Here is a 55,738-nt window from a genome sequence, read left to right as displayed (position 1 = left end):
TCAGCGTTCCGTTGCATTCATCCAGCGACGGATCGCTCACCGGGTTGTTGTGCTTGTCGAAATAGCGCGTTCCGGCATAGTCGCATCCATCACCGGAGCGGTATTTGTTACGGATACACCAGGTACAAAGCGAATGTAGCTGGCGCGTCGGGATCATCAGCCCCTGCAGGTCCATCGGGCTTGAAAGCGAGAATTCAACGGACTCGTTTGTCTCACCGCTTTTGGCATCGATGTAAAATAACTTCACTTTTTCCTGCGTAGGGTCTGCCGTGGCGTTCCCGTCCGTAAAATTCCGCGCATCAAGGTATTTGGCCAGCGTGTCATGGATAGTGACCTTCGCCTGCAGCAGATCGTCATAAGCAAGACACAAAGCAGTAATTGAGCTGTCGAGATTAGCAACTGACAGTTTCGGCTGGGCCGAACTACCATCAGTTGAAGCCTCGATACCTTCAATCTGACAAGGCCAGGCTTTATATTCCTGTCCCTGCCACCAGATCGATTTCGCCTGTAGCTTATTTTCATCTCCACCAGCAGTGGCGATCTCATCAGCAGTGTGGGCAATATTATGGGCGTGGAAGCGGAGAACGTCGGAAACACCAAATGCGGTGCCATCGACATCAAAAAGCCGGACAGCATTGCCCGGCTCAAGTTTCTGATAATCACTGTTTAAGCTCATGGTGCAAATGCCTGTTCAAACGTTGCAGTTACGGTTTCCACTTTTTTATTCAGGGTGACTCGCTGCAGACTGTCTGCCTCAACACGCCAGAGGGCTAAATCACCACCAGGTGGAGTGAATGTGAAAGACTTGGTTTTATGCCTTCGTAAAAATGAATAAATCTCTCTGGCTATTACCGGATCACCAGTAAAAGAAAAGGCATAATTTAGAACCTCATCGTTCAGGCCAGAACTACTAATCTGCTTGTATCCATCACCGAACTGAGCTGTTCTGACAGTATCCTTGCTGCTGAGAGTGGGTTGGCTCGCAGCCTGAATACGCCAGGTAAAGTGTTCTACAGCCATCACTTACCTCTGTTTGTTGGCGCTCCAGATGATTCCCCCGGGACGAATCTCCCTGGCGATACCATCACGAATGGAGCGGTCGATCACTTTCTGATATGCCTTAGTCAGCGCATCACCACTGCCCTGCTGTTGTTTCTGATCGCCGGGCTGAGCAGTAGCGACTGAAACAGGTGCGTAAACGCTAACCCCACCGATGCCAGCCGTGGGGACCTTACCACCACCGACAAGACCGCCAGAGGCATACCCACGCATAAGTCGGTACAGGTTGGACACGCCGATACGGCTGGTAGATTCTTTGGTGAAAACAAACTCGCCGCGGTGAACAATACCGGCAGGCTCATATTTGCCACCGTGCCCGGTATAACCACCTACGTCATAGCCCGAGGGGCGGAAAGACGGTACCGCAAAAGACTGGCCTGACGCTGGCGCTTTAGCACCGCCACTCACCCAGCCCATCGCGCTCTGGATGGCGTAAGCCACCAGCAACTGATTAATCACGGACACAATCATTTTGAGGATCGAACTGGTAAAGTCCTTAAAGCTGGCTTTGCCGGTTGTCACCAGGCTGGTAAGCTGGCCCGCCAGTCCGCTGAACGTTGTCTGTGAAATCTGCTGAACCGAGCTGAAGACGTTTGTCGCTGAATCCTGATATTCAGCCCAGCCCTGTTTGGCACCGGCCAGCCAGTTTGCGCGCAGGGCATCTTCAGCCTCGAATGTCGCCCTTTGATCTTCAAGAACCTTTCGCTGCTCTGCCGGATTGTAGGCATAGCTTTCGCTGAGACGCTTCAGGGTTGATTCTCTCCCAGCCTGCCGGCTGGATACCCCCTCTGACTGTGCCTGAAGACCGGCCCTCGCCGCACTCTGCTGCTGATGGAATTTAGCCGTCTGGTCGGCAAGCTGATTGAGTTTTTGCTGTTGAGCAACCTTATCGCCCAGGTCGGCCAACTGCCGCTTGTACTCAAGCGTTTCTTCCTTGTGCGCCAGCAGGGATTTTTCCTGCGCCGTAAGCTGACGACGACCAGCAGCCTCCTGCAGAACGGTGAACTGATTTTCAGTCTGCCAGAGGTCCTGACGCTGTTTGCTTATGACGTCGTTTACGCTGGTATGTTGCTCAAGCGTTTTAAGCTGGGCCTGAAGGGTGAGAAGTTCGGCCTGCGCCTTTTCCTCGGCTTTGTCCCCGGCAGGCGTTGAATAGCTTTTGCCTTTTGGGGTTTTGACGTCCTTAAACTGCTTTTCGATCCCTGCCCGCGCTGCAGCAATGTCCTTGTCAGTCCACAGCGTGGCGATACCGTCTTTCGCATCCTGACGGTTTTTCTCAATAAGCTGACTGAGCTTTTTCTCTGCTGAAGCCCGCTTTTCTGCCGCCGTCGCGCCGGATTCCACCAACTGGTTAAACTGCTGCTGGCTGCGGATTGCCTGAGTTTGCTGATCCGTCCGCATTTTTTCCCGCGCGGCTGTCAGTCCTTCCTGGGCATATTGCTGATCAGCCAGATCATAAGCCTGCTTTTTAAGCTCCACCTGCTGGCGCGCGTTTCTCAGCCTTTCCGCATCAGCTTTCTGCAGAACGTTGTTACCGGCATAATCTGGGTCGACTTTAAGATTGCTGGACAGCGCGCGGTACTCTTTCTCTGCTGCCTGCCATTCAGCGAAAGAGTCCTGGCGCTTCATCGCGGTGTCAGGATTACGCCCTACGCCCAGCATCGCATCCCACGCCCCGGAAGCAGCATTCTTCACCCAGTTCCACGCTTTTTCGAGAGAGCCAAGATTGTCCTCTACAGCCCCCGCTCGTTGTATAACGGCGTCAGAATATGCCCGCATTGCCAGCTCGGCTGCTTTCTGCGAATCCCCCAGCGCCTGAGCAGAGGAAATCTGTTCATACTGGGTGGCCGTCAGAAAATGCAGGGAATCATTGAGCGTCGCGACCGCGTTAACCGGATCATCCTTCAGGCGTTTAAACTGATTTATGGTTTCGTCGACGGCCTGCCCGGTAGCCTGCTGCAGCCTGGCGGCGACATTGCTGACCATGCTGACGTCATTACCGCTGAACGCGCCGCTTCCAACGACCTGCGCCAGCACGCCTGCAGCGGCATGCTGCGTGATACCATTACCGGCCAGCGAGCGCGCCAGCGCCTGAAGCTGACCGGATGTTTTACCCGCGTAGTTCCCGGTCAGGATTAGCTGTTTATTAAATTCCTCAGACTCTTTGCTGCCGTCATACCAGGCTTTACCCAACCCAACAACCGCCGCAGCAATCCCCCCGACCATGCCGGCCATGCCCAGCCCGCGTAAAGTCATCAGCTGATCTATCCATCCGGCGCGGTTGGCCAGCGTAATACCGGAACCACGAAGGGCACCAAAGTTACCGCGCATGACTTCGCCCATCAGAACGCCAAGTTCCCGACGCGCCGCAGCACTTTGCAGACCCAGCCCGTGCGTGGCGACTTTAGCCGCTTCAAGCTTACGGATATAAACTTCTGCGGCATCACTGGCTCCAACCTGTGCAGCCTTCATTCGCAGCAGTTCGGTACCGGAGAGCTTTTGCTCCACAACCTGAGACTTCAGTTGACGGAGAAAACGTGCCCGTGCAATCCCTGCTTTCTCTTCGACAATCTGAAGCTCTTTCTGTCGGGCTGTCGTATGAGATATCAACGCAAGGTAATCCTGCTGTGTAATATTTCCCTGAGCCCTTGCGGCACGAAAGCGTGCCTGCACATTAGCGAGAGATTGTGTTTCTCCGTTCAACTGGCGAACACTGTCTATCTGGCGAAAAAAAGATGCAGCAAGTTCATCCTGCCGCCTTGCGAGCACTGCCGCCTGGCCGTCATTCTCACGCATGCGCTGGCTGAGGTCTGTCACCCGGCGGTGTGTTTCCTCAACGGATTTAGATACTTTTTGCCAGTTTTGAGCCAACCCTTCCGTGGCGTCTGCCTGGCGGGATTTCATTTCCGCAGCGGCGGCAGCTCCGGCATCACCCACACTTTTTAATGCTGCACTCTGACGGTCAGCGGCGCGTTGCATGCGCCCCTGAACTTTGTCAGATTCATCCGCCATCCCGGTCAGTTGCCCTTTGATTCGGGCGACCTGCTCACTGAAGCTGGCGCGGTCAACATCCAGCTTAATAACGAGATCGCTAATCTGCTGGGCCATAACGGGTACCTCCTGATATCCCCTCGGCGGCGGTCATCAGCGCGTCATCGTCCGGCTCATCATCATTGATGGCGCTTCCGGAGGGAGAAAGCAGGCTGAAATGCGCGGGGGTAAGTTCCGGATCGCGGAAGAAAAGAGAAGAGATGGAATAAAGCAGCCCGGAAAAATGCGCATCGAGCTGCGCGTCCTGAAAATAATGTTCCCGGTAGAACTGGTGCCAGTCGCCCAGTTCACCAGAAGTCATTCCAGCCAGCATGGCGCGCCAGTCGGGTCGCCCGAACTCGCGCGCCAGATTCAGGACAAATTTCAGCTCGCTGGCAAGGGCTTTTCCGCCGTAACTTCTTCAGCGCCTTCAGCCTCCAGTGGGGCTTCCGGATCGGCATCGTTGCCATCCTCAACCGGAACGAGCATGCCGGAGAGCAACTTAACCTGCATTTCAGCCTTGCCGATCGCTTCCGGCGGCCAACCTTTGAGAACCTGCTGGTAAAGTGCTTCTTCGTCGGGACCTGCGGGGTCATTATGCCAGAGAGAAAGTGCGATCACGCGCGCACCGCAGCGGATGTTTGAACCCACCAGACGGGCAGTCATTTCCTGATCGCTGATACTGTCGCTTTCATGGCCAAGTGTCTTTTCTTCCGCAGCCAGAAATTCAAGGTACTCAATACGCTGAAGCGCTGACAGTTCATTCAGCGTGGTGGATTCGCCAAGGTAGTTAAATGGTTCTTTTTTGAGGAACATATCCCCCTCCTCAGGAAACGGTGACAGTGACTTTGCAGACTGCAACGAAATTGCCGTCGCTGGTCATAACAATAATGTCAGCGTTACCGGCTGCCACACCCGTTACGGTGATCGTGTTGCCACTTACAGATACCGTCGCTTTTGCCCCATCAGAGGTTGCCACGTGGAACGAAGGATCCGATGCACTGGCAGGATTAACCGTCACATTGAGCGCGGTGGTCGCTGCAACGGCGACGCTTGCCGTGGATTTATCCAGCGTAACACCTGTAACAGCAATGGGCGCAGAACCACTTTCTTCAGCCAGTTCTGGCTTGCCGGTATTGGTGATTTTCGCTGTGCGGGTAATAACCTCTTTTGCCGGGATAGCTTTACCCAGGCTGCTGCACCAGCCGCGGAAAACGTCGACGGTACCATTCGGATATTTAATCTTGTACACCCGGACAGAACCATCGTTAAACCAGGTGACCAGTTCTTTCTGTCCCTGTTCTCCCGGCTTCCAGGCAAGCGTAAGTGATGTATCCCCTGCCGATTTTGCACCCTGAGCGGTCGCGTTCCAGTCGGCGTCCTCGTCGTCGAGGTAAGTGTCGTCATACGATTCGGCGGTCATTTCGCCCGGCGTCAGCTCTTTAATTTTCGCCAGGCGTTTCCAGTCGATATCCGAGAGTGGGTTAGCGAAAGCGTTGCCCGTTCCGGTGTAAAGCCAGAGTGTGGTACCGGCACCTTTCACGGGGGCCAGAGGGTTTGGCGTTGGCATAGTGTCCTCACATTTCGTAAGTGATTGAATATTTCATATCGGCGGAACTCCACAGCCCCATGGCATCATCGCGCTGGTAATCAAACCCCTGCGGAACCATGACAGTGACCAGTGCTTCCAGGCCGGGAACGTCAGCGAGAGCGGGATAGATATGGCTTTCCATCCATTCATCCAGCTCCGAATCCGGCACCTGCGAGGGAAGAAACACTTCTATATGCAGCGTCGCCGCCCACATATCGGCATCCAGCTCCTCTCCGGTGCATTCTGCATCAGTCAGATAAACTGCTACGGCAGGAAAATCGTTTTCTTCGATAGCTGCCGGACGACCGTCAAAAAAAACGGCACTTATTTCGATTTTTTCCTCAAGAACATTAATGATGTTCTGACGAATCAGAGTGTGTTTCATCGCGTCAGGTGTAGCCTAAGTTGTTGTTTAAGGGCGTAGCCAAGCTGTTTCGGCATCTCCTCTTCAAGCATGCGTTTCTTTTCTGCTTCAAAGGCAGTGGTGAGCGGTGCGGACAGAGGAATTTTGACTACATCAATGGGGTAACGACTTTTGCCTGCAATACGCTTCATGACATGCCAGCGACCGTTGGCCAGACGCTGAAGAAAGGCATCACGAAACACATAACGACCAATTTTCAGCACGCTGCTTTTACGCACGAGAGGGCCTCTTCGATTAGTCGACCTGACCTGTGCAGCACCAAGTTTGATCGCCGGCAGGTTACCCCGGTTTACCTTGATCCGCGCAGCAGAGTGCCCGGTTGCAGAAGCTTTATTGACTCTCACCCTCTGCCTGACCAGTTTTAATGGGATACCCGTAACATGGTTATCGCCGGCTACCGTTTCCTTTGCCACCCTTCGGGTGGCCACCGATACGCCTTTGGCAGCAACACGGTTTACGGCCCACGCGCTGGCATTGGGAACCATATTTCTATCCAGGCTGTCGAGGTTAGCAATCGCCTGTTCAAGACCTTTAATGGACATAAATGTTCCTTAACGACGCCGCGTTCCGTTTGGAGGAGAACCACTTCCCAGCCAGACATAGCAGGAGCCACAGTCATCCTGACCTACACGATCCACCCAAAAATCCCGTCCGTTTACCGTCAGGGTGTCCAGGCGTTCCAGTTGGCCAACATCTGTCGTTTTCACGAATAAAGAAGGTTTGGAGCCCTCAATCCGGATACCGGCTTCGGCGTATCCAATATTTTCTGGATCATCGAATACGCCGTTGAGCGTCACGCCGGATAATGCACCGGAAGTCACCTTCGCTTCAGCGCCCATTACCCCGCGAATAGCGCCATCCGCCTGCGACATCGCTTCATCAAAGAGATTATCGAAATCAGCCACGTGTCCCCCTGTCAGGCTTCGCTGACCAGCCCCTGAGCAATCAGGAGGTCAGCATCCTGGTCGGATACACGGATAAACACACCAGGCTCGACAATGGTGACTCGCTCATCCCGTGTGGCATGCAGGGCATCAATATGCAGAGTGGCCAGCGTTTCTACGCAGACCAGATCGCCGGTTGCGGCGCTGGCGCCAGCTTCATCCTCCGATGTGTTTTCACCATTACTGCCGGCACCGTCATCGGTGCTGTCGGCATCGTTCCTGGCATCGGCTTCATCGTCAATCACCTCTTCTCCTTCTTCCAGTTCCTCCTCGAGCTCTGCGATACGCATCGTTAGCTCCTGGATAGTGCCGCTTGTGCTGACTTCACGGTTTAGCTTCACGCCCAGTTCATTCAGACGGGCGATCAATTTTTCTTTTTCTGTCATGGAAATGACTCCGGAGAAATGGCCCCGAAGGGCCACAGTGGGAAGTTATGCCAGCTTGACGGACACGAACGCATCCGGGTCAGCCAGCAGCATCAGCGGTGCAGACTGGATCATGGTGAACTCACGCGCCGGATCGCCTGTCTGTACCCAGTTTTTCGGATAACGCGTGGAAGCGTTAATGCCTTCACGCTGGGCATCCACATCCTGAATGCAGCCGTAGGTGCGCAAGCCGCGGGCCTGGGTATTACCCAGCACCATGCTCAAATCCGGCAGATAGTTCTTTTTGGTGTCGTCTTCAATGTATTGCCCGGAATAGACGACAATGGCCACATCACCATACATTCCCTTATAGGAGACCGCTTCGCCCAGGTCCTTCAGCGCTGTCTCCAGTTCAGAGTTAGAACCACGGCGGGTGTCGAGCTTCTCTTTTACTGCTTTGAATGAACGGAACAACGCCCAGCCCTTAGGATCAAAGACGATGATGTTAACCACGCCGCTGGCGTTCAGCGCATAGGTTTCAATATCGTCAGTAGGGTCATAGGTTTCTTTGTCGCGAGAGCTCCAGGCCGCAGCGCCTGCCTGGATGATGTTGTTTCCAGCACTGCGTCCCATATCCACCTCAACCGGTTCAAACGCTTCGCCGGTCATGGTGTATTTACCGTTGAGGACAGCAGCCACCGCCTGTTTCTCTTCCACCTGGGCAATCGCCAGCTCTTCATCCTTCATGTTCTGCAGGATAATGCGGCGGCGGCGGTAGGCCGGGTCAGCCAGATTTTGCGGGTCTTCATCCGGCAGGCGGCGCAGCGTCATCTGCGGGTTTACCTCGTGCTTCGGCTTGACGTAACCCGGCGTGAACTCTGACGTTGCGCCGCCACGGGATCGGATAACCTTGCCGGAAATAACAGGCGAGACGTACAGCGCCATGTTGACCATGCCCGGGATTTGCGACAGATACACCTTCTCGGTGCTGAAGGGATAGCTTTCACGGAAGAAGATGCGCAGGAAAAGCGGATCAAATTTGAATTTTTTCTCATTGACCGCCAGCAGTTGGGCCGTTGTGTAAATTGACATAGATGTTTCCCGTAAATAAAGCCGCGATGCGGCTTCTGTGGATGATGGTTACTGTTAAGTCGGGGTGTTAGACGATGCTGATGGCGGTACCCGTGAACGCGTTGCGTTTGATGTGTTCATCCGTCACCGCATCCGGCCAGAGCACATCTTCAATACGGAAAGAGCCGGACTTATAGAATGCCAGCTCAGTGCTGCTCTGGTCGGCAGACACCGCCAGAACGCCACAGGCAGCCCCCGCATGCTGGCCATCCCAGACGGTCAGCTTGCCGGAAGTGGCATCCAGCATCAGGGGCGTCATCGCCGGTACTGCTTTCGTCAGTTCACCTGGTGCAAAACCGGTATGCGCCGGATCACTGTTACCGAGGGGCTGGTTGTGCGTAAATTGTTCAGTGTTAGACATATTGACCTCTTAAACAGGCGTATTTAACAAATCGTCACCCGCTTCGGCAGAAGCGCTACCTGCCGTTACGGTGCCGGGTGCGGTTTCCATCAGACGATCCAGCGCGGTATCCGTACGCGCCTGAGCACTCAGAGGAGCCGCGGCGAGGATGCGCTGGGCACTTTCCACCGTCATCCCCGGCGTTTCTGCCAGCGCTCGTGCCTGTGATTCACGCCCTTTCGCCTCCTCACAGTTCAGGATCCCCATAATGCGACCGTTTTCGGCTGCGACCGCCGCTGCCACCTGGCTGCTGATATCAACAGTTACACCCGCTGCAGGGTCAGTAACGACCGCAGCAGGCACGTCAACGGTTGTCACGGTCTGGTCAGCAGATGCTGCTGGTTGAGTGGTATCTGCGGATGCAGTAGTACCTTTCATGCTTCCTCCTCGGGAAATCATCGTTCGTTTATTAATTGCATCGCGCATAACGTTCAGCGCATCCATGTTGTTGACCAGCTGCTCCGCCAGGCCGTTGTCTACTGATTCCTGGCCTGAAAATACAGCTGCTTCAGTATCAAGAACGGCCTGAACCGACATGCCGGTATAACCCGCCACCTTTTCAGCGAACATCTGCCGGGTAGCGTCAATACGCGCCTGAAAATCTGCACGTACCTCTTTGGGTAATTTCTCGTAGGGGTTCCCGTCCACCTTGTGATCGCCGCTGTAAATCAACGTGACCTCAACGCCGCTGGTTTTAAGGGCGGCGCTGTAATTGCTGTGGGCCATCATGACCCCGATGGATCCCGTTCTGGCCGTCTGCGTCACAAGCCGATGTGATGCCGCACTGGCAATCAGCTGGCCAGCGCTGCAGTTCATATCGTTGGCTAACGCCCAGATGGGTTTGATATCCCGCATGCGGGCGATGATGTCCGCACAATCAAAGGCACCCGCCACCATTCCACCTGGCGTATCCATATCCAGAAGAATTCCGTCTACACCCGGATCGCTGATGGCCTGCTGGAGGCGGGCGATGATGCCGTTGTACCCCGTCATCCCCGAATACGGCTGGAGTGAGCGGGTTTTACTGACCAGCGTCCCGGAAACAGGCAGCACCGCGATACCATCAGTGACCTGGTAGCTTCGCGCCGGCTTTGGCCCCATTCCCTCATCATCACCAAAGAGTGCCAGCGGTTCAGCCATCTGCTCTGCGCCAAGCGTAACGCCCGACACAGTGTCGGTCAGACGGGTGATACCTAACTGACCAGCGAGCGCGCAAAAGAAAACCCGCGCATAGGCGGGCTCAAGTAAAAGCGGCTCATTGAAAGCCATACTGGCGATATGCGGGAGATTACGCAGCTCGGGCGTCATCGTTCGCCTCCTCATTTGATTTCTTCAGTCCAGACTCAAAGGCAGAAGCCGCCCAGGCTGGAGGTTTTAGACCAGCAGCGCGACGCTCCATCGTTTCACGTACCTGCTGCGAAAATATTTCCTGATAGTCGTCTCCGCGCTTGGCACACTCCTTCTCATAAGTGCTCAGACCTGCCTCAATGAGCATGACGGCCTCCTGCACTTCCTTCAGCCCATCTATCGCCATACGGCCTGAGCCTATCCAGTTGGCATTGCCCCAGGCTGTCCTCGCCTCCTGAAAACTGAATCGTGCTCTGGATGGCAACGTCACCACCCGGCGGACAATGGCCTCCTCCAGCCAGCATACAAACATCTGACAGGCCTGTCGGGCTGCCACGAACTTGCGGCGGCCCATAAAGAACGACCAGGACTCGTTAGCACTGGCGCGTGCAGTGGAATAACTCATCTGCGAATAGTTGCGCGAAAGCTGCTCATAAGACACGCCCAGACCAGCAGAGATATAACGCAGCAGGGATTGCTCGAACGTCGAAAAACCGTTGTCCGTATCCTGCGCTGACTGAAGATTCAGGGAGTCGCCCGGCATCAGGTGCGGCACCTTCGCACCACCGAGACGAACCGGCGCCGCGGTATAGTACGAGGCCATCTCCCCCAGCCAGCCGGTCATCTTGCTTTGCTGCTCTTTACTGTCTGAGCCAAGAATAAAGTCCATCGCGGTTTGCGTATCCAGCTCACTTTCAATCGTGGCGGCATACATCGCCTTGACAATCGCGCTCTGGAGCTGCGTATTCTGCAGCGTATCGAGCATTTTCATTTGCTCCATGACGCTGTAAAACACGTTGGCACCGCGTGTCTGCCCATCTTCCAGAGGTTCAAATACGTGGATAAAGGAAGGCCGCCCGCCGGGCAGTTCACGCGGGATGTAGGTCCACTTCTGCGCCATCCACCCCGGATAGCCATCATCGCTGACGTGATACCCCAGCGCGGCGCCACTGTCATTTGTTCTGACACCTGCCCGGCAGTTTCGCGTGTCTCCGGCGTTATTGGGGTTGCTGATGCGTTTTGGGCTCACCATTTTGAACTGTGTGCGGAAAAGCCGCGTTGAATCACTGTCCCAGGTTGGCTGGACACACAGCTCCCCGTTAAATGCATGAGTCGCAACACCTTCACGGATCATCATCGTAAATGTCCGCTTGCGCTCGGCATCGATCCCGCAAAAATCATCTTCAGCATACTCATACCAGGCGGCCTCCACCTCCCTGGCAAATGCACGGCTTTCTTCTTCTTTGATACCGAGATAACGCCAGCTCGGGCAGTAACTCAGTCGGAAGAAGGAACCGACAATGTGATCCTGATGAAGCTGCACAGCGTTTGCCGCATAACCATTATTTCGAACCAGATCATCAGCGCGCGCATTACCACGGGATAAATTAGGCAATAACGCAGCATCCGCGCTTTCGCTCGGTGGGTTCCAGGCGCGTAACTGGCCGCCGAAGCCACCAGCACCACCGTGATAACCGGCGTAGTCCCGCAATGCGGTTTTACCGTCCGGCCCTAACAAAGCAGGTGTTTTCATGCGTAAAATCCTGCCGGTCCCCGGCGTCGTTGAGTAATGCCAATCTGTGATTCAAGTTCGGCAATGTATTTTTTCAGGTCGGTCACTGAAGTGGCGGTGAACTCAACCCGCCGGCCGTCCTTTTGCACCGTTGCCACCCGCTTTCCCATCATGAGGTCATGCAACGCAGCGCGGGCGGCATCCAGATCGGTCTGTGTCGCCATTATTCATCTCCAGATAATGCCCGGGCATAATCAGCCAGGGTTTTGTTATTGGTCCGGCTTCCCTCTTCCTCCTGCAGGCTCGCGAGCAGTGAATCAAGATTCAGTTGCCATCGCGAAATACTGATCCGCAGGGCCGCCAGCGCATAAACGAAGCAGTCCAGCGCCTCATTTCGTCGCTTTTTGCTGTCCCAGACGATTTTCTTACGCCCGTCCACCCATTTTTCAACCTGCTCCTCAGCAGTAAGTTGCTGTGCCTCAGCCAGATCGTAAATTTCGGGGTTATTGGGAAAATGCACGGCTCCGGCAAGAGGTTCACTCCCTTCCGGCTGAAGTGTGAAGCGGTTATAAATCTGCTCCTTTGCGGTATCTGTACCCACTTCCGTCAGATAAACGCCGTTCTTGTTGCGTTTACGCGGCATATTCGCGACGGGCTTGCCGTAAACGGAAGCCCCTTTAATCGGGATCACGCGAAACAGGCCATGCTTTTTTGAGCGATTGTAGACAATGGTGGGGTCAATACCGCCGATATCCCAGCAGATACGGGATACCGACATTTCCACGCCATTCTTTCGGAGATAGGTTTTGTTAATCGCCTCGTCCACCCTGACGAGGGTCGCTTCATCATCATGACGGCCCATAATGATCTGCCGGTCAATCAGCCAGCTTTCCTCACCGGGTCCCCATCCCCAGACGCGCATTTCATATCGATCCAGTTGGGAGTCGATCCCGGCTGTCAGATAAGCAACACGCTCCGGTACGGATGCGCCGAAGAACTCTTTGCGTTCGGCCATGAGCTCCGCATCAGGCCGTTCACCAATTTTAGGCTCCCATGTTTCGCCCAGAGTGGTGTTCACGAAGGTTTTACGCTTTCCGGTATCCCCTTTCGTTTTTAGCCAGTCTTTGACGATCTGTATCCAGGTGGTAAACGGGCTGTATGCCGTCCAGATGTGAAACGTCACGCTGTCTGGCGGGTCGATTTCGGTGCCTGTTGATGAAAACCAGGATAAACCGTCGCGCGTCCAGATCCCGGTGGTGTCGCAGATGTAACGTGCTTCAGTGAAATCCAGCTCCTGCTGCTTAATGACGCAGGCATTATGTTCACACAGGTAAAAGACGCTGGAGGGCTCGCCCGGTGTCCATTTCAGCCCGAACGGGGTCTCTTTGTCGCCGAACTTAAGGTACTGCTCTTCACCACAGTGCGGACAGGCAACATGAAAACGCATGAAATGCCCGGATTCGCTGGCGGCACGCTCAATCTGGCAGGTCCCCTTTGTTTTTGGCGTTGAGCCGCGAATAGATTTGGGCCAGACAGAGCCCTCAATACGTTTGTCACCCAGAAACGTCGGGGAACCCTCTTTCTCAATATCCTCATCAAAAGCAGCGAGTTCGTCATAGCCGGCAACATCCACTGACTTTTCACGATAGTTTTTCGCCGCCTTACCACCCAGACACCAGAACCCTCGACCGTTGGAGAAGCGTTTCATACTGAGCGTATTATCCCGGTGCTTTTTGCCATACCAGGGGGCCAGCGCCAGAAGTGACGGAATATCGCGGATCGTTGGTTCAACATGCGACTTCATGAAGTTTTCGGCGTCACCATCAGTGGGTAGCCAGATAAGGGAATTTCGCTGCTTGTGCTGAATAAAATACGCATAAACACCCAGCAACATTTTTGAATAGCCAACACGGGCAGACTTAACAACGTTAACTTCACGAATGTAATCGTTACCCATCGCATTCATGATCGCGCGCTGAAACGGCAACGTTTCCCAGCGCCCTTCCTGATAGGCCGACTCTTTGGGGAGATAGTAATTATCGTCTGCCCATTCAACCGCCGTTTGCGGCTCAGGCCGGTACAGCGAAAGTAGCCCTGCGCGCGCAGAGTGCTGCAGCCCCTTAACCTGACTGTTCGATATATTCACTCAGCAACCCCGGTATTATTTCATCCAGCGCAGCTGCTTTGTTCATGGCCTTAATGATGTCCTTCTTCAGGAAATCAATATGTCGGTTTTCCAGCTCCGGGAAACGCCGCTGAACCGACAGAGGAACTCCATCAAGAATGCTGGCTACTTCTCCGGCCATCCGCGACAGCACGAACGTGCAGAATGCGGTTTCCACCACCTCAGCGGAATCTTTTGCATTTTTTAGTTCCTGGGCGTCTGCCTGCGCCCTGGTGAGGCGGTGACGCTCATAGTCAATCGTACCTGGCTGGAGGTCGGATTCCGATGCAAGACGAAGGTCTTCCACCTCCTTCCGTAATTTCTCATTCTCAATCGCCGCGTCGCGTGCGGAATACCATTCAATAGCCGCGGAAGATTCATAGAGGACCTCATTACCTTTTCCGCCGCCACGTGCTACAGGCATTCCCTGATCCTGCCAGTTCTGAATGGTTCGCACGCTGACCCCAAATATTTCAGAAAGCCGCTTTTTGTTGACCTCCATAGCTCACTCCATGCACAAAAACAGAGAAAGGAAATGCCCTCTGGCTATTTAGCCATTTTCAGGACTTATCATTTCCTTTCTTTTCAGGGGGTGTTTGCAGTTAAAACAATGAATTAGCGAGAAGAAGAACGGAAACGGCAAATGCCTGAAAATTTTCATAAATAGCGAGAATCTGCGAGGTCGCCGCCCCGTAACAGACCGGATCGCCAGAAAGGACCCGTAAACGATATTAATTATCAATTCTATTTCATTATCGACTGCACTGCTTCAAGAGATCGCTGCCGGATGAGCATTCTGCATGATGGAGCTGCGGATGAAAGACTCTCTATGACGAGCACGAACGATACACATAAGAAGCCCAAGAAAAAGTGAGAAAAATTCATGCTAATCAAGCTAGTTAAAACTCTATGTTAAAAACCAATCTTAATTATTTCCTGTAATTCGACAGCACTATTCAATAATTCCGCATAATTCATATGACTTGATTCATATTTTTTCTGTGAATCCCAAACTGCATCAAATAGTTTAAACTCTATACATTCCTTTTCTTTAAATCCGGCCAACTTCATCTCATGGTAAACATTGGACAGAGCTGGTTGTAGTACATTAATCACATGTTCATTTATTTTTTGATGATCATGATTTAGGGTTGTGATACTTTCTATTTTTTGGCGATATGCAAAAATAGCGCGTTTCAATCTAACCAGTTGCATAAACTTTTCTTTATCTTTCCATGAATGCAATGTTTTAAATGCTACATACACTGCCACCCCAGTAATTACCGCTGTGATTATTGTAGCAATAGCTGCAAGCCAAGTTCCTACTGCTGACCATAATGCAATGGTGTCTGAAGTACTCATTATTACCTCCTAAAAGGATAATAAGATATCATCATCACAAACACTAAGTGAATACCTACTGCAATGATGTTACGTTGGTTGCTGAAGTACTCCATACTTAGCTAACGTCATAATTAGTTTATACGAACCTTGTTTATCCCAATAGCCAAGTGCTTTACATAGCTCGTCATGAGTCGCATCAGGATGCAGGAGTATATATAACGCAGCCTCATGAGCTCTTTCCCAAAGAATACCAACTTTTCTTGTCGATTCCCTGACATCTACACCGTGTAAGAATCCACTCTCAGCTAAAGCCAAGAATGTTACCCTTGGGCATACTTTTCTTCTAACAGCAGGACTTTCACTCAGGGAAAAAATCGCATCAGTCCACGCATCCATTGGATCTTTATGTTCATCAACAATTATTCGATGGGCAAGCAATGCAGCTTTATCATAGTTCCCCATATACCCTCCTGATTTCAGAGGATAATGTAGCATTATCACAGGCACTTAGGGAGTGTATGCTGTTATGCCGTTGGTCGTTGAGTTGCAACACACCATGTTCTTGAGACCCGGAATAGGCAATCAGCCCGGTGTATTCAAGGATAACCTCACCATCATCAGCTTCGAACTCAGGGATTGTCCCGGTAGTGATAGTGTATTGAGGCTGGTCATCTTCCTTCGCGAAGGCTGCCAGGTCATCAATCTGCTAAGCAGTGAGAACTACTGTCATGCTCATTCCTCAGTTGTTAAAAAGCCCCGCTGTTGCGAGGCTATGAGTAAGTAAAAAATCTGTCAGGCGTGGATCCAAATGAATTTGACGAGCCAAATAATACTAGCCAGAAAACCAAAACCAAAAAGGACTTGCCCAAACACTCCTATGATACCTGAGGTGACAGCACCAGCATCTGTTTGAGCATTATCATTAATTGCTGACCCCACTAGGAACATGATCAAGCCAACTACGAGGGAGGCAATAATCCAATGCTCCACGGCTAATACAACCACAATACTCAAAATGTCTGTTAAAGCGTCACTTTGACCACTCACCACGTATCCTTGCTACAAAATTGAAAATTTCAGCACTGGATTATAATTGGTTATTTGACTCATAGTCTCCCTAATATTTCAAAAGAATATTAGTGAGACATAATGTTATTAGACTCTCTCACCGAATCGTAAATCCGCTCACATGTCATTCCAGCTCGGTAGCTTTCGTCAGATCGCTCAGCATAATATCGAGCTTCTTCTGCAAGGCGTCCGAGCATGTCGGCGAGCACTGCGGCGTCGACTCCGGCTGTTTTGCTTCTGACGGAAGCGGCAAGATCTGAGGTGTGCTTTGCGGCGTCCAGGCGGGCTGCAAGCTTTGTTGCTTCGGTGCGCAACTGGCTAACAGTGGCAGACAGGCCAGCAGCAGTGGCAGCAGATTTTGCAGCTTTTGCTTGTGCATCTTTTACAGCCTCATCACGGGCAATTATGCGCCCTTGTTCAATCCAGCGTGCGGCAGTTTGCGCGTTCGCTTCCTGTGAAGATTCCATGCTATTACGGTCAGCCCACTTCTTTTGCCATCCCCGCTCACTCCAGATATTCCCGGCAAGAAATGCACCAGCCAACATCAGCAAAACAATGATTGTTTTCCACCGCGCCTTAACAAAAGCAAAAACCGCTGTCATACCAGCAACGCCGCCCGCGCTTTGTTATAACGACTATTTCTGTCAGCCAGTCCATTCTGGCCACCGTTAATGATCTGCGTTACACGAACAACATCACCTGAATACATCAGGCAACCACGTAATGTGAAATACCATGCAGCAGAACGGGCTGCATGCTTATCCTGTGTCAGCAACTCTGGTGTGCTGATCAGATCAAGCTTCAGCGCCGCACCGCATTTGGCGTAGTTCTCGCGGCCGGTGATTTGAAGCAGGCCACGACCACGATATTTCCAGCCATCACCCTGGCTGTTATTCCCCATGCGGTCACCATAAACCAGATTGGCTATTTGCGGCTGGTGGGCCACCTGCTTACCATCTACTCGCCCCAGCATTTCACACTGATACGGTGTCAGGCGTTTACCAAAGGTTTTCTTTAGCCCGTCTACCGAGTAGTTGAAGCTCTCGACCAGCGAGGTAAAACCAGCAGATTCATGCCCAACTTGCGCAATGAACATGGCCTGATCGTTAACTGCTGTGATACCAAACTCTTTCATTGCCGCATCAATGTGCGGAAACCAGCGTGCAGAAAGCCCGGCGCTGATACCAGCCGCCTGCTGAAATTGTGATTGGTTCATTATTGCCTCAGATGATCAACCAGGCGTGCCACGTTGCCTCTGACGGCGACCAGCACAGACAGGAATATAATGTTGGCCCCGATAGTGGCCCACGATGAATAAGGGTAGATACCGCACAGATATGCCAGCGGAACCGCGCTATAGATGACCGTAAGCAGCCACGCCAGGCGAGATATCCATGGTCGATGTCGCGAATCGCCTCGACGATAAAACATCAGGGTCAGCACTACCCCAGCGCAAAGCAATGCATTTAAAGTTGCCGATGGGTCATTTTGTACCACCTGAACCTCCCCGGCGCGTTATCAGCGCCACCAGCGAGCCGACATCCTGATTATTCAGGAACGTCAGGATTTTGACGGCTAAAGCAGAAACGATTACGGCGCCAATGGCATCCAGTGGTTTATCACTGTAGCCAGTAACCTGAGCCAGCTTTGAACCCACCAGCCCGGAACAAAGGATCCCCGCGATATACGACACCAGAAAATATGCCAGACGGCGCGCTGCACTCAGGTCAGCAGTGGTTGCAATGTAAAATACAGCTCCGGCAAACGCGCCAAACACCACGCCGTAATCGGTTCCGGACAGAAATCCATAGACGCTGGCACCCGTCAGGACACCGCCAGCCAGCCCAGTACCGGAAATCGGATCGGACATTTAGCCCCCTCTTAATTGCTGTGATTCCTCTCAGAAATGAGGGGATGTGGAATCAGGCAACCGGGCTCTTTTGTTCAAATAAAAGTAAGGATGATTCCCGGTGCCTGAAAATGGTGATCACCACATCCACAGGGGCGTGATGATCATTATTTTTTGCTCAGTTTTTCCACCTCTTCGGTGGTCTGAATAAATCTGTCAGCTTCCAGTTCTACCCCGATCGCCCGACGACCAAGTTCTATTGCAGCTTTCACAGTTGAACCAGAGCCCATAAAGAAATCGGCAACGATATCCCCTGGTCTGCTGCTGGCGCTAATGATCTGCTTCAGCATGTCGGCAGGTTTTTCGCATGGATGTTTGCCCGGATAAAACTGAACAGGTTTATGAGTCCATACGTCGGTATACGGAACAAGAGCGGAAACAGAGAAGCAGCGCCGGAGGGTTTTGTATTCCTCCAGCAATTCTGAATACTTGCGGTTTAATGACTGATAGGTAGCCACCAGCTGGTGGTGAGGATGTTCAAGCTTCTGCTGAATGTGCTTATCGATAGCGATTAGCGTGAACAGTTCCTGCAATTTTCTATAGTCCACTTCATTTGGTAGTTGCCATTGACTTGCACCAAACCAGTGTGACGCCATGTTTTTCTTTCCGGTTGCCTCAGCTATTTCTTTCGAGCTGACACCCAGCGATTCACGGGCATTACGGAAGTAGTCAATCAGTGGCGTCATAATGTGCTGCTTTAGCTCTGTGCTTTTCCTTTCGTAAACATCCTCTTTACCTGTGTACGGCCCAAGATAGTGCTCAGCAAACAAAATCCGTTCCGTTGATGGAAAGTACGCGCGCAGGCTTTCTTTGTTACATCCATTCCAGCGGCCCGATGGTTTTGCCCAAATTATGTGATTCAAAACGTTGAACCGGGCACGCATCATAATCTCTATGTCTGAGGCCAGTCGGTGGCCGCAAAACAGGTATATGCTGCCAGCAGGTTTAAGAACGCGAGCATACTCAGCCAGGCAGCTATCAAGCCAGCGTAAGTAGTCCTCGTCCCCCTTCCATTGGTTGTCCCAGCCGTTGGGCTTTACTTTGAAGTACGGAGGATCCGTAACTATAAGATCAATAGAGTTATCCGGGAGGGTGGCGACGTAATGCAGGCTATCAGCGTTGATTAACTCAACACTGTTTATTTTTACAGTATTTTTCATAGATCAGTAAGCGTAACTCTGATAGGCTCACTTTGCTTTTGCGCTAAAGCAGTGGGCCTTGGTTAGCTTGTGACCTGAAAGCATGAGCTGATGGCTGGCCGGGTGCGCTAACACCCACCAGCCGCCCATTTCCACAGCGAGATAGAAGTGCTATCCAAGATTTGAATCACACTCATTTTGCGCTTGATAAGCTTGTGCCTTTGTGTCAGCTCTTATCACAATACATAAGTTTTTGCGTACGCGTTAATTTTTTTATACAGTTACATCATCGCCGCTGACACGGCATACATAGCAAATGACAACTAAAGCGATGAGACAATGAAGATAAAAAGCCAAGGATTTGCAATTATCAATAAAAATAAAAACATTCAAATTACTGATATTATTAATTATTTTATCCAGCAATCAACACATGAAATTAAACGCGCAGACTTTGATAGGCAAATTCTTCTTTCTGACGATGGTAATTATTACTCAGGGCTTGTCCTTACATATAAAAACCAAACAAAAAACTGTCTTTCAACAATAAAAAATGGAATGTTTGAGATAAAAGTTGAAGATTTAAAGGGCGATGACAAACTTGTTAATTTTAATTTTTTCTGCATAAATAAAAATAGTTTAAAGGGTCTATATTTATATTACCGCGGGTCTTGCTCATTAAATAGCCTTTTCAGTTCATGGCAATCGTATAGCAATTTTGTAATTAGAAAAAAAATACGTAACGAGATATCTGCACTAGGAAAAAACCCAGATCAAACCAAAGTTGATAACATTAATAAGAAATATGAACAACGTCTGGAATTTAAAGTAATAATTGATAAATCCAGTTTGGTATCAATGCTGACAAGCTTTAGTCAAATAAAATCAGCAACCTTCAAATTTGATTCGGTTGATTTCACTAAATCAGAAATGATAGGCATTGAGCAATTCACAAGAAATACTGAAGTCACCTTTAACATCAGTGATACTGACAAACCAAAGGTTGGGCAAATTGCAAATAGTATTAATCAAATGGTTACAAATATCAAAGATATCTCCAAAGGTGTTGTAACCGTAGTTGACCATTCAAAAAATGAACGATTAATTGACCTTATCAATTCCCCTTGCTTCTTTAGTGAGTATGATTTTGATACAATCGCCCAATCTGTAAATGGCCTTAAGAATGACAACTATGTAAACAATGCTATAATATCCTTAATAAAGGATGAAATCGAAAATGGCAAAAAGAAAAATGAATTTAATTGATAAGTTTATAAGATTAAGCTTTAAAGCGCAGATATGGGGATTGATCATAATCTCCTGGAGCGTTATTGCTATAATGACTCTTTTCTATCTAAACCTCACACACCATCAAGGAAAAGCATTTTTCGCATTTTATCAGACTTCAATACGCGGGTATCTGTTTTCAGGTTTTATATCTGTTGGTTCTTTACTCCTTTCATTACATACCTTTGTTATAGTTAATCTAAAAGATAAATTATTTACAACTGTTCGATATAAAGAAAAATTTTTAACAAGCAAAAATTTAGCTTTGGATGCAAAAATAGATGAAATGGAGTTATTGAAACCTCTAGATACCTTATCATCATTTATCAACATATCTGTTTGGTTATCCATATTAACAGCTGTAGCTCAGTTTACTGTTGGGTTGGCCGACTATGGTATTTTATCTGTTGTATGCATATGGCTAGCATTGCTAACCATATGTTTTTTAATGAATTCCTTGATATTAATCCGCGAGCATATTAAAAACATGTTGCATCAAAAAAATTAATGCATCATGCAAAGTACGCCGTCAATAAATCCAAGTGCTGTTTGTAGTTCCTTCCTGATGGTCGCATCGCAGCACTTTCTTTTTTTTGCTATGGCCCTTAAAGATAATCCGACAACAAAGTGAGCAATTACCAACTCATAGCTATCTTTATTATGAGTTTTCAAGCGCGCTACGCATCCATCTATCATAACCCCTTCGTCATCATCGCATTGAAGCCGTGATTTTTTTCCATAAGGTAATAGCCCTTTGAAACCCGCAGCAATCGGCTGCCAGTCTACGCCACTACTATCGGCTGCGGCCCAAGCCCCCCAGCGATCCATTGTTTCATACATATCACGCATATTATTCTCCATACACTTAATCTTTCGCAATTACGCCGATCGCCAGCGCCCGATCCATAAAACGCAGTAGCAGCTCAAGCTGCGTACCATGATTCTGCTCGAATGCCGGTACGTCGGCGTGTAACTCGTCGTGGCACTCTCTGCACAGAGGGATCACGAAGAGGTCATGGGCTTTTGTTGCTGTACCACCCATACCGTGCCCTACGATATGGTGCGGATCATCTGCTGGCCGCCGACAACACTCACAGGGTTGTGTTTTAACCCAGCAGGTGTACGTCTCATTTATCCAGCGGCGACGTTTTGGCCTGAGCATAAAAGACTCTGGCGACTCAGGATCAACAGAGAGCGTGAGGATCTTCTTCGCCTTCTTCTGCACGAGGCTGGTTGCAGACGGGGAAGGCACTATGTCGCTTTCCCTCATGACAGAGCGGATCTTCTCATCCGGAAGGCGCAACCCTTTGTGCGCAACGCTTTCCGGAATAACATCAGCGAGGTCGTTTCTGACCATCCACCAGCACAGTTCCGGAAGCGTCAGGATATGCGACTCGGGAAAACCAGAATCACGCCGAATGACTTCCAGAATCCAGGATACCAGGTTACCGGCCGCTATACCTGCAAGCTGTTCGGTATGCTGTCCGGACAAAGTGTGATCGCAATGCCAGCACAGACGAATGCTTCCTGGTGGGTGCCGCATTGTTGTAAAGTTCTTGTCATGCCACGATGAATGTGGCCACTGGCATTCAAACCGGGTACTCAACCATTGCTCAAGGGAAGGAAGCCCACCGGCACGCTGAATAACCCGCTCATTCTCGAAGACCTGCCGCATTACCGGATCATCAGCCAGCGGCTGAATGGCGGCGGGAACAGCTCCTGTACTGAATGACGCCATTTCTTCTGGTTCAGGCTCGAGCAGAACGCGACCACGCATGAAGAGGTGCATCAGTTCCGCACCGGGACGGAACAGCACAATCCCCATACGATGGGCGATCTCGGGGGTAAGCAGAGCTCTCACGCGACCTGCCCCCTGGCAATGTGTTCTGCCCACAGTCCACCAATCCAGCGCACGCCTTTCGCCGTGAAACGTGCCTGGCTGAATGCATGATTTGAGGTTACGGATGTGCCGGTTTTCACTTCAAAACGGCCCGCATCAATATGCTGATGCCGTGGAGTCATCGTTCCGCCAAGGCGATACATGATGTCGTTCTCAAGGAGGAATAACCGCAGATCTGGCTCTTTGGCCTTAAGCAGTTTTGCCACCTGGCGGAATGACATTGACCCACTGGCTGTACAGTACCGATCTACAAACGCTACCTTCGGCGCCGCGGCAGCCAGTTCGTTAGTCAACTGCTGTTTTTGTTCTGCAAGGTCAGCTGCAAGACGTAGGGCTTCAGAGAATGATTGAGGAATCGTCTGCTGCTGTGCCTGCTCAAGCTCCTGCCAGCGATCAACCAGACGCGCGGTAAACTCCGGCGACAGCTGCGCGACAACGATATAACTGTCCCGCTTCCCTATCAGATAAACCGATACCGACTGATTGAGATGATTTTTAACTTCCCCCATTGGGGGGAGTTCAATAACACCGCGCTCTGCCAGGCGTTCAATGGACCGTTTAACATGGTCATGTCGTGATTCCACCAGCTCAGCAATCTCGCTGCTGGACATGGTTAATGCTGTTGTTGCTAATTGGCTCATACTTTTCTCCATATCAGGCGGCTGCACCCACCGGTTCATATCTGCTGATCGTTATCTCTACCCGACCTTTCGGCACTACGGGTCCCCATTCCACCAGCATGCGCTTAATCTGGCTGTCGTCTTCCCAGACACCCGCATGCGTCAGCGCGTCAAACAGGGCTTTGTTGTAATTATCGATATCCCGGCGGCGCGCATCCGGCGGGTACAGAGTGATTTCTACCGCTGCCAGTTCAGTCGATGGCTTCGGGAGACGTCGTAATTGCTCAATGATCGCCACGCAGGCAGCGCTCTGGTATTTACGACCATCAGCGCTAATGAGGTGACGACCGGCCAGCGGCCCCTTATTAGGGGCGCGCCAGTACGTGTTCACGCTTGGAGGGAACGGGAGCACAAGTTTCATGCCACCTCCTGCTGTTGCACTGCACACAGTTCCTGAAGATTTGCCTCCACCAGCGCCCTGGCGAATGGTGGTGGTACCGCATTACCGCAGCGGGCTACCTGCTTATCTTTTGCATAGCGATTTCCACGGTAGTCCTGATCAATAACGTAACCATCCGGGAAGCCCTGCGCTTTGTAGAGTTCATGCGGCTGCAACATGCGCATTCCGATATCAACGATCTGGTATTTAACCCCATCGATCGTTACCAGCCATTCATCGTCACTTTCCCCGCAATACGTCTCGAGAAATGTGCGTACCGCACCCACGTGTTGGCCACCAGCAGTGATAGTTGGCATTGGCACATCAAGGCGTTGCCCGTCGCGGCATGTTCCACGCAGTTTCACCAGATGAGAGGCAACTACTGCATGATGGTCGACGGTGGTCACTGAGTGCGCAGGTTCATCCATACTGACACCCGGTCCCGTATAGTTACCGCCGTAGTGTTTAGCCAGGAACGCGCTCACCGTCGCGAATTTATTTCCACCTGCAGTAACGGTCCCCAGCGGGTTATCCAGCCGCAGCACACGCGGTTCTTGTCCAGGTCGTTCGCCATAACCCATCTGGATCAGCGTAGGCGTTACCAGTTGAGATTTACCCCCACCGCCAGCGGTGATGGTTGCGCTCGGTTCGTCTGCCCGGTGGCCGACGCTGGCCCCAAACTGGCGGGCTATCACTGGCGCAACCAGACAGGCGCGGGATTGCTTCAGAATGGTGTGAGCAGGTTTATCCAGCGGGCGCGGTTTAGCCTGGTATTCACTGCCACCATTACCGGCCAGGAACGGTGTCAGTGCAGCCTCAACAATCCCGAGTGCATGCCCATTCCCGCCCGGGCGTTTTGATGTACCAGCAGTTACCGTCGGTACCGGTTCGGTAACGGGCTGCCCGGTTGCGCCAGTGCGAAATTTTGTCAGGTGTGGAACGGCTAACGCGTAGCCGAGTTTTTTAGTAATGGTCTGTAATGGCTCATTCAGCGACTGCCCGCGAAAAGCGTCATACGAATTTTTTGAGCTTGTGTGGTTACACTTCACGATAAACGGCGACGCACTTTCGATAACAAAGCGCTGTATGCCGCGCGCGATCCGCTTCAGAGTGTTCTCCGCCAGCGGTTTTTTGCGGTCGAAGATGGACAGGGCCGGAACATTCCAGTCGATACATTCCGCAGCGGTACGCCATGGCATCAGCCTGCCGCTCTGCACCTCCAGAGACTTAGGATCCCCATGGGTAACAGCAGGCCACTGGATTGGGCAGCCATCGCAGCGCATAACCATGAAGAAGCGTTTGCGGATCGTCGGCGCGCCGTAATCACACGCGCGTAGTTCGCGATAATCAACATCATATCCGAGCCCATCCACCAGCTTTTTCGCCTGCTCGCTACCTCTTTCGATAGACAGAAACTCACAAACCTCAGCCAGTGCCGGGTGATCAGCAGGAATGCCAGTGGACAGCATGCCGACAAATGCATTGAATGTTTCTCCAGTGCGGGCAGGGTCTGGGCGACTATTTCCAGGGTAAACCGGGCCAATAAAATCCGCCAAAAGGGCTTCCGGCAAATCAGGTTTAGGCGGGATGTCAATTAACGGTCCCCACGTTTTGAACTCTTCCACGTTCTCCAGCATCATCACGCGCGGTCGCTTCGCCAGTGCCCAACGCAGAACAATCCAGGCCAGACCGCGTATCTCTTTTTTCACAGGCTTTGCGCCTTTTGCCTTCGAGAAGTGTCGGCAGTCCGGGCTAAACCATGCCAGGCCGACAGGATTACCGCCAGTGGCAGCTACCGGATCCACGTCAAATACGGATTCACAATAATGCAGTGTGTCCGGGTGGTTCGTCTTGTGCATCGCAATGGCGTTTTCGTCGTGGTTGATCGCAATATCCACGCTGCGCCCGATCGCCAGTTCAATACCCGTTGATGCACCACCGCCACCAGCAAAGTTATCAACGATAATCTCACGCATGGGTTACCCCCTGCATGCTGCTGACCAGTCCACTAGCAGTAGTAATGATTTCGCTGGTTGGCATGCGCTCAAGCCACAGCTGGTTAATGTTCGCTTTCAGCTTATTCTGCTGCGATGCGTCCAGAGAATCAGCCCCCTCAACCTGGTTGAACACCAGACCAACCTCAAGCGGCCAGATACGCGAATCCACACCAGGTAATGCTGCTGGCGCTACAATAGGTTCTTCTTGCTCTGGCACTTTGGTGGCTGGTGGCTGAACCTTTCCCGCGGCAAATTCGACCAGTGACATAAACGCCTTCCCTTTTTCCTCCAGATCGGTACGGCTGATGTAGCTGAAACGCTCGCCGCGCCAGGTCTTGTCGAACAAAGCGATTGCACCAGCAAAGAAAGCACCTGTGGGTTTCTGCTTATCGTCGGCAGGAACAAACCACACAGGGAGATCGAAACCAATGCGACCGCGAATAAACATGATGTGATCGGCGTCTTCCGGCCACCATGTTTCACTTGTCGCCGCTTTAATGAGGAACACGTAACGCCCACCCTTTTCACGCATCTCCATTGTGTGATCCATGATGTGGGTCATGCCGGTGATCGCCTGTTTCTCGTGGTACTGAGAGCGGCTATAGGGTGGATTACCGAATGCGGCCCCGCCGATTGGCTCCAGCATTTCCGCCCAATCCTGCACCAGCGCGTTATCTTCGGCGGTGTACCATACCGGGCATTTCGCGTTGTCGTCGTCAGCAAACAAGTCCAGAACTAATGGACCAAATAGTGCGTTGATCCCCCAAAAAAGCAGATCCGGTGTTCGCCACTGATCGCCAACTTCTTTCAATTCGTGGGCTGGTTGACTACGTAGTGCCGCCAGCGCCTGGCAATATTTGTTTAACGTCATCCTCTGAACCCCTCTGGAATTTTGGTATCGACCGGGCCGAATTTCATTGGGTCATGCTTTCGTGCCCTTCCCCAATCCCTACGTTCCGGACGTCCAGCAGAATCCCAGCGAGTTGCAGACTGGAGGTAGCCAGGGAAATTTGACGGGATAAACAGCGTTGTTGGGCGGAGATATTCAGCCATCTTGATATCAGCCCCCCATTTTTCTTTGCTGTAGTCGATAACCATCACCATCTCTTCAGGGGTAAAACCTTCTCGCAGCCTGGCGCGGATATGCTCAAGCGAGGTTTTGCATACCTGGAATCTTGATCCGGTGGTCTGGTTCAAATGGGTCAGAACCCAAATTGCCTGGTCGGTAATCACGACTTCAGGGTCTGGTTGCGCTGCAACCGGACAAGAGGGTTTTGAAGTTACTTGTGGATCTTGTTTTGATTTTACTGACGGATCCCCGCCAGATTCTGACGGGTCAAAACCGCCTTTTTTGCCAGATTTCGACGGGTCAGTTTTTGAGGCGTCAAAATTTGATACGTCAGATTTTGACGTGTCAGAATCTGACAGTTGAGAAAATGCGGCAGCCTGAAGTTTCGCCACATTCAGGCGGTACACGTTCGAAGCATTACGGTTACCATTACGGCGCTGTGTACGCGTGAGCCAGCCATCTTTTTCAAGCTTTGCGATTGCCGTTCTGATAGTGCTCGGCCCTGCGCCAAGCTGGCGAGCAATAGTTTCAATAGACGGCCAGCACACACCTTCATCGCTGCTGAAATCAGCAAGGCGAGCCATGATCGCGACACTAGACAACTTCATGCCCGACGCCGCGCAACCATCCCATACGTAGCCGGTTAATTTAGTGCTCATGATCGTCCGTTATCTCCCTGAACTTTTGCCTGAAATGCTCAAGTGGGCTGAAGCATTCGTGCGGGTAGCCATCACGCAGATAGATAACGCGCTGTGTTTCTGGCTCCCAGCGGATAACACGGACTGGTACTCCGCGGTGGTCTTTGAACCTTCGGTTAAGTTCGCGCACAGGCGTTTTGCCCTCCGGTTATAGACCCCCACAATTGAAACCGCCCTACTGTGGTTACACGGAACCCAGCGGTTTGATAATCTGCGTTCATACCGAAACAAAGGAGCACCCGAAACCGGGATCATCCTGAGTTGCGGTAGACGGTTAAAAGCCGTTAAACTGCTCATGCGGATTATTTCTCCATACTCGAAGAGTTGTTCGCCAAGGCGCCCGGAGCTGCACACTCGCGGGCGTCACTCTTTTCAGCGACACAAAAAACTCGATAAAGAAGTGTTACGTGCTCCTGGAACTTCACGATAACCTGATAGCTGTTTTCCTCTATCTGAGCACGCTCATCTGCGTCAATTACCCCATCAGCCGTGGCTTTACGTACAAAATTAGAATGACGGCCTATCCATTCGATGGACTCCATCAGGCGCTGGTTGATATCGGCGTTATCCAAATCATCAACATCTGCCAGCGGTACAAATACGCCCTGAGAATGGCGCGCAACGGCATCAGCGATATGGGGTGAACCACCAGCACGTTGTAAAACCATTGCCCAACCCAGCGGGAAGATCTGGTCTCCGTCAACACGAAGGCGGTTAAATAATGCGTTCTCTGTCACGCCCAACCATTCCGCCGCCTCAGCATATCCACCAGGCAGATCGGTAATCGTTTTTTTAATCGCTACCACCAGCCAACTAGGCTGACGTTCGACTTTCCAGATTGGTTCGTTACCCACGGTTAACCCCTTATTCCTGTGGTTTTATGTCTGTACTCGCACCTGTACAGTTCGAATAGCGATGTGGATAAAGGATTTCTAACTCATTGATTTTTCCCGAGAAGAAACGGACTAAACGTTCAGCAATATCTAGGGAAGCAATTTGCTGCCCTCGCTCTATCCGGCTTAGATTTCCCGGGTCGATATCAACCCCTTTTGCTACATAGGAAAGAGTCATACCTTGCGATTTACGCAAGATTCGTAACGGTGATTGCATATAACCCCCTTTAATTGCGTATAACGCATATTAATTGGAACATACGACTTGCGCAAGTTGCTTTGCACATCACGCAAAAAAAACATGTAATAGACGCATGAACATAGGAAACCGCATAAGAGAACTTCGCACTGCGAAGGGTCTAAAAATCGCTGATCTTGCTGAAGCCGTTGGTGTCGACGGAGCTAACATCTCGCGTGTAGAAACTGGCAAGCAGAAGTCATTTACTGAACAATCACTTAGCAAATATGCTCAAGCTTTAGGCGTTAGCGTTGCTGATCTATTTACTCCAAGTGGAAATAAAAATACTGTATGTGAATACAGTGGTAGTAACCCACATTCTGGAGATGGATCTGTGTTTAGAGTGGAGATTCTTGATGTTAGTGCCAGTGCTGGTGGCGGCTTTATTCAAGGCAGCGACATCATTGATGTCATCAGGTCAATCGAATACAACAATGAACGTGCGCTAGCGATGTTCGGCGGAAGAACGGCAGATCAAGTAAAGGTAATCAACGTTCGAGGCGACAGTATGGCTGAGACAATCGAGCCTGGTGATCTTCTCTTCGTTGACATCTCTATTCATGAGTTCGATGGTGATGGAATCTATGTATTTGGTTTTGATGATAAAATTTACGTCAAACGATTACAGATGATACCTGATAAGTTGTTGGTGATATCGGATAACCCAAAATATAGAGAATGGTCCGTGGACAAGACTAACGAACACCGTTTTTACATTTTTGGGAAAGTAATGATAAGCCAATCTCAATCATTCAAACGTCACGCCTGACGCTACATATCAATGTTGAAACCGCCTTTATGGCGGTTTTTTTATGCACCTAACATTGCGCAATCCGCAATTATTTACTTGCGTTATTCGCAATTTAATTTTATTGTCTACTCCATAGCGAACAGGCAGGACGCCCACGAAGTAGCCGCCGGTGGCGTATGAATAACCGGATAATTCGCTGACAGGTGTCTTCGGGAGGGGTTGCGAAGCTGGCTTGACCACCAGCAACAGAAACTCAGCCACGATACGGAGCCGTTAACCCACGGCGTGGAGTGTAAATACCGTAGGGGTTGTAGCTGGTTGGTCGCCAGCGCCCCGCCCGAAGGCACCTACCACCGCGCCTGATGTGGTTAAAAGCAGGCCAAAGCTATAAAAAGTACTTCCCTGTTCTGGCGGCCCGGTGTTTTCCCGTTTGTCCGGTAACCGCCAGCCTTTTTTAGGGTTCAACATGAAAGCGCGTTCTGTCCCTTAACCTTTAAGGTCAGTCGTTAATCCAAAGTAACCGGAGCGCGCTTCCAGTTGCGATATTAGCTTAAAGAGAGCAACGGACTTCTAAGCCGTGGGTCGTAGGAAAAGTTAACTGATTTAATCTACTGAAAGTAGCGGTATACACGACAGATCAGAACCGTACGAATATTTGATATTAAAACCTGGGTGCAGCTGGGTTATATGGAGAATAACGCATGATTCAGATGTTAACTCTTGAAGAATGGGCAACCGATAAATACAGAAGTAATCCACCTAGCGTCTCGACATTGCGCCGTTACGCTAAGCAAAATCTCTTTTCTCCACCAGCAATGAAGCAAGGTAGGCTCTGGAGAGTTAGGGAGGATGCTGAATTGGTTGGTGAACTTGCTGCGCCGGTTATCAAGAAATCTGATTCACCAAAATTGCAAAGGATCCTCAGCGATGGCTGCGAGACCACGTAAAAATAATGTATCAATACCTAACCTCTATCCACTATACAGTCGTAAGGTCAACAAAGTGTATTGGAGGTACAAGCACCCTGTAACGGGGAAATTTCACAGTCTGGGTACTGATGAAGCTGAGGCTAAAGCAATTGCTACTGAGGCAAACGCAAGACTTGCTGAACAGCGTTCAAGACAGGTACTGGCTATTAGCGATCGAATCGCTGCCAGTAAGGATAAAGCAATTACGACTGTTACTTGGCTTGAGCGGTACTGGAAAATACAGGAGGAAAGATTGGCTTCAGGCGATATCAAGGAGAATACGTATAAGCAAAAAGCCAAGCCAGTTGCACTTCTCAAAGAACGTGCGGGAATGAAGCTAATATCTTCTGTTGATGTCAGGGATATAGCACAATTGCTTGACGAGTACATCGCTGACGGGCAACCGAGAATGGCCCAGGTCGTAAGGTCTGTATTGATCGATGTGTTTAAGGAAGCACAACATTATGGCGAAGTTCCGCCAGGGTATAACCCTGCTCTAGCGACGAAACAACCCAGAAGGAAAATTACCCGTCAACGCCTCAGTCTAGAAGAATGGCAAAAAATATTTGATATTGCAGACGCCAATCATCGTTATATGGGGAATGCCATGCTCCTAGCTTTGGTCACTGGGCAGCGTTTGGGAGATATATCAAAAATGAAATTTAGTGATATTTGGGAGGATCATCTTCACGTCATTCAGGAAAAGACCGGGAGCAAAATCGCTATCCCTCTTTCTCTTCGATTGAATGCTATCAACTGGAGTTTACGAGATGTAGTAGGTCGCTGCCGTGATTACGCTGTCAGTCCCTATCTCGTACACTTTTTCAGAACAACATCTCAAGCTGAACGCGGATCGCAGGTAAAATCCAATACATTGACGATGAATTTCAGTAAAGCGAGAGATTTGGCTGGGATTGACTGGGGCGATGGCACACCAGCAACATTCCACGAACAACGTTCTTTGTCCGAACGCCTCTACGGAGGTCAAGGTATTGATACTCAGAAATTGCTAGGCCATAAATCACTAAACCAGACAGCTAAATACCGAGATGATCGAGGGAAACACTGGATAAAAGTAACCTTCTAAAAAGAAGGTTACTGAAGAATAAGGTATATTAATGTATCGTTAACAGTTAGCTAAAATTAATTATTTTAAAAATCAAAACCATTAGATTTGTTATGTAATGAATGAAGAGCGTCATACAATTGCTCTTCAACTTTAAGGTAATCGTTACTGCTTTTCATAATTATTAATAACTTACTTATATCACCATTAACTTTCAGTAGTGACCTAATTGAATAATTATCACCATTCATGAATGCAAGATTGGCTTGTATTTTTGGTTCACTGTTAATAATATCCCTTCTAGACTGATTGGGAATAACAAGATACCGTCCATAATTTACTGCTGAGCGAGACGCATGGAGACTACCACCTTTTAAGTCAGATTGAACCATCAAAACTCCAGCTGATAATCCTGCCTGGATTCTATCACGTTCTACAAAGTTATTGCGAAATGTATTGCTTCCATAGGCATATTCCGAAATTAATAGACCCTCTGAGTTAAGAATATCCATTGCGAGTTTTTTATTCTCTGCAGGATAAATTTTCTCCAATCCCTGAGCCATAACTGCTATTGTTTTCCCTTGATTTTCAATAGCGGAAGCATGGGCAATTGAATCAACACCTTTAGCCAAACCACTTACAATGGTCCACCCTTTTTCTGTAAACCACTTAGTGATATTTTTTGCAATTGTTTCACCATGAAGAGTGGGTTCACGAGTACCAATTACCGCCAAGCATTTATTACGTAAACAATTTAGATTACCAGCACAATAGAGTATTGCAGGTCTATCGTTAGTAACCTTTAATGTTTCAGGGTAACACTCGTCAAAAAATGAAATTATAAAATGATTTTTAGCACGAGCTATATCGATATTCTTTCTTGCGAAGTCTCTAGCCACTAACAAATCATCGGAAGTTATTTCTTTAACTCCCAATAATTTCACCAACTCATCAAGGGATAAATTAGAAAAGTCTTTGAGCATGCCTAAGCTAGATAACGACTTAGTACCCACTCCTTTAAGGGCGCTAAGTGTCAACAACTTTTCTGTGTCTGGAGATATTGTCAACATCACTCACTCTCAGTGTGATTGCATCTAGGCTCTTGGTCCCACCCTGTACAGGCTAAAAAACGAACCTTCTTCCATTTATTGTACTTTTTCACCATATCTCTACCACAGTCAGGGCATTGTTTTTCAACGATACTTTCAGTGTACTCACACTTTTCTAATTCATCATTATAGCCTGAACACCCCCAAAATCGAATACCCGTTAGAGAGTTTTTCCTTATTTTAAGAATGTGACACATGCATTCAGGACAAAGCCTATCCACTTCAGAAATAGAAACTGTTTTAGCCAAGCATATCCCTAAGCTATGTTTAACGCTCTCGATTTTTAGCAATGAATAAGCTCTTTTTAGGGTAGAGCCTGTTGTAATGATATCATCAAATATTAATACGGTCTTACCTTCAAGCGTACCTTTATATTTGGGGTTTATATGCAAGCTAGATTCTATTTCTATCGAACGCTGATCCTTTGGTAAAGTCTTAAGCGATTTGGCTCCCTCACTAAAAACAAAAAGATCATCTATAAAAGCAGCATCAGAATTACTTTTACTTCGAGCATTTTCTAAGACTTTCTCTAACCTTTGGTTTTTTTCTTTTTTTGATGGTATTACTGTAACAATATCAAAACCTTTAGCCGCCCGAAAAAATGATGGGATATTATCTGCTGCATGCGCTAAAATATCTCCCCAGTACTCTGGAGGCACGTAATTATCGTCATGTTCTTTCTTAGCGATTTCGATAGATAATGGATGCGAGTCATGTAATTTTGTTGTAAGTAAACTTTTTTGCGAAAAATAACGTCCGAGACATATTGTGGAGAGCGTCTCACTTGAAGGAATGACATTAGCTGACTCATCCAAAGGTACAAAGTAGAATCTTTTTCGCTCAAATTTAAAACTATTGTGTCGCGCACAGTTTTCCGCCATGAGAATTATATTCTCATACTCATCAACATCATCTATAAGGAATTCAGTGCTTAATACGGCGGCTGGTACTTGAGAAACTGGGGTTCTTGATGCCCACGATGGAACAATAGGTATAACTCCCGCATAATAACTAGCAATGATATCTGTGTAATCATCACCAATATAAATGACTCTTTCTGGATTTGTGAGTCCTAAATTTTTTAATGCTAGATTAATACCGGTAGGATTTGGTTTCATCCCTGATGAGCCTACATCAGTATATGTCACCACGGTGTCGAAATCTGGCAAATTTAAATGTGAAATTATTGTTTCTGCATAGCGCTTACTTGAATTTGTCACGATCCCTATTTTTATGCCTTTAGAAATCAGTCTTTCAAGTAATTTTTCAGTACCTTTATATGGTTTGACTGTTGATAGTAGTTCTTCTGTTATTTCATCATAAGCCCCACGTTCTCTAATATCTTTGAGCTTATTTGTTGATGCTAACGTGTTATCTAAATCGAATAAAATGGCTTCAATTTTCATTATCAACTCCATGTCTATAAGAATACTCTAATATACTTCCTATAATTCATTTTGATAACCTGTTTTGATAAAATTTTGATAACCGTTAGCAGCCTAACAAAAAAACGGGAGCGTTACGCTCCCGTTAATGAATTTAACAAATTATAGCATTACATATTTTCGATGATTGCATCGCCAAACTCGCTACATTTCAGCAGCTTAGCGCCGTCCATCAGACGTTCGAAGTCATAGGTTACGGTTTTCGCGTTAATCGCGCCTTCCATACCTTTAACGATAAGGTCAGCCGCTTCTACCCACCCCATGTGGCGCAGCATCATTTCAGCGGACAGAATGATGGAACCTGGGTTCACTTTATCCTGACCTGCATACTTCGGTGCAGTACCGTGGGTTGCTTCGAACAGCGCACATTCGTCACCGATGTTCGCACCCGGTGCGATACCAATACCACCAACCTGTGCGGCCAGCGCATCGGAGATGTAGTCGCCGTTCAGGTTCATACAGGCAATCACGTCATATTCAGCCGGACGCAGCAGGATCTGTTGCAGGAACGCATCTGCGATAACGTCCTTCACCACGATCTCTTTACCGGTTTTCGGGTTCTTGATTTTCACCCATGGACCGCCGTCGATCAGTTCACCACCGAATTCTTCACGCGCTAACTGGTAACCCCAGTCTTTGAACGCGCCTTCGGTGAACTTCATAATGTTACCTTTGTGTACCAGGGTAACAGAATCACGATCGTTAGCGATGGCGTATTCGATCGCTGCACGAACCAGACGTTTAGTCCCTTCTTCAGAACACGGTTTAATACCGATACCGCAATGTTCCGGGAAGCGGATTTTCTTCACGCCCATCTCTTCGCGCAGGAATTTAATCACTTTCTCGGCATCGGCAGAGTCCGCTTTCCACTCGATACCCGCGTAGATATCTTCGGAGTTTTCACGGAAGATGACCATGTCGGTCAGTTCAGGATGTTTAACCGGGCTAGGCGTGCCCTGGTAATAACGCACCGGGCGCAGGCAGACATACAGGTCAAGTTCCTGACGCAGGGCAACGTTCAGAGAGCGAATACCGCCGCCAACTGGTGTGGTCAGAGGGCCTTTGATGGCAACACGATATTCACGAATCAGATCAAGGGTTTCAGCAGGCAGCCAGACGTCCTGGCCATAAACCTGAGTGGATTTCTCGCCGGTGTAGATTTCCATCCAGGAGATTTTACGCTCGCCTTTATAGGCTTTCTCGACAGCAGCATCGACAACTTTGATCATCGGTGGGGTTACATCAACGCCGATACCGTCGCCTTCAATGAACGGGATAATCGGATTTTCAGGAACGTTGAGTTTGCCGTTTTGCAGGGTGATCTTCTTACCTTCCGCCGGAACAACTACTTTGCTTTCCATTCACCTCTCCTTCGAGCGCTTCTGGTTCTGCTCGTCTGTCATCACGCTGCATGTGCGTTTGCGTCCTGCTACACGGATGCGTTAGAGCAACTTTTTGTTAATGATTTGTAATGAGCGTGTCAATACTACCCTATTGTTCGCCGCCATGAAAGACACTCGTTCTTAGGCTATAATGCGGCAATTGATATAATCTGAAAATACCATGCAAAAAACTTCTTTTAGAAATCACCGGGTTGAGCGATTCAGCTCACGACAAGTCACTAAGCAGCGTAAAGAAAACCAGCCAAAACGCGTGGTTTTGTTCAATAAACCCTACGATGTTTTGCCACAATTTACTGACGAGGCAGGCAGAAGCACGTTAAAAGATTTCATTCCCGTACCAGGAATCTATGCCGCTGGCCGACTCGATCGAGACAGTGAAGGTCTTTTGGTGCTGACCAATGACGGCGCGCTGCAGGCGCGGTTAACGCAACCCGGCAAGCGCACGGGGAAGATTTATTACGTTCAGGTTGAGGGAGAACCTACGCCCGAAGCGCTGGAAGCCCTGCGCACTGGCGTGACGCTCAATGATGGCCCCACGCTGCCTGCTGGCATTGAGGTGGTAGAAGAACCCACATGGCTATGGCCGAGAAACCCGCCTATTCGGGAGAGGAAAAATATCCCCACCCGTTGGCTGAAAGTGACTTTATATGAAGGCCGCAATCGCCAGGTACGTCGTATGACAGCACATGTTGGATTTCCTACGCTGCGCCTTATCCGCTATGCCATGGGAGATTACACTCTGGACAATCTCGCCAATGGCGAGTGGCGGGATGCAACTAACTGAATAAGGAACAGGTATGTTCAAACCACACGTTACGGTCGCCTGTATTGTGCATGCAGAAGACAAATTTTTAGTCGTTGAGGAAACAATCAATGGCAAAGCCCTGTGGAATCAACCTGCTGGGCACCTGGAAGCGGATGAAACTTTAGTGCAAGCCGCCGCTCGCGAGCTGTGGGAAGAGACAGGTATCAAAGCACAGCCACAACATTTCATTCGAATGCATCAATGGATTGCACCAGACAAAACGCCCTTTTTACGTTTTCTGTTTTCTATCGAGCTTGCCAATATGTGCGCTACTGAACCTCATGACAGCGATATAGATTGCTGTCGCTGGGTCAGCGCGGAAGAGATTCTTTCAGCACCAAACCTGCGCTCGCCGCTGGTTGCCGAGAGCATTCTCTGTTATCAGAGCGGACAGCGCTATCCACTGGCGATGATTGGCGAATTTAACTGGCCGTTTACAGAGGGTGTCAAGTAAAGGGCTGCGTGCTAGAATATGCCGCCTTGAAGTTCAATGTCGTGAGTATTCCTATGTCTGAAAGCCCAAAAAAAGTGATCGTCGGCATGTCCGGCGGTGTCGATTCCTCCGTTTCTGCCTGGCTGTTGCAACAACAGGGTTATCAGGTAGAAGGCCTGTTCATGAAGAACTGGGAAGAGGACGATGGCGAGGAATATTGCACAGCGGCTGCCGATCTTGCGGATGCGCAGGCGGTCTGTGACAAACTCGGCATTGAACTGCATACCGTTAACTTTGCCGCAGAATACTGGGACAACGTCTTTGAACTGTTCCTTGAAGAGTACAAAGCAGGCCGTACGCCGAACCCGGATATTCTGTGCAATAAAGAAATCAAGTTTAAAGCCTTCCTCGAGTTTGCCGCCGAAGATTTAGGTGCCGATTACATCGCCACCGGTCATTACGTGCGCCGCGCCGACGTCGATGGCAAAAGCCGCCTGCTGCGTGGGCTGGATGGCAACAAGGACCAGAGCTATTTCCTCTACACGCTCGGCCATGAGCAAATCGCGCAAAGCCTGTTCCCGGTAGGTGAACTGGAAAAACCACAGGTGCGTAAAATTGCCGAAGACCTCGGTCTGATTACGGCCAAGAAAAAAGACTCCACCGGTATCTGCTTCATCGGCGAACGTAAGTTCCGCGAGTTTCTCGGCCGTTACCTGCCGGCTCAGCCAGGCAAAATTATCACCGTTGATGGCGAAGAAATTGGCCAGCATCAGGGGTTGATGTACCACACTCTGGGTCAGCGTAAAGGGCTGGGCATTGGTGGGACGAAAGAAGGTACGGAAGATCCGTGGTATGTGGTGGATAAAGACGTTGAGAACAACATTCTGGTGGTTGCTCAGGGTCATGAACACCCGCGCCTGATGTCCGTCGGCCTGGTGGCACAACAGCTGCATTGGGTTGATCGCGAACCGTTCACCGGCACAATGCGCTGCACGGTGAAAACCCGCTATCGTCAGACCGATATTCCGTGCACCGTTAAAGCGCTGGATGCTGAGCGTATTGAAGTCATTTTCGACGAGCCAGTCGCGGCGGTAACGCCGGGTCAGTCGGCTGTCTTTTACAATGGTGAAGTGTGCCTCGGCGGCGGCATTATCGAACAACGATTGCCTCTGCCGGTATAATTACTTACACATCTGATACAAGGAAGCAGTGAACGTGGCAAAGAATTATTATGACATCACCCTCGCCCTGGCAGGTATTTGCCAGTCGGCACGCCTGGTACAAGAACTGGCGCACCAGGGGCATTGTGATGCCGATGCATTACACGTTTCACTGAACAGTGTCATCGACATGAATCCCAGCTCTACGCTGGGCGTGTTTGGCGGTAGCGAGGCCAACCTGCGTTTAGGTCTGGAAACGATGCTCGGCGTGCTCAATGCCAGTAGTCGTCAGGGGCTGAACGCGGAACTCACCCGCTACACGTTAAGCCTGATGGTGCTGGAGCGTAAGCTGTCAGCCGCTAAAGGCGCTATGGACACGCTGGGAGACCGTATCAACGGTTTGCAGCGCCAGCTGGACCATTTTGACTTGCAGTCTGAAACGTTGATGAGTGCGATGGCAGGCATTTATGTTGACGTCATCAGCCCACTCGGCCCGCGTATTCAGGTTACGGGCTCCCCGGCCATCCTTCAGAGCCCACAGGTTCAGGCTAAAGTACGCGCTTCGCTGCTGGCTGGCATCCGTGCTGCCGTGCTCTGGCATCAGGTTGGTGGAGGCCGTCTGCAACTCATGTTTTCTCGTAATCGCCTGACGACTCAGGCAAAACAAATTCTTGCTCATTTAACCCCGGAGTTGTGATCTATGGAATTATCCTCACTGACCGCCGTTTCCCCTGTCGATGGACGCTACGGCGATAAAGTCAGCGCGCTGCGCGGGATTTTCAGCGAATACGGTTTGCTGAAATTCCGTGTACAGGTTGAAGTACGCTGGCTGCAAAAACTGGCCGCGCACGCAGCGATCAAGGAAGTTCCTGCTTTTGCTGCCGACGCAATCGGTTTCCTTGATGCGATCGTCGCTAACTTCAATGAAGAAGATGCAGCGCGCATCAAAACCATTGAGCGTACGACTAACCATGACGTGAAGGCAGTTGAGTATTTCCTGAAAGAGAAAGTGGCCGATTTCCCGGAACTGCACGCCGTTTCCGAGTTCATCCACTTCGCGTGTACCTCAGAAGACATCAACAACCTGTCTCACGCGCTGATGCTGAAAACTGCCCGTGACGAAGTGGTTCTGCCGTACTGGCGTAAGCTTATCGACGCGGTGAAAGATCTGTCCGTACAATATCGCGATATTCCCCTGCTCTCCCGTACCCATGGTCAGCCAGCCACCCCGTCAACGCTGGGCAAAGAAATGGCTAACGTGGCTTACCGTATGGAGCGCCAGTATCGCCAGCTCAACCAGGTTGAAATTCTTGGTAAAATCAACGGTGCCGTGGGTAACTATAACGCCCACATTGCCGCTTACCCGGAAGTAGACTGGCATCAGTTCAGCGAGGAATTTGTCACCTCGCTGGGTATCCAGTGGAACCCATACACGACTCAGATTGAGCCGCACGACTACATTGCCGAGCTGTTTGATTGCATCGCCCGTTTCAACACCATCCTGATCGACTTCGACCGCGATGTCTGGGGTTACGTGGCGCTGAACCATTTCAAACAGAAAACCATCGCGGGTGAAATTGGTTCCTCCACTATGCCGCACAAGGTGAACCCAATCGATTTCGAAAACTCCGAAGGAAATCTGGGACTGTCTAACGCGGTACTGCAACATCTGGCGAGCAAACTGCCGGTTTCCCGCTGGCAGCGTGACCTGACGGACTCTACCGTTTTGCGCAACCTGGGCGTCGGTATTGGCTATGCGCTGATCGCTTATCAGTCCACGCTGAAGGGTGTGAGCAAACTGGAAGTGAACCGCGATCATCTGCTGGATGAGCTGGACCATAATTGGGAAGTTCTGGCTGAGCCAATCCAGACCGTGATGCGTCGCTATGGTATTGAAAAACCATACGAGAAACTGAAAGAACTGACCCGCGGCAAACGCGTTGACGCCGAAGGTATGAAGCAATTTATCGACGGTCTGGCTTTGCCGGAAGACGAGAAAACGCGCCTGAAAGCAATGACGCCAGCCAATTACATTGGTCGCGCCGTCACAATGGTTGATGATCTTAAGTAATCTGTAATACGCCGGAGGGCAATTGCGCCTGTTCCGGCCATCAGTTTATGTCGTATGCAAGCCGGAAAAGCGTCAGCGCCTCCGGCTTTTTATCGCCCGGAACATTATCCCTTCCCGCGGTTTATTAAATGTTTATCCCCACAGCCACATAATCAGCGTTAGACTATAAAATTGATTTTGTAAATTCAGAAAATACAGCTAATTATCATAAAATCAATCAGTTAATAAAAAACCGTCTTGGACAAATGCGGGCAATATGAGTCATTTCATCGCCCCAAATTATGCCCCAAACTAATTTTTGCCCCCAAATTTGCCCCCAAAAAAGTAAAAATGGGTAGTGATCTATCGGACATTTAGCAACCTCGAGAAGCTAAAGGCCACAATGGAATATTGGTGATGTGGAGCTTCAAATCCTATCGTTCTAGTCAATATCCTATACTTTCGGTCTGACAGCTGGCTGGAGGTTTCTATGTGTGGACGCTTTTCACAGTCAATGACACGCGAGGACTATCTCGCCCTGCTCGCTGAAGAAGCTGAACGTGATATCCCATATGACCCTGAACCAATAGGTCGATTCAACGTGGCGCCAGGCACAAAAGTTCTGCTGCTTAGCGAGCGTGATGAACAGTTGCACCTTGACCCTGTTCTATGGGGATATGCTCCAGGATGGTGGGATAAGCCGCCGCTAATTAATGCACGATCTGAAACTGCGGCCACCAGCAGAATGTTTAAACCACTCTGGCAGCATGGTCGCGCAATTTGCTTTGCTGATGGCTGGTTTGAGTGGAAAAAGGAAGGTGACAAGAAGCAGCCCTACTTCATTCATCGGGCCGATGGCCAGCCGATATTCATGGCTGCGTTCGGCAGCACACCATTCGAACGTGGAGATGAAGCAGAAGGATTCCTGATAGTAACGGCTGCTGCCGACAAAGGACTGGTAGATATTCACGACAGGCGACCGCTGGTCCTGTCACCAGAAGCCGCTCGCGAATGGCTTAGGCAAGATGTAGGAGGGAAAGAAGCAGAGGACATCGTAGCCGACGGTTACGTGCCGGCTGATAAATTTATATGGCACGTCGTGACGCGTGCCGTCGGGAATATTAAGAATCAAGGTCCAGAGTTAATAGAACCTATGCGTTGATGTACGATGCGACAGGGAAAAAACGTCGGCTTTGAGCGAGGAGCGGAAGTTAGTGCTAACTGTGAGCCAGCACAGCCATCTATATGGACTCTGACACATCTATTAGATCAGTGGCGATTCAATCACGATATTTTCAGGATGACTGTTCTTGCTCATGGGCAATGAGAGCCAATCTTAGGTGATGCTCAATGAATCCCGCCTTGAAAGCACTATAGCGACGAATATCGTTCTCACTTGCTAATGCCCCAGCACGTTTAATTTCTGCATACTGTTTTGCTATTTCTTCATTTTTTATAAGGTAATTGCGAAACGCAAGAAGCTTCAGGATGTGTTCATCACCCATGACAAAAGCATGGACCTGATGACTGCGCTGTTCCCCGCCCTTAGAAAAATATCTGCGATTCGGAATTCCGTACTCTCCACGGGCCACATAACCGGCGCTTTCCATTGCGGGGTCTAAGCTATCCAGAGCTTCACGATCAATTACTTCCAGTAATATGTCTATGACGGGTTTTGCCGCCATACCGGGTATCGAGGTGCTCCCGACGTGATGGATTCTCGAAATCTTGTTTTCAAGCTCGGCTAGCAGCACAGCGGATTCCTCAGCAAACAGACTTGGCCACTGCGTATTGTAATCAACAACATCTATTATTCTCATCACACTCTCCACCAATACCCTTTTATTCATAGATGGGGTACTAAAAACTCTTGTCTATCCGGTCGTTTTACATGTGAATGGCGCAGCCAGTAAACGGGATATTTTATAGGTTGCTATAAATAAAGACGAGTTTCGTGCAAGGTCTGGAGGGTGATGGCAATTTAGCTATGTCCGCTTCTGGCACGAAGCGGACAAGTTACATGAGGCAGCGAGCGAAAATCGGATGCCCGCATAGCGTGAACAGGCGTCCGATATTTTGAAGTGTGCAGATTACTTAATCTGCTTCCCCGTTTCGTCAATAACCTTCTCGCCATCCTCTTTGGTAAACGCTCCTTTCTGACCTTCCGGTAGAATATCCAGCACTATTTCTGAAGGGCGGCAAAGACGAGTGCCAAGCGGCGTAACGACTACAGGCCGATTAATCAGGATCGGATGTTGAAGCATGAAATCAATCAACTGCTCATCACTAAATTTCTCTTGATCAAGACCCAGGTGTTCATAAGGCTCAACATTCTTACGCAGTAATGCACGCACCGTAATTCCCATATCTGAAATAAGTTTAATAAGCTCATCACGGGTCGGAGGAGTATCAAGATAATAAATTATTGTCGGTTCGTTGCCGCTGTTGCGGATCATCTCCAGTGTGTTGCGTGAGGTGCCACAGGCCGGGTTGTGATAGATAGTTATGTTGCTCATATCAGTATCTCATTACAAAGTGACAGAGAGCCGCCACGCCAGCGCGGCCAGAGTGACAAACAGTACGGGCACAGTCATGACAATGCCGGTACGGAAGTAATATCCCCAGGTAATCGTTATATTTTTCTGGGAAAGCACATGCAGCCAAAGCAGGGTTGCCAGACTGCCAATCGGAGTGATTTTCGGGCCTAAATCGCAGCCGATCACGTTGGCATAAATCATTGCCTCTTTGACGACGCCAGACGCCGTACTTCCGTCAATAGACAGTGCGCCAATCAGCACCGTCGGCATATTGTTCATCACCGACGACAGGAACGCGGTCAGGAAACCGGTGCCGAACGTTGCTGCCCATAACCCCTTTTCTGCCAGCAGGTTCAGCACGTCAGACAGATACTCCGTAAGCCCTGCATTGCGCAGGCCATAGACCACCAGGTACATACCCAACGAAAAAATAACGATCTGCCATGGCGCACCGCGGAGGACTTTTCCGGTGTTGATGGCATGACCTCTTTTCGCCACTATAAACAGTATTGCTGCGCCACTAGCCGCTATCGCACTGACCGGGATCCCCAGAGGCTCCAGAACAAAGAAACCGACAAGCAGCAATAACAGGACAATCCAGCCCGCCCTGAACGTTGCCGGATCCTTTATCACACTGGCAGGCCTCTTCAGCAGCGAAACGTCATACGTCGCCGGAATGTCCTTGCGGAAGAAGAGATGCAGCATGACCAGAGTGGCCGCAATCGCTGCCACATCTACGGGGATCATAACGGAGGCATACTGTGTAAAGCCCAGACCGAAAAAGTCCGCCGAGACGATATTCACCAGGTTAGAAACAATTAGCGGCAGGCTGGCCGTATCTGCAATAAATCCTGCGGCCATGACAAACGCCAATGTCGTACCCTGGCTGAATCCCAGTGCGAGCAGCATCGCAATTACAATCGGCGTCAGGATCAGCGCAGCGCCGTCATTGGCAAACAACGCAGCAACAGCGGCACCAAGCAAGACTATCCAGGTAAACAAAAGGCGGCCACGTCCGTTACCCCAACTGGAGACGTGCAGTGCGGCCCATTCAAAGAAGCCGGACTCATCGAGCAACAGGCTGATGATGATGACCGCAATAAATGCCGCTGTCGCGTTCCAGACGATATTCCAGACAACGGGAATATCAGCAATATGGATGACTCCGGTTCCCAGCGCCAGCGCAGCCCCGATACTCGCGCTCCAGCCAATACTCAGACCTCTGGGTTGCCAGATCACCAGTACCAGCGTCAGTAAAAATATACTCCCTGCCAAAAACATTTCAGACCCCGTTATATATGATTATGTATATATGTTTTCCTGCCTCAGCAGGAGGTACAGGCCGACTTTGCCAACCATTCCCGCACATCCTCCCGAAGGGACAGCCAGGACGCCGTGATTGTCTCAGCGGCCCACGCCGGAATATGAGGTGACAGACGATAGTGGATCCATTTCCCTTCCCGACGATCAAGAACAAGCTTTGCCTCACGCAGGACGGCCATATGGCGTGATATTTTGGGCTGTGATTCGGCGGTAGCTGCACAGATATCGCACACGCACAGTTCTCCGGACTCCCGCAGAAGCATGACAATGGCGAGCCGTGTTTCATCTGACAGGATTTTGAAAAGCTGAACAGGTTGTAGCATTTTTCTCTCCGTTCCCTTTAGAATACACATATGGTAAATCATATGTATTAACTTTGAAATCATCTGCTCTCTCTGGAGGAGAAAAATGGAACAATTTCCTGCCCTGAATACTAAATGCTTTGATCAACACATCGCTGAACGCCTGAACATGCAGGAGCCACCACGGATTCTGATCCTGTATGGTTCATTGAGAGAGCGCTCCTACAGCCGCTTTGCCGCGGAGGAAGCCGGGCGCCTGCTGACGGCGATGGGCGCGGAAGTGAAACTGTTTACCCCCTCCGGTTTACCCCTGCCGGATGATGCGCCGGACACGCATCCCAAAGTCACCGAGCTGCGCGGTCTGGTCAGATGGTGTGATGGGATGGTATGGAGTTCTCCGGAACGACACGGTGCTATGAGCGCAGTCATGAAGGCGCAGATTGACTGGATACCCTTAAGTGAAGGTGCGGTTCGTCCTTCGCAGGGCAAAACACTTGCGGTAATGCAGGTCTGCGGCGGTTCACAGTCCTTCAATGCCGTGAACCAGATGCGTATTCTGGGTCGCTGGATGCGGATGTTTACGATCCCCAACCAATCCTCTGTAGCCAAGGCATGGCAAGAGTTCGACGAAAATGGACGAATGAAACCTTCTTCATGGTATGACCGCATCGTCGATGTAGCCGAGGAGCTGTTTAAAATCACGATGCTGCTTAAGGGACAAACTGGTTATCTTGCAGATCGTTACAGCGAGCGAAAGGAAAGCCAACAGGAGCTTTCATCCCGTGTCAATCAGGACAAAATATAACGTATATTTTACGTGAATCCATACTGAATGAGCTTAACAACGTCCGCTATTGGCATAATGCAGCCCTCTTACCGGGGTCTTCGTAACCACGGATCCATCTGGATAAACTGAAACCCATTGAAACGGTACCGATGCTTTCAGGGGGCGACGTTGTGGGGACCACCGTTCGACTTTCGCGACGGTAATCACCACTGCGAACGCAGCAAAGCACGGTCGGGTTCGCCCTCTGGGTGCCGATCAAGCCATTGATTATATGACAGAGGATTTTGCTGCAGTTGCCACCAGCATCACCGATAACAAGGGCATTAATGTAATTCTCGAGTATATTGGCGCACCTTATTTTGGACGACACGTGAACGCACTCGATTTTGATGGTCATCTGATATGGACTGGCATTATGAAGGACATTAAAAACGCGAAAATCCCGATGGACCGAGTGCTGTACCGTCATCTTTAGATTATTGACACGGTATTCAAATCGCGTTGGATGGACGTAAACATGAAATGTCTCATCACTTTAAAAAACGCTGGTTAACCAGTTTAGGTAAGACGGACTGAGCCCGGTGATTGACAACGTTTTTACGCTGGTAGACACCAGTAAATCTCACCAGCGTATGGAAAACGGCATGAACACAGGAAAAATTATGTTGACGATGTAGGGGGGACACAAACAGGTTACTCTTCTGGCGTGTTGCAGAAGGGGAGGAAGCTTTGTCCCTGGAGGCATAACCCGCTAAGATGTCGTTGTTTGGTGCTACACTTGCTATTATTTTCAGGTGGTACAACAGGGAATTAGCCATCTTGTCCAGACAAAAATATATCAGTGCGATTGTCATGATCGTGGTTTGCACAACCTCACTATTTGCCGCGCTGGTTGTTCGTGAAGCGCAAGATTTACAGAGCTATATGGGGTATGTCGCTGAAAATGGGAAGTCGGCGCTTTTCCATGAAGAGTCCATTAACCAGAATATTGCCACCCGGCTTTCGCGGGAATTTTATAGCCGAATAGCCGATGCGCCCTTTGACGATACCGAACGAACAGTAATATGTCAGTACCTTGAAACCGAGGGTGATATTTACGGATTCAATCTGTTGAAGAAAAACAGGGATAACCTCGACGGCACCCTGCAAACCCGCAATAGATCGTGTAAAGAATGGGTGGGAGACATTGGCGCACTATCGGTTATTCACACCGCTGAGCGTGCAGCTCAGTCAAAGTACAGTTTTTCAAATTATACCGGTTATATGTTCAGGAACATCAGATACTATGTAGATCTTACTCATAACTATATTTATATTAATCAGCCAGTTAATACTCGCAACTATACCTTCAGTAACTGGCTCGTGGGTAATAATGGCCACATCAATATCGCTCGTAGCACACACACGATTTCGATTGATGACAATGCCCTGAAAGATCTGCTAAAGGGAGAAACTACGCTGTCTCATATTTATCAGGATGGCTATACCCGCAATAATATTATCAGCATGCTTACCCCGGTATATCTGGGTGATAAAGTAAAAGGCATTATGATTACAGACATCAACATTGACGATCTGGTGGTTTCGTTTAATACAGTCGATCGTCCGTTGTTATGGCAATTCCTTTCTTTGTATGTCACCGATAATGAAACCGGAAGCCATATTGTTTTCCATAAACCATATATCAAATCTTATGCTTTGATCAGTTATGAAGACTCGCTTACCCAGTATTACACCCTGCATGTGAAACTAGATGCTATCTACGTTATTGTTGCGAATTTATGGCTGTTACTGCTTTATCTTCTCGGAACCTGGGGATTATGCCGATATGCCCATAAACAATTAATCAGACAAACTTTGCTTTCTAGGGATAACGTGACGGACGCGATGACCGGACTGTATAACAGAAAAGTTATTACACAGGAGCTGGGACATAAAATCCGCTCACTCGTTGACAGAGGTATCCCCGTCACGGTCATCGCAATTGACAGTGATGGACTCAAAAGAATAAATGACTCTCTCGGTCACCATATGGGCGATAAAGTGATACAGATGCTGGGGATGGCGTTGGGAAATGCCATTCGTAAAAGTGACTACGGTATCCGGCTTGGGGGCGATGAGTTCTGCCTTGTTCTTATCGATTATTCTCTGAATAAATTCCGTGATGTTATTACTCGGGCGCAGGAACAACTACTAGCGATTGACCCGGATAAACTGGTGGCATTTTCCTGGGGGGCATATCAACTGCTGCCAGGAGACACATTGGAAGTGGCGATGCTGAAAGCCGATGAGTTGCTTTATCAGCATAAACGGAGCAAGTACCCCGAGCGTAAGTGAGATGTTAGCTGTTACAGGCATTTAGACGTTTAGAAAGGTGAACCAGCACATTACTTCCTATCACGCTAGCCAACTGGATATTCAGCAATGGCATTAACATCTGTAAGTAACGCTACCTCCGATTTCATCTGCCTCTGCCGTTCGTGAATTCTGAAACCGTGTATCACCATTGCCTGCATCATCGCCGCCTCAAGCTGTTGCAGGAACGCAAAATTCACCGGAACATCGTGGTTATCCGCATCGGTCCAGAAAAATCCCTCAGGTAACTCTCCTGTCCTACCAGCCATAATCACGGGTACAAGACGCTCCTGCGATGCTTTGCCTCCATCCCACCGGCGATTGTCCAGTTCAAAAATAATGTTGGCATTTTCCTGAACGTCCCGCCAGTTGCTGATTTCAGCCAGTTTCTGGTTGCGTAAATCCTCCACCATCTTGTCAGTCACAATATAAGGGGCGACAGGTCCATACTTTCCTGATTCAAGCTCGCTGTAGATACGGCGTCCATGCTCCTCAAAATCATTCAGACATGCAGTGAACGGCAGAAACTCATCAAACTCTGCAAATTTAACCCTGCAGTTAATCGCTGTATGTTCTTTATTCGCCCACTCAGGAGCCTGAATGCCCTCAATGTTCATACAATCTCCTTTTATGAAATTCGCTGAAAAAGACCTACATAATGCGAAGTAGTACCGTTTTGCCACTGGTTTGAGATAATGCCGCAAGCTCGCCACGTCCCCGGAAGAGGGTAAGGCCCATATTGAACACCCGACCTGTAGGCATCAATAGTGTATGTACTATAACGATCCGGTGGAAAAATAATGCCGCAAGCCTTGAGACTCCCCCCTGCAACGGTTGCGCCTGGGGCAAGAGGTGCTCCAACACTCATATATGCCAGCGCAAACGAACCTACAGCATGAAGAGCACCCGCTGGTGCGCCTGCTGGTCCTTGCGGTCCCGTAGCGCCTGTTGCTCCCTTTGCACCTGCTGGTCCCTGTGGTCCAGTTAACCCGGTATCCCCTTTTACACCTGCCGGTCCCTGCGGCCCTTGCGGTCCCGTAGCGCCTGTTGCTCCCTTTGCACCTGCTGGTCCTTGTGGTCCAGTTAACCCGGCATCCCCTTTTACACCTGCCGGTCCCTGCGGCCCTTGCGGTCCCGTAGCGCCTGTTGCTCCCTTTGCACCTGCTGGTCCTTGTGGTCCAGTTAACCCGGTATCCCCTTTTACACCTTCCGGCCCCTGCGGACCTGGCGGACCACTGAGGTCATCACTTTCCTGTATCTCTTTAATGGTATCAGCGGCGGCTTTTGAGGCTGCACTTCTGGCCTGTTCAGCAAGAAGCTGTGCCTCATCCCTTGCCTGTCCACTTTCTTTTTCACTGGCAGCAGCAGCCTGTGCACTGTTCCGGGCATTCAGGGCGTCTTCCTGAGCTTCATCGCGCAGCGTCAGGGCCTCATCTCTGGCCTGTTCTGCGCGGGTGGCGCTCTCAGCTGCTTGATTTTTCTGGTTCTCAGCCGTTTTGGCTGACTGCAGGGCTGATGCTTCACTTGCTGATGCCGATTCTGCACTGGCTGATGCCGCAGTCTCTGATTTAGCGGCCTTTTCACTGAACTCCCTGGCATGCAGCTCACTTATCGCTGCAGCTGCAGCGCTGTTATCCCCCTGTTCTGCAGCCTGTGTAGCCGTGAGGGCGCTTTCACGCACTGAGGTTTCAGATGCGGCTGCATTACCGGCATGCTCACCCGCTGTTTGTGCTGACGCAGATGCACTTCCGGCACTCCCTGCTGCAGACTGTGCCAAAGCGCCTGCCTCCTGCTGCGCTTTCTGTGCCGCATCAGCGGCGATCTTTGCCTTTCCGGCCTGTTCCGTCGCTGTCTGTGCCGACTTTGCCGCACTGTCAGCATCTGCACTGCTGGCCAGAACGCTCTGCGCGGTCTGTCGGGCATTATCTGCAGCAGACCGGGCAGAATCATCAGCAGCACCCGCAGAGAGTGCCGCCTGGCGCTGTGACTCTGCCGCAGCAGTTGCAGACAACGCTGTCGCGTCTTTACTCTGTTCCGCTGACTGTGCGGCCTGTTCGACTCGTTCCCTATCCTTCTCTGTTGCACCGCTCAAATCCACTACGCGGTTTACCATTTCCTCAAAACGTTTCATCACCTCCGGACGAAGGTCCGCGTCCTTTGGCGCATCGAGAAACGCATTCAGGGTATCCGGCGTATCGGTCGGGGCCACGTAAATATCGCCAGCCACTGAGGGAGGAAAACCTTCCCGCAGCAGTGACACACTGTAATAACCCGGTTCAGCCTCAATGCTGTAATGGCCGTTCGCGTCCGTAACAGAGGATGACATAACCTCCACAACAACGGTCGCGCTGGTTTTCTTCGCATTCAGTTGGATGATGCAGTCCTGTACCGGTTTCCCCGCTCCGTCTTTTAATACGCCAGAGATAAGTACTGCCATAATTCCTCCATAAAAAAAACGCCCGAATGAGCGCTCGTTTTGGGATTCAGTCATCAGTAAATGCTGATGCCTGTGCTGTTCTTCTTCACCACCATGACCAGCAGGTTACTGATAAAAGCAGGAGTATTGCCGCCGCCACCATTACCCTTGCTTGACACCGTAAAGCTCATGGTCACATTTCCAGCTCCGGCAGGCATATCAATGACCGTACTGAATGATTTCGTTGGAATTGCGGGATATGCGTTGTATATCTCTCTGCCGTTGTGCTTCACAACAAGCCCACAATCTGTCCACCGGTCATTACTTGTGGCTGATTGCCCACTTGCTCCTGCAAAAGTGATGGGTGGAATAATTATCTGCCGATCAAAATCGTGATCATCTTGTATCTGGACCGTGAGGGTTCCATTCGGAAAACCCGGAATTCCAGGGAAAGCCCGCCCAACTGCTTTAACGATATCGCCGACAATCTTCTCTGCCCGCATCGTCCCCTTTATGGTGCAGTTTTCCTCAATCGTCACATTGTTGAGAGCACCAGAGTTCGCACTGATATGGCCGCTGATATCCGCATTACGGGCGGTCAGTTTGCCGTCAGGCGTCAGCATAAAGGTCGGCGGGTTCCCGCCGCTGGTAATGCTCGGGGCCATCAGATATTTAAGGAATACCTCATTCATAAATATCTGGTCACCCTGCATCACGAAGGCGGGTGTTTCATTGCCATTTGCAGGGTTGATAAACGCGATACGATCAGCCGCTACCAGAAACTGGCTTATCTTCCCTTCTTCCGTGTCCTCCATACTCAGGCCCAGACCAGCCACATAGTGCTTCCCGTCTTTGGTCTGCTCTATCTTCACGCCCCACATGGCATTCCATTTGCCGTTCGCGTCCTGCCATTCTTTCGAAAACTCATCCAGCCGGCTGGCGTTGTCTTCCGTCAGCTCCACCTTCTCCAGCAGCTCTTTCCCCAGATGACTTTCGGTGATTTCCCCTTTGAAGAAATCCAGGTAACCCGCCGCATCGTTGCTGGCCTGCCCTTTAGCCTCCACGAACGCCGATTTTCCGACCTGGTTCACGGCCCGGATATAGAAGTAATAGTCCTTGCCGGGTTTGATACTGCTGCTGGCCGCAATCCAGTACAGCGCGGTGCCGAGATAACGCGCATCGGTTTCCACCTGGCGGATATCGGCGATTTTTTTATCCGTAAACCAGAATTCATACTGCACCGTGGGGTCATATACCGCCTGGCGCGGGGTGGCGGTGATCTGAAAATAGCCGGGAGTCAGCTCAACATAAGACGGTACTGCCGGCGCAGCGATGCTGAAATCCGTGCTGGCCGGATCGCCCTGCTGGCCCTGGCTGTTCACCGCCCGCACCGTCAGGGTGTAGCGCCCCGGCGTCAGGTTGCGGAAAGTATGCTCCGTTTTTGTCAGTGTCAGGCTGCTGGCCAGCCGATTGCTGTTATTTTCCGCTTTCACCGTCAGGCGCAGGGAGAAGTTCCCCCCCTTAACCACACGCGGGGTATCCCAGCGCGCCCGCGCCTGATACTGCCCCTCCTCTGCCAGAATCTCTGTGGTCAGGTGCTGCACGGCAGGCGGCGTATTCGTGATACCGGTGTCCGGCAACGGATCAAACGTCGCCCCGTTATCCACGATGGCTCCTTTCTCCGGAACATGCTGTACGGCGGTAATAGCATACGTGCCGTCATCGTTTTCCCGTATGGCCACACAGCGAAACAGGCGCTGGCGCAGATCCGGCAGTTTCAGCCCCCACACGCTGTACTCCGCCACGCCATCGGGTAACTGGCTGACGGTCACGCGGTCCGGAGCCGGATGTGCGGTAACTGCGACGGTAACAGGCTGGCCATCGCTGCCCACCAGGTTCAGCACCACATTGCCGCCTGCCGGTATCTCCACCTCACGGTCCAGAGTGAGCGTGCGCGTAAGACTGTCGACCGACAGGACGCGTCCGCCCACGGTCACACCGGCATAATCACTGTCGCAGACCTCAATGATATCGCCGGGAACGTGGCGTAATCCCTCAGCCCCTACGGAAAAATCCACCGTCTGCGTTTCCAGCAATTCGGTGGTGATGGCCCACAGTCCGGAGCGATGCGCCTGCCCACGGCTGGTACAGGCAAACGCATCCATCTTCAGAACGTTGCGACCATAGCGCCGGATGGCAGCGTCGTTTTCCACCAGTTCGGTGGACGTTTCCCAGCCATTGTTCGGGTCGGTGTAACGGGCCTCGGCGGCATTGTGGCGCTCTTTCAGGGCGCTGAAGCTGTAGATGAACGACGCACCGTCAGCGGGCATCACCACATTACTCTGCGTATAGGTCCAGACTTTATCGGCGGGCCGGTCCTGCACAAACGTCAGGGTGCTGCCGTTCCAGACCGGCATGCAGCGCATCAGGGAACAGAAGTCCCCCAGCACGTCCCACGCTTTACGCTGGTCCGTCAGATACGCATTGCAGGTGATACGCGGTTCAGTCCCGCCCAAACCGTCAGGAACGGGCTGATCGCAGTACTGTGCAATGGCATACAGCGCCCACTTATCCACATCGGCAACACCAATGCGGCTTCCCATGCCATAGCGCGGGTGAGTCAGCATATCCAGCACACACCAGGCCGGATTGTCTGTCCAGGCGGGTTTAAACGTTCCGTCCCACAGCCCGGAATACGTCCGTTTTACTGGATCATAATTCGACGGCACCGGCACAATACGCCCGCGCAGGTGATAGTTTCGCGTGACCTGCTGGCTGCCAAACTGCTCCGCGTCCACTTTTACCCCGATAACGGCGGTGTTCGGATAGCACTGTTTCACATCGATGATTTCGGTATAACCCGACCACACCGTTTTGTTCTGCAGCAGGTCTGTCGTGCTGTCATCAGTGAGGCGCTGCATGCGGACTTCAAACGGCCGGGGCGGCAAATCATCAATCACCACGGATGCCAGAAACTGCGTGGTCGTTTTCCCTGTAATGGTGATATCCCGCTCCGTTCTCCACAGCCCGTCCCGGCGAAACTGGATCAGCATCTGTACACTGGTCGGGTTGCGGTCGCCTTTGGTACTGGTGCTGACCAGCGACTGCACACCAAAGGTAAAACGCAGACGGTCCACCGTTTTAGCGGTAATGGTGCGAGTCACCTGCTCAGACTTCTTCACCTCCACACCCAGCAGGGTTTCAGCACCAGAGTCTTCGAACCCCTCCATCGCGGTCTGCTCATCCTCCCCCACGCGGTAAACCACGGTGACACCATGAACCATCGCGTTACCGTCGCTGTCGAGGACCGGCGTTTTGTTAATTCTGACACTCTTCAGCCCGTCCACAGGACCTTCAATCGGCCCCTCGCAGATGGCATCAACTACCGTCAGCATCTGACTGGATTTCAGGTCGTCAGGAGCCTCATGCGGTGTTTCACTGCTGCCACCACCCTTACCCATAATCTGTTCCCTCTGAAACGACAGAACCGCCCGGAGGCGGTTCTATGTAAATACAAATATGCTGCAGTAAGTCAGCGACCGATGATCACCACCTGCCCCCCGCCACCTTCATCCCGTGTGCTGATTTCCTGGGAGATCGTGCGGGATCCGACCAGCATTTCACCGTATAACACCGGCAGGGCATTACCCTGCGCCATCATGTTGTCCAGTGACGAAAAATAGGTGTTCTGTTTGCCGTTATCGGTCTTCCGGGACGAGGGGATTTTTGCCTGCGGCATCAGCATCTGCGCCACACCACCCAGCATCATGGCCGCCCCCATAGAAAACAGAACCGAGGATGCCGAAATAGCACCGGCAGATAACGCTGCTCCCCAGGCTGCCAGTGAAGCCCCTGCTGTAAAAAAGGACGCGGCTATTGCTACTGCTCCCAGCACCACCTGGAACAGACCACCGGATTTAGCCCCAGCCATGCGTGGGACAATATGAATAATGGCCCCCTCCGGCAGCGGCTCGTGCAGACGGGCTGACAGGCTGGTTTCATTCACATCCAGGCCTGCAATGCGTATCTGATACCAGCCATCATTCATTTTCTGCCGGAAGCCCGGAACCTGCATGGCCAGCGCGTAAATGGCCTCGGCCCCCGTTTTTATACTGAGGCTGAAGCGGCGGCCAAATCGTTGTAAATCCCCGTGAAGGCAAACTCGTGCCATGCCCGGTGTCGCCATATCGAGTGTGTGCGGCGTTGCCATTTGTCGGTATACCTCTCGCGTTTACTGAGCTGATCAGGAATATGGTGCAGCAGCTCGCCATCGCCGCAGTAAATCGCAGCATGATTGGCAACCGATGAACCAAAACAACAAATCAGAATGTCTCCGGGCTGTGCCTCTGCGGCATTCACCCAGTAAAAGCCGGTCGCCTCCAGATTATCCAGATACAGATTATCCCCCTGCGTCCACCAGTCCTCCTTCCGCGCAAAATCCGGCATCTCAATACCGGCCAGATGGTACGCATCGCGGAACAGGGTGTAACAGTCCGTCACGCCATGCTCAAATGCCCGCCCGGTGAGGAACGGCATGCAACGAAATTTGTATATCCGGTCATCGCAGACCAGCCACCACGGCAGGCCACTCTGAACCTGCAGGCGGCGATCAACATCGCTGAGAAACGGCAGGCCATCGGGATGGCTGTGGACCAGGGCCACCATATCGCCTGCCGCCTGCGCCTGAAGGTAATCAGCCGGATCCATGCGGAAATACAGGGTCGGTTCAGCGGAAAGATTCTGGCAGGGAAAATACCGCTCCCCGGCTGGCGTGTTCACCACCCAGCCGCATGATTCAGCGGGCGCACACGAAGCAGCATGCGCCAGGAGTGTTTTGTTCATGTGTGTATCCATCAGGAAAGACGGTTAATCGAGAGGAAGCAGCCGATGCGCGGCAGGTTATTACGCAGCTCGCAGCCGGTACGGCATTTGCTGCAGGCATCTTTTGCCGGGTCTGCCGTGGGCTTATCAAACTCATCCGCCACAGGCGGCCCGATGTAACCACACTCATCAGAACGGTAGGTCCAGTTGCAGACATCAGCCAGCATGATCCGCGCCGGAAACACGCTGCCGTCCGTTTCGGTCGGTGTGGCCAGCACGAAGGTCGCCGTGGTGGCTTTCAGCTCCGACAGTTGTTCAATCACCCAGCGGCTGACCACTTCCTGTTCCGGGTTGGCCTCCGGATTGCCGCCTGTAAAGTTCACCGCATCGAGAAAACGGGCGTACACAACATGCCTTACCACCGTGGCCCCGACGAGGCTCTGCATATCTACCGCAAGTCCCGTAACCATGCCAAACAGGTTCGACACCGCCAGCGTCGGGCGGGCGGTAGTCCCTTTCCCTGACAGGTCGAACCCGGTTCCCTGTATCGGGTAAACGTCATACTTCCGGCCCTGCCAGGTGACCGGCTCGCCCTTCTCGTTCAGTTCATTTGAAAAATAGTAGCGCTGGCCACCAAAGGCCGTCAGGTCGATTTCCCACAAATCAATGCGGGCCGACTGTTCGGTTTTCGTGATTTCGTTGAGGGTGTTCTGAGGAATATCTTGCATAAAGATCCTTAAGCAATGACCTGCTCAAATTTACAGCTGAAATCGGAATACGCGACGTTGTCCGTAACAGACCACTCCCGGCAGACAACTTTTATTGTGCGGTTGTATTTTGGCGGTCGCCACAGAAAGGCTTTATATCCTCCGTGCTCGGCCAGAAACGCTTCAAGTGCGGTGCGGGAATTGTCCGACGTGATACGGAAAACAGGCTGGAAGTTAATTAACTGATGGTTGAGTCCGGTCGGGCGACGTTGCTCATAGCTATCCCCAAATTTTATGGTTGTCACCGAAGGGGAAACAGAAGACTGCATCCCCTCCCTGGGTGCCCAATGAAAGGTTTTCACTTATCCTCCCGCCAGCATGCCGCCATCGCGGCCCTGAGTTCTCAGGATACTCATGACACGCGTGTCGACCATTTTGACCAGCATCTGCGATGCCTGCGGCCCTATCTCCCCGTTTTGCCCGTCATTCTGAATGGTAATGTGATACTCAGGTGAATAAACAATCCCACCATTCATACCACTACCAGAGGAACCCGGGTCACCCAGCGCCCTGACACCCAGCGTACCGTCAGTCGTTTTCGCCAGAGGCATAATGGCTTCCGGACCAGCTTCACCAAACACGCCAGCCCCCTTTGCAAAAGCAAACAGGGTCGGGCTGTCATAGATGCCGTTGCTGTAGGCACTTAATGAAGGTGAGTCATAAACACCGCC

At 50.7% G+C, this 55,738-nt stretch carries 64 protein-coding genes and 1 pseudogene (1 of these 65 cut by a window edge); 14 read left to right on the top strand and 51 right to left on the bottom strand.

The window, feature by feature from the left end; all coding sequences use genetic code 11:
• The 25 genes and pseudogenes from OGV77_RS13850 to OGV77_RS13730 form a co-directional block, all read right to left on the bottom strand.
• On the bottom strand, positions 1-676 hold the 5' portion of the coding sequence (locus OGV77_RS13850; protein ID WP_286502803.1) for a phage minor tail protein L. Its footprint begins 80 nt before the window's first position; the window shows 676 of its 756 coding nt (coding positions 1-676); its start codon is at positions 674-676; its stop codon lies beyond the left edge, outside the window.
• Positions 673-1,020, bottom strand: coding sequence for a phage tail protein (locus OGV77_RS13845; RefSeq protein WP_286502802.1), 348 nt, complete (start codon positions 1,018-1,020; stop codon positions 673-675). Before OGV77_RS13845 ends, OGV77_RS13850 begins: the two co-directional genes overlap by 4 nt.
• Before the next feature lie 3 nt (positions 1,021-1,023).
• Entirely contained in the window at positions 1,024-4,167 is a 3,144-nt protein-coding gene (locus OGV77_RS13840; protein WP_286502801.1) for a phage tail tape measure protein, read from the bottom strand.
• Positions 4,160-4,477 (bottom strand): annotated as a pseudogene (locus tag OGV77_RS13835) (phage tail assembly protein T); the annotation flags it as partial. The pseudogene OGV77_RS13835 and the gene OGV77_RS13840, both read right to left, overlap by 8 nt.
• Positions 4,474-4,905 carry a phage tail assembly chaperone G gene (gene gpG, locus OGV77_RS13830; protein WP_286502799.1) on the bottom strand — a complete coding sequence of 144 codons (432 nt, stop codon included), beginning with the start codon at positions 4,903-4,905 and terminating at the stop codon, positions 4,474-4,476. The gene gpG and the pseudogene OGV77_RS13835, both read right to left, overlap by 4 nt.
• Before the next feature lie 10 nt (positions 4,906-4,915).
• Complete coding sequence (locus OGV77_RS13825; protein WP_286502798.1) at positions 4,916-5,659, bottom strand: phage tail protein; 744 nt, start codon at positions 5,657-5,659, stop codon at positions 4,916-4,918.
• A gap of 7 nt (positions 5,660-5,666) precedes the next feature.
• Positions 5,667-6,065 (bottom strand): phage minor tail U family protein, encoded by a 399-nt coding sequence (locus OGV77_RS13820; RefSeq protein ID WP_071696711.1) that lies wholly within the window; start codon positions 6,063-6,065, stop codon positions 5,667-5,669.
• Positions 6,062-6,646: a phage tail protein gene (locus OGV77_RS13815; RefSeq protein ID WP_286502797.1), complete on the bottom strand. Its 585-nt coding sequence runs from the start codon at positions 6,644-6,646 to the stop codon at positions 6,062-6,064. Before OGV77_RS13815 ends, OGV77_RS13820 begins: the two co-directional genes overlap by 4 nt.
• 9 nt (positions 6,647-6,655) lie before the next feature.
• Complete coding sequence (locus OGV77_RS13810; protein ID WP_286502796.1) at positions 6,656-7,009, bottom strand: head-tail joining protein; 354 nt, start codon at positions 7,007-7,009, stop codon at positions 6,656-6,658.
• Positions 7,010-7,020: 11 nt separating this feature from the next.
• On the bottom strand, positions 7,021-7,434 hold the full coding sequence (gene gpFI / locus OGV77_RS13805) for a DNA-packaging protein FI (protein WP_286502794.1): 414 nt from the start codon (positions 7,432-7,434) through the stop codon (positions 7,021-7,023).
• Positions 7,435-7,479: 45 nt separating this feature from the next.
• Positions 7,480-8,505, bottom strand: coding sequence for a major capsid protein (locus tag OGV77_RS13800; RefSeq protein ID WP_048235157.1), 1,026 nt, complete (start codon positions 8,503-8,505; stop codon positions 7,480-7,482).
• A gap of 67 nt (positions 8,506-8,572) precedes the next feature.
• Positions 8,573-8,905, bottom strand: coding sequence for a head decoration protein (locus OGV77_RS13795; protein WP_286502793.1), 333 nt, complete (start codon positions 8,903-8,905; stop codon positions 8,573-8,575).
• A 9-nt stretch (positions 8,906-8,914) separates the two neighbouring features.
• Positions 8,915-10,252 carry a S49 family peptidase gene (locus tag OGV77_RS13790; protein ID WP_286502792.1) on the bottom strand — a complete coding sequence of 446 codons (1,338 nt, stop codon included), beginning with the start codon at positions 10,250-10,252 and terminating at the stop codon, positions 8,915-8,917.
• Positions 10,233-11,825 carry a phage portal protein gene (locus OGV77_RS13785; RefSeq protein ID WP_286502791.1) on the bottom strand — a complete coding sequence of 531 codons (1,593 nt, stop codon included), beginning with the start codon at positions 11,823-11,825 and terminating at the stop codon, positions 10,233-10,235. Before OGV77_RS13785 ends, OGV77_RS13790 begins: the two co-directional genes overlap by 20 nt.
• Positions 11,822-12,028, bottom strand: coding sequence for a phage head-tail joining protein (locus OGV77_RS13780; protein WP_061279052.1), 207 nt, complete (start codon positions 12,026-12,028; stop codon positions 11,822-11,824). The genes OGV77_RS13785 and OGV77_RS13780 overlap by 4 nt, the downstream gene beginning before the upstream one ends.
• Positions 12,028-13,950: a phage terminase large subunit family protein gene (locus OGV77_RS13775; RefSeq protein WP_227409288.1), complete on the bottom strand. Its 1,923-nt coding sequence runs from the start codon at positions 13,948-13,950 to the stop codon at positions 12,028-12,030. Before OGV77_RS13775 ends, OGV77_RS13780 begins: the two co-directional genes overlap by 1 nt.
• Positions 13,925-14,470: a terminase small subunit gene (locus OGV77_RS13770; RefSeq protein ID WP_000453624.1), complete on the bottom strand. Its 546-nt coding sequence runs from the start codon at positions 14,468-14,470 to the stop codon at positions 13,925-13,927. Before OGV77_RS13770 ends, OGV77_RS13775 begins: the two co-directional genes overlap by 26 nt.
• A 410-nt stretch (positions 14,471-14,880) precedes the next feature.
• Positions 14,881-15,330, bottom strand: coding sequence for a hypothetical protein (locus OGV77_RS13765; RefSeq protein WP_286502790.1), 450 nt, complete (start codon positions 15,328-15,330; stop codon positions 14,881-14,883).
• A gap of 69 nt (positions 15,331-15,399) precedes the next feature.
• Positions 15,400-15,774, bottom strand: a complete 375-nt coding sequence (locus OGV77_RS13760; RefSeq protein WP_286502789.1) for a DUF6979 family protein — start codon at positions 15,772-15,774, stop codon at positions 15,400-15,402.
• Between the two features lie 330 nt (positions 15,775-16,104).
• Positions 16,105-16,359: a hypothetical protein gene (locus OGV77_RS13755; RefSeq protein WP_286502788.1), complete on the bottom strand. Its 255-nt coding sequence runs from the start codon at positions 16,357-16,359 to the stop codon at positions 16,105-16,107.
• Between the two features lie 89 nt (positions 16,360-16,448).
• The gene (locus OGV77_RS13750; RefSeq protein ID WP_286502787.1) at positions 16,449-16,982 is read right to left on the bottom strand and encodes a DUF2514 domain-containing protein; all 534 of its coding nucleotides are present in this window, start codon (positions 16,980-16,982) and stop codon (positions 16,449-16,451) included.
• Positions 16,979-17,596, bottom strand: a complete 618-nt coding sequence (locus OGV77_RS13745; RefSeq protein WP_286502786.1) for a glycoside hydrolase family 19 protein — start codon at positions 17,594-17,596, stop codon at positions 16,979-16,981. Before OGV77_RS13745 ends, OGV77_RS13750 begins: the two co-directional genes overlap by 4 nt.
• Positions 17,596-17,877, bottom strand: coding sequence for a phage holin family protein (locus tag OGV77_RS13740; protein ID WP_000250463.1), 282 nt, complete (start codon positions 17,875-17,877; stop codon positions 17,596-17,598). The genes OGV77_RS13745 and OGV77_RS13740 overlap by 1 nt, the downstream gene beginning before the upstream one ends.
• Complete coding sequence (locus OGV77_RS13735) at positions 17,864-18,250, bottom strand: phage holin family protein (protein WP_008784467.1); 387 nt, start codon at positions 18,248-18,250, stop codon at positions 17,864-17,866. Before OGV77_RS13735 ends, OGV77_RS13740 begins: the two co-directional genes overlap by 14 nt.
• Before the next feature lie 146 nt (positions 18,251-18,396).
• On the bottom strand, positions 18,397-19,449 hold the full coding sequence (locus OGV77_RS13730; RefSeq protein WP_286502784.1) for a DNA-methyltransferase: 1,053 nt from the start codon (positions 19,447-19,449) through the stop codon (positions 18,397-18,399).
• A gap of 318 nt (positions 19,450-19,767) precedes the next feature.
• On the opposite strand from OGV77_RS13730, the gene OGV77_RS13725 reads away from it, so the two are divergent.
• Both OGV77_RS13725 and OGV77_RS13720 read left to right on the top strand, forming a co-directional pair.
• Positions 19,768-20,694 carry a hypothetical protein gene (locus OGV77_RS13725; protein WP_286502783.1) on the top strand — a complete coding sequence of 309 codons (927 nt, stop codon included), beginning with the start codon at positions 19,768-19,770 and terminating at the stop codon, positions 20,692-20,694.
• A complete protein-coding gene (locus OGV77_RS13720; protein WP_286502782.1) occupies positions 20,666-21,223 on the top strand; it encodes a hypothetical protein in 558 nt (185 codons plus the stop codon). Before OGV77_RS13725 ends, OGV77_RS13720 begins: the two co-directional genes overlap by 29 nt.
• Here the strand turns inward: OGV77_RS13720 and OGV77_RS13715 are convergent.
• From OGV77_RS13715 to OGV77_RS13670, 10 genes are all read right to left on the bottom strand, one after another.
• Complete coding sequence (locus OGV77_RS13715) at positions 21,220-21,564, bottom strand: antiterminator Q family protein (protein ID WP_286502781.1); 345 nt, start codon at positions 21,562-21,564, stop codon at positions 21,220-21,222. The genes OGV77_RS13720 and OGV77_RS13715 overlap by 4 nt on opposite strands.
• A gap of 16 nt (positions 21,565-21,580) precedes the next feature.
• Entirely contained in the window at positions 21,581-22,576 is a 996-nt protein-coding gene (locus OGV77_RS13710; protein ID WP_286502779.1) for a DUF968 domain-containing protein, read from the bottom strand.
• Positions 22,573-23,256, bottom strand: coding sequence for a phage antirepressor KilAC domain-containing protein (locus OGV77_RS13705; RefSeq protein ID WP_286502778.1), 684 nt, complete (start codon positions 23,254-23,256; stop codon positions 22,573-22,575). The genes OGV77_RS13710 and OGV77_RS13705 overlap by 4 nt, the downstream gene beginning before the upstream one ends.
• A 13-nt stretch (positions 23,257-23,269) precedes the next feature.
• Positions 23,270-23,656 (bottom strand): RusA family crossover junction endodeoxyribonuclease, encoded by a 387-nt coding sequence (locus tag OGV77_RS13700; RefSeq protein WP_286502777.1) that lies wholly within the window; start codon positions 23,654-23,656, stop codon positions 23,270-23,272.
• Positions 23,653-25,650: a DNA cytosine methyltransferase gene (locus OGV77_RS13695; protein ID WP_286502776.1), complete on the bottom strand. Its 1,998-nt coding sequence runs from the start codon at positions 25,648-25,650 to the stop codon at positions 23,653-23,655. The genes OGV77_RS13700 and OGV77_RS13695 overlap by 4 nt, the downstream gene beginning before the upstream one ends.
• Complete coding sequence (locus OGV77_RS13690) at positions 25,643-26,542, bottom strand: phage N-6-adenine-methyltransferase (RefSeq protein ID WP_286502775.1); 900 nt, start codon at positions 26,540-26,542, stop codon at positions 25,643-25,645. Before OGV77_RS13690 ends, OGV77_RS13695 begins: the two co-directional genes overlap by 8 nt.
• Positions 26,539-27,399: a conserved phage C-terminal domain-containing protein gene (locus OGV77_RS13685; RefSeq protein WP_286502773.1), complete on the bottom strand. Its 861-nt coding sequence runs from the start codon at positions 27,397-27,399 to the stop codon at positions 26,539-26,541. The genes OGV77_RS13690 and OGV77_RS13685 overlap by 4 nt, the downstream gene beginning before the upstream one ends.
• Positions 27,389-27,568 (bottom strand): DUF4222 domain-containing protein, encoded by a 180-nt coding sequence (locus OGV77_RS13680; RefSeq protein WP_003034732.1) that lies wholly within the window; start codon positions 27,566-27,568, stop codon positions 27,389-27,391. Before OGV77_RS13680 ends, OGV77_RS13685 begins: the two co-directional genes overlap by 11 nt.
• Before the next feature lie 172 nt (positions 27,569-27,740).
• Positions 27,741-28,292 (bottom strand): YmfL family putative regulatory protein, encoded by a 552-nt coding sequence (locus OGV77_RS13675; protein ID WP_286502772.1) that lies wholly within the window; start codon positions 28,290-28,292, stop codon positions 27,741-27,743.
• A 10-nt stretch (positions 28,293-28,302) separates the two neighbouring features.
• Complete coding sequence (locus tag OGV77_RS13670; RefSeq protein WP_061381731.1) at positions 28,303-28,548, bottom strand: helix-turn-helix domain-containing protein; 246 nt, start codon at positions 28,546-28,548, stop codon at positions 28,303-28,305.
• 97 nt (positions 28,549-28,645) lie between these two features.
• On the opposite strand from OGV77_RS13670, the gene OGV77_RS13665 reads away from it, so the two are divergent.
• Positions 28,646-29,338: an XRE family transcriptional regulator gene (locus OGV77_RS13665; RefSeq protein WP_286502771.1), complete on the top strand. Its 693-nt coding sequence runs from the start codon at positions 28,646-28,648 to the stop codon at positions 29,336-29,338.
• Between the two features lie 255 nt (positions 29,339-29,593).
• Here the strand turns inward: OGV77_RS13665 and OGV77_RS13660 are convergent, their stop codons facing one another.
• Positions 29,594-29,788 (bottom strand): hypothetical protein, encoded by a 195-nt coding sequence (locus tag OGV77_RS13660; RefSeq protein WP_286502770.1) that lies wholly within the window; start codon positions 29,786-29,788, stop codon positions 29,594-29,596.
• Positions 29,789-30,021: 233 nt separating this feature from the next.
• Between OGV77_RS13660 and OGV77_RS13655 the strand changes: the two genes are divergently transcribed.
• Positions 30,022-30,267 (top strand): excisionase, encoded by a 246-nt coding sequence (locus OGV77_RS13655; RefSeq protein ID WP_008784452.1) that lies wholly within the window; start codon positions 30,022-30,024, stop codon positions 30,265-30,267.
• Positions 30,248-31,375, top strand: coding sequence for a site-specific integrase (locus tag OGV77_RS13650; RefSeq protein ID WP_286502769.1), 1,128 nt, complete (start codon positions 30,248-30,250; stop codon positions 31,373-31,375). The genes OGV77_RS13655 and OGV77_RS13650 overlap by 20 nt, the downstream gene beginning before the upstream one ends.
• Before the next feature lie 65 nt (positions 31,376-31,440).
• Here the strand turns inward: OGV77_RS13650 and OGV77_RS13645 are convergent, their stop codons facing one another.
• From OGV77_RS13645 to icd, 3 genes are all read right to left on the bottom strand, one after another.
• On the bottom strand, positions 31,441-32,424 hold the full coding sequence (locus OGV77_RS13645; RefSeq protein WP_286502768.1) for a DNA-processing protein DprA: 984 nt from the start codon (positions 32,422-32,424) through the stop codon (positions 31,441-31,443).
• Complete coding sequence (locus tag OGV77_RS13640; protein ID WP_286502767.1) at positions 32,424-33,869, bottom strand: HAD-IA family hydrolase; 1,446 nt, start codon at positions 33,867-33,869, stop codon at positions 32,424-32,426. The genes OGV77_RS13645 and OGV77_RS13640 overlap by 1 nt, the downstream gene beginning before the upstream one ends.
• 149 nt (positions 33,870-34,018) lie before the next feature.
• On the bottom strand, positions 34,019-35,269 hold the full coding sequence (gene icd, locus OGV77_RS13635; protein WP_003030769.1) for an NADP-dependent isocitrate dehydrogenase: 1,251 nt from the start codon (positions 35,267-35,269) through the stop codon (positions 34,019-34,021).
• Positions 35,270-35,471: 202 nt separating this feature from the next.
• Between icd and rluE the strand changes: the two genes are divergently transcribed.
• The 6 genes from rluE to OGV77_RS13605 all read left to right on the top strand — a co-directional run bounded on the left by rluE (position 35,472) and on the right by OGV77_RS13605 (position 40,921).
• Positions 35,472-36,095 (top strand): 23S rRNA pseudouridine(2457) synthase RluE, encoded by a 624-nt coding sequence (rluE, locus tag OGV77_RS13630; RefSeq protein ID WP_043015994.1) that lies wholly within the window; start codon positions 35,472-35,474, stop codon positions 36,093-36,095.
• Between the two features lie 13 nt (positions 36,096-36,108).
• A complete protein-coding gene (locus OGV77_RS13625) occupies positions 36,109-36,570 on the top strand; it encodes an NUDIX hydrolase (RefSeq protein WP_043015993.1) in 462 nt (153 codons plus the stop codon).
• A gap of 53 nt (positions 36,571-36,623) precedes the next feature.
• A complete protein-coding gene (gene mnmA, locus OGV77_RS13620; RefSeq protein WP_003832402.1) occupies positions 36,624-37,730 on the top strand; it encodes a tRNA 2-thiouridine(34) synthase MnmA in 1,107 nt (368 codons plus the stop codon).
• Between the two features lie 34 nt (positions 37,731-37,764).
• A complete protein-coding gene (hflD, locus tag OGV77_RS13615) occupies positions 37,765-38,406 on the top strand; it encodes a high frequency lysogenization protein HflD (RefSeq protein WP_016153409.1) in 642 nt (213 codons plus the stop codon).
• 3 nt (positions 38,407-38,409) lie between these two features.
• A complete protein-coding gene (purB, locus tag OGV77_RS13610) occupies positions 38,410-39,780 on the top strand; it encodes an adenylosuccinate lyase (RefSeq protein WP_087050942.1) in 1,371 nt (456 codons plus the stop codon).
• 469 nt (positions 39,781-40,249) lie between these two features.
• A complete protein-coding gene (locus OGV77_RS13605) occupies positions 40,250-40,921 on the top strand; it encodes an SOS response-associated peptidase (protein ID WP_123266980.1) in 672 nt (223 codons plus the stop codon).
• A gap of 133 nt (positions 40,922-41,054) precedes the next feature.
• Here OGV77_RS13605 and OGV77_RS13600 read toward each other — a convergent pair whose 3' ends face one another.
• The 4 genes from OGV77_RS13600 to OGV77_RS13585 all read right to left on the bottom strand — a co-directional run bounded on the left by OGV77_RS13600 (position 41,055) and on the right by OGV77_RS13585 (position 43,942).
• The gene (locus OGV77_RS13600) at positions 41,055-41,579 is read right to left on the bottom strand and encodes a GrpB family protein (RefSeq protein ID WP_123266979.1); all 525 of its coding nucleotides are present in this window, start codon (positions 41,577-41,579) and stop codon (positions 41,055-41,057) included.
• 270 nt (positions 41,580-41,849) lie between these two features.
• Positions 41,850-42,275, bottom strand: coding sequence for a glutaredoxin-dependent arsenate reductase (gene arsC / locus OGV77_RS13595; RefSeq protein WP_123266978.1), 426 nt, complete (start codon positions 42,273-42,275; stop codon positions 41,850-41,852).
• A gap of 12 nt (positions 42,276-42,287) precedes the next feature.
• Complete coding sequence (locus OGV77_RS13590; RefSeq protein ID WP_123266977.1) at positions 42,288-43,577, bottom strand: arsenic transporter; 1,290 nt, start codon at positions 43,575-43,577, stop codon at positions 42,288-42,290.
• A 44-nt stretch (positions 43,578-43,621) separates the two neighbouring features.
• Positions 43,622-43,942 (bottom strand): transcriptional regulator, encoded by a 321-nt coding sequence (locus OGV77_RS13585; RefSeq protein ID WP_123267758.1) that lies wholly within the window; start codon positions 43,940-43,942, stop codon positions 43,622-43,624.
• 85 nt (positions 43,943-44,027) lie between these two features.
• Here OGV77_RS13585 and arsH point away from each other — a divergent pair, with 85 nt between their 5' ends.
• From arsH to dgcJ, 3 genes are all read left to right on the top strand, one after another.
• Complete coding sequence (gene arsH, locus OGV77_RS13580) at positions 44,028-44,726, top strand: arsenical resistance protein ArsH (RefSeq protein WP_123266976.1); 699 nt, start codon at positions 44,028-44,030, stop codon at positions 44,724-44,726.
• A gap of 184 nt (positions 44,727-44,910) precedes the next feature.
• Positions 44,911-45,183: a zinc-binding dehydrogenase gene (locus tag OGV77_RS13575; protein WP_308463916.1), complete on the top strand. Its 273-nt coding sequence runs from the start codon at positions 44,911-44,913 to the stop codon at positions 45,181-45,183.
• 281 nt (positions 45,184-45,464) lie between these two features.
• Entirely contained in the window at positions 45,465-47,045 is a 1,581-nt protein-coding gene (gene dgcJ / locus OGV77_RS13570; protein ID WP_286502763.1) for a diguanylate cyclase DgcJ, read from the top strand.
• Between the two features lie 65 nt (positions 47,046-47,110).
• On the opposite strand, the gene OGV77_RS13565 is transcribed toward dgcJ, so the two are convergent.
• From OGV77_RS13565 to OGV77_RS13530, 8 genes are all read right to left on the bottom strand, one after another.
• Positions 47,111-47,680: a DUF4376 domain-containing protein gene (locus tag OGV77_RS13565; RefSeq protein WP_123266975.1), complete on the bottom strand. Its 570-nt coding sequence runs from the start codon at positions 47,678-47,680 to the stop codon at positions 47,111-47,113.
• An 11-nt stretch (positions 47,681-47,691) separates the two neighbouring features.
• Complete coding sequence (locus OGV77_RS13560) at positions 47,692-49,500, bottom strand: prophage tail fiber N-terminal domain-containing protein (protein WP_286502762.1); 1,809 nt, start codon at positions 49,498-49,500, stop codon at positions 47,692-47,694.
• Positions 49,501-49,553: 53 nt separating this feature from the next.
• Entirely contained in the window at positions 49,554-52,940 is a 3,387-nt protein-coding gene (gpJ, locus tag OGV77_RS13555) for a phage attachment tail tip protein J (RefSeq protein WP_286502761.1), read from the bottom strand.
• Positions 52,941-53,011: 71 nt separating this feature from the next.
• The gene (locus OGV77_RS13550) at positions 53,012-53,689 is read right to left on the bottom strand and encodes a tail assembly protein (protein WP_286502750.1); all 678 of its coding nucleotides are present in this window, start codon (positions 53,687-53,689) and stop codon (positions 53,012-53,014) included.
• Entirely contained in the window at positions 53,587-54,321 is a 735-nt protein-coding gene (locus OGV77_RS13545) for a C40 family peptidase (RefSeq protein WP_286502749.1), read from the bottom strand. Before OGV77_RS13545 ends, OGV77_RS13550 begins: the two co-directional genes overlap by 103 nt.
• An 11-nt stretch (positions 54,322-54,332) precedes the next feature.
• Positions 54,333-55,028, bottom strand: coding sequence for a phage minor tail protein L (locus OGV77_RS13540; protein WP_286502748.1), 696 nt, complete (start codon positions 55,026-55,028; stop codon positions 54,333-54,335).
• An 8-nt stretch (positions 55,029-55,036) separates the two neighbouring features.
• Positions 55,037-55,369 carry a phage tail protein gene (locus OGV77_RS13535; RefSeq protein ID WP_286502747.1) on the bottom strand — a complete coding sequence of 111 codons (333 nt, stop codon included), beginning with the start codon at positions 55,367-55,369 and terminating at the stop codon, positions 55,037-55,039.
• Positions 55,370-55,738, bottom strand: a 369-nt coding sequence (locus OGV77_RS13530; protein ID WP_502873697.1) for a phage tail tape measure protein, incomplete at its 5' end; no start/stop codon positions are given.

It is taken from the genome of Citrobacter sp. Ce129, from assembly GCF_030334545.1.
Classification (GTDB): Bacteria; Pseudomonadota; Gammaproteobacteria; order Enterobacterales; family Enterobacteriaceae; genus Citrobacter; species Citrobacter europaeus.
Note: the sequence above shows the minus strand (reverse complement) of the source record. Positions and strands in the feature narration are given on the sequence as shown.

Excerpts from the sequence above, each read along its gene's own strand:
- OGV77_RS13645 (WP_286502768.1), bottom strand. The coding sequence starts at position 32,424 with ATGTTGACAATATCTCCAGACACAGAAAAGTTGTTGACACTTAGCGCC.
- OGV77_RS13820 (WP_071696711.1), bottom strand. The coding sequence starts at position 6,065 with ATGAAACACACTCTGATTCGTCAGAACATCATTAATGTTCTTGAGGAA.
- OGV77_RS13725 (WP_286502783.1), top strand. The coding sequence starts at position 19,768 with ATGAAGATAAAAAGCCAAGGATTTGCAATTATCAATAAAAATAAAAAC.
- OGV77_RS13815 (WP_286502797.1), bottom strand. The coding sequence starts at position 6,646 with ATGTCCATTAAAGGTCTTGAACAGGCGATTGCTAACCTCGACAGCCTG.
- OGV77_RS13705 (WP_286502778.1), bottom strand. The coding sequence starts at position 23,256 with ATGAGCCAATTAGCAACAACAGCATTAACCATGTCCAGCAGCGAGATT.
- OGV77_RS13770 (WP_000453624.1), bottom strand. The coding sequence starts at position 14,470 with ATGGAGGTCAACAAAAAGCGGCTTTCTGAAATATTTGGGGTCAGCGTG.
- OGV77_RS13795 (WP_286502793.1), bottom strand. The coding sequence starts at position 8,905 with ATGTCTAACACTGAACAATTTACGCACAACCAGCCCCTCGGTAACAGT.
- OGV77_RS13785 (WP_286502791.1), bottom strand. The coding sequence starts at position 11,825 with ATGAAAACACCTGCTTTGTTAGGGCCGGACGGTAAAACCGCATTGCGG.
- OGV77_RS13745 (WP_286502786.1), bottom strand. The coding sequence starts at position 17,596 with ATGAACCAATCACAATTTCAGCAGGCGGCTGGTATCAGCGCCGGGCTT.
- OGV77_RS13720 (WP_286502782.1), top strand. The coding sequence starts at position 20,666 with ATGGCAAAAAGAAAAATGAATTTAATTGATAAGTTTATAAGATTAAGC.
- OGV77_RS13765 (WP_286502790.1), bottom strand. The coding sequence starts at position 15,330 with ATGAGTACTTCAGACACCATTGCATTATGGTCAGCAGTAGGAACTTGG.
- OGV77_RS13640 (WP_286502767.1), bottom strand. The coding sequence starts at position 33,869 with ATGAAAATTGAAGCCATTTTATTCGATTTAGATAACACGTTAGCATCA.
- OGV77_RS13840 (WP_286502801.1), bottom strand. The coding sequence starts at position 4,167 with ATGGCCCAGCAGATTAGCGATCTCGTTATTAAGCTGGATGTTGACCGC.
- OGV77_RS13825 (WP_286502798.1), bottom strand. The coding sequence starts at position 5,659 with ATGCCAACGCCAAACCCTCTGGCCCCCGTGAAAGGTGCCGGTACCACA.
- gpFI (WP_286502794.1), bottom strand. The coding sequence starts at position 7,434 with ATGACAGAAAAAGAAAAATTGATCGCCCGTCTGAATGAACTGGGCGTG.
- rluE (WP_043015994.1), top strand. The coding sequence starts at position 35,472 with ATGCAAAAAACTTCTTTTAGAAATCACCGGGTTGAGCGATTCAGCTCA.
- OGV77_RS13760 (WP_286502789.1), bottom strand. The coding sequence starts at position 15,774 with ATGGGGAACTATGATAAAGCTGCATTGCTTGCCCATCGAATAATTGTT.
- arsH (WP_123266976.1), top strand. The coding sequence starts at position 44,028 with ATGGAACAATTTCCTGCCCTGAATACTAAATGCTTTGATCAACACATC.
- OGV77_RS13650 (WP_286502769.1), top strand. The coding sequence starts at position 30,248 with ATGGCTGCGAGACCACGTAAAAATAATGTATCAATACCTAACCTCTAT.
- OGV77_RS13665 (WP_286502771.1), top strand. The coding sequence starts at position 28,646 with ATGAACATAGGAAACCGCATAAGAGAACTTCGCACTGCGAAGGGTCTA.
- dgcJ (WP_286502763.1), top strand. The coding sequence starts at position 45,465 with ATGTCGTTGTTTGGTGCTACACTTGCTATTATTTTCAGGTGGTACAAC.
- OGV77_RS13540 (WP_286502748.1), bottom strand. The coding sequence starts at position 55,028 with ATGCAAGATATTCCTCAGAACACCCTCAACGAAATCACGAAAACCGAA.
- arsC (WP_123266978.1), bottom strand. The coding sequence starts at position 42,275 with ATGAGCAACATAACTATCTATCACAACCCGGCCTGTGGCACCTCACGC.
- OGV77_RS13780 (WP_061279052.1), bottom strand. The coding sequence starts at position 12,028 with ATGGCGACACAGACCGATCTGGATGCCGCCCGCGCTGCGTTGCATGAC.
- OGV77_RS13545 (WP_286502749.1), bottom strand. The coding sequence starts at position 54,321 with ATGAACAAAACACTCCTGGCGCATGCTGCTTCGTGTGCGCCCGCTGAA.
- OGV77_RS13735 (WP_008784467.1), bottom strand. The coding sequence starts at position 18,250 with ATGTCCGATCCGATTTCCGGTACTGGGCTGGCTGGCGGTGTCCTGACG.
- OGV77_RS13790 (WP_286502792.1), bottom strand. The coding sequence starts at position 10,252 with ATGACGCCCGAGCTGCGTAATCTCCCGCATATCGCCAGTATGGCTTTC.
- OGV77_RS13700 (WP_286502777.1), bottom strand. The coding sequence starts at position 23,656 with ATGAAACTTGTGCTCCCGTTCCCTCCAAGCGTGAACACGTACTGGCGC.
- OGV77_RS13670 (WP_061381731.1), bottom strand. The coding sequence starts at position 28,548 with ATGCAATCACCGTTACGAATCTTGCGTAAATCGCAAGGTATGACTCTT.
- mnmA (WP_003832402.1), top strand. The coding sequence starts at position 36,624 with ATGTCTGAAAGCCCAAAAAAAGTGATCGTCGGCATGTCCGGCGGTGTC.
- OGV77_RS13715 (WP_286502781.1), bottom strand. The coding sequence starts at position 21,564 with ATGCGTGATATGTATGAAACAATGGATCGCTGGGGGGCTTGGGCCGCA.
- OGV77_RS13585 (WP_123267758.1), bottom strand. The coding sequence starts at position 43,942 with ATGCTACAACCTGTTCAGCTTTTCAAAATCCTGTCAGATGAAACACGG.
- OGV77_RS13600 (WP_123266979.1), bottom strand. The coding sequence starts at position 41,579 with ATGAGAATAATAGATGTTGTTGATTACAATACGCAGTGGCCAAGTCTG.
- OGV77_RS13695 (WP_286502776.1), bottom strand. The coding sequence starts at position 25,650 with ATGCGTGAGATTATCGTTGATAACTTTGCTGGTGGCGGTGGTGCATCA.
- icd (WP_003030769.1), bottom strand. The coding sequence starts at position 35,269 with ATGGAAAGCAAAGTAGTTGTTCCGGCGGAAGGTAAGAAGATCACCCTG.
- gpJ (WP_286502761.1), bottom strand. The coding sequence starts at position 52,940 with ATGGGTAAGGGTGGTGGCAGCAGTGAAACACCGCATGAGGCTCCTGAC.
- OGV77_RS13750 (WP_286502787.1), bottom strand. The coding sequence starts at position 16,982 with ATGACAGCGGTTTTTGCTTTTGTTAAGGCGCGGTGGAAAACAATCATT.
- OGV77_RS13685 (WP_286502773.1), bottom strand. The coding sequence starts at position 27,399 with ATGAGCACTAAATTAACCGGCTACGTATGGGATGGTTGCGCGGCGTCG.
- purB (WP_087050942.1), top strand. The coding sequence starts at position 38,410 with ATGGAATTATCCTCACTGACCGCCGTTTCCCCTGTCGATGGACGCTAC.
- OGV77_RS13565 (WP_123266975.1), bottom strand. The coding sequence starts at position 47,680 with ATGAACATTGAGGGCATTCAGGCTCCTGAGTGGGCGAATAAAGAACAT.
- OGV77_RS13845 (WP_286502802.1), bottom strand. The coding sequence starts at position 1,020 with ATGGCTGTAGAACACTTTACCTGGCGTATTCAGGCTGCGAGCCAACCC.
- OGV77_RS13590 (WP_123266977.1), bottom strand. The coding sequence starts at position 43,577 with ATGTTTTTGGCAGGGAGTATATTTTTACTGACGCTGGTACTGGTGATC.
- OGV77_RS13560 (WP_286502762.1), bottom strand. The coding sequence starts at position 49,500 with ATGGCAGTACTTATCTCTGGCGTATTAAAAGACGGAGCGGGGAAACCG.
- OGV77_RS13690 (WP_286502775.1), bottom strand. The coding sequence starts at position 26,542 with ATGACGTTAAACAAATATTGCCAGGCGCTGGCGGCACTACGTAGTCAA.
- OGV77_RS13660 (WP_286502770.1), bottom strand. The coding sequence starts at position 29,788 with ATGTTGAACCCTAAAAAAGGCTGGCGGTTACCGGACAAACGGGAAAAC.
- OGV77_RS13605 (WP_123266980.1), top strand. The coding sequence starts at position 40,250 with ATGTGTGGACGCTTTTCACAGTCAATGACACGCGAGGACTATCTCGCC.
- OGV77_RS13730 (WP_286502784.1), bottom strand. The coding sequence starts at position 19,449 with ATGAAAAATACTGTAAAAATAAACAGTGTTGAGTTAATCAACGCTGAT.
- OGV77_RS13800 (WP_048235157.1), bottom strand. The coding sequence starts at position 8,505 with ATGTCAATTTACACAACGGCCCAACTGCTGGCGGTCAATGAGAAAAAA.
- OGV77_RS13625 (WP_043015993.1), top strand. The coding sequence starts at position 36,109 with ATGTTCAAACCACACGTTACGGTCGCCTGTATTGTGCATGCAGAAGAC.
- OGV77_RS13655 (WP_008784452.1), top strand. The coding sequence starts at position 30,022 with ATGATTCAGATGTTAACTCTTGAAGAATGGGCAACCGATAAATACAGA.
- gpG (WP_286502799.1), bottom strand. The coding sequence starts at position 4,905 with ATGTTCCTCAAAAAAGAACCATTTAACTACCTTGGCGAATCCACCACG.
- OGV77_RS13550 (WP_286502750.1), bottom strand. The coding sequence starts at position 53,689 with ATGGCAACGCCGCACACACTCGATATGGCGACACCGGGCATGGCACGA.